This is a genomic window from Vibrio sp. (assembly GCF_038138445.1).
GTDB lineage: Bacteria > Pseudomonadota > Gammaproteobacteria > Enterobacterales > Vibrionaceae > Vibrio.
On the sequence record NZ_JAYQDQ010000028.1, the window covers coordinates 1 to 44,765 of the forward strand.

The 44,765-nt window shown below is 42.6% G+C and carries 38 protein-coding genes, 1 other RNA gene and 1 pseudogene; 20 read left to right on the forward strand and 20 right to left on the reverse strand.

Going from position 1 to position 44,765, the window contains the following annotated elements:
- Nucleotides 1–54 precede the first annotated feature (54 nt).
- Together AAFM34_RS09580 and AAFM34_RS09585 are read right to left on the reverse strand one after the other, a co-directional pair.
- Nucleotides 55–348, reverse strand: a complete 294-nt coding sequence (locus AAFM34_RS09580; protein ID WP_341662240.1) for a hypothetical protein — start codon at nucleotides 346–348, stop codon at nucleotides 55–57.
- 73 nt (nucleotides 349–421) lie between these two features.
- The gene (locus AAFM34_RS09585; RefSeq protein ID WP_341662310.1) at nucleotides 422–682 is read right to left on the reverse strand and encodes a succinate dehydrogenase assembly factor 2; all 261 of its coding nucleotides are present in this window, start codon (nucleotides 680–682) and stop codon (nucleotides 422–424) included.
- Nucleotides 683–871: 189 nt separating this feature from the next.
- Between AAFM34_RS09585 and ygfZ the strand changes: the two genes are divergently transcribed.
- From ygfZ to AAFM34_RS09600, 3 genes are all read left to right on the forward strand, one after another.
- The gene (gene ygfZ / locus AAFM34_RS09590) at nucleotides 872–1,840 is read left to right on the forward strand and encodes a tRNA-modifying protein YgfZ (protein WP_341662242.1); all 969 of its coding nucleotides are present in this window, start codon (nucleotides 872–874) and stop codon (nucleotides 1,838–1,840) included.
- The gene (locus AAFM34_RS09595) at nucleotides 1,830–2,303 is read left to right on the forward strand and encodes a YbaK/EbsC family protein (RefSeq protein WP_341662244.1); all 474 of its coding nucleotides are present in this window, start codon (nucleotides 1,830–1,832) and stop codon (nucleotides 2,301–2,303) included. Before ygfZ ends, AAFM34_RS09595 begins: the two co-directional genes overlap by 11 nt.
- 618 nt (nucleotides 2,304–2,921) lie before the next feature.
- Entirely contained in the window at nucleotides 2,922–3,128 is a 207-nt protein-coding gene (locus AAFM34_RS09600; protein ID WP_341662246.1) for a DUF1107 domain-containing protein, read from the forward strand.
- A gap of 43 nt (nucleotides 3,129–3,171) precedes the next feature.
- On the opposite strand, the gene AAFM34_RS09605 is transcribed toward AAFM34_RS09600, so the two are convergent.
- From AAFM34_RS09605 to AAFM34_RS09615, 3 genes are read right to left on the reverse strand one after another with little or no spacing between them, the layout of a single operon-like run.
- Nucleotides 3,172–4,398, reverse strand: coding sequence for an FAD-dependent 2-octaprenylphenol hydroxylase (locus AAFM34_RS09605; protein WP_341662248.1), 1,227 nt, complete (start codon nucleotides 4,396–4,398; stop codon nucleotides 3,172–3,174).
- Between the two features lie 24 nt (nucleotides 4,399–4,422).
- Nucleotides 4,423–5,601 (reverse strand): 2-octaprenyl-6-methoxyphenyl hydroxylase, encoded by a 1,179-nt coding sequence (gene ubiH / locus AAFM34_RS09610; protein ID WP_341662249.1) that lies wholly within the window; start codon nucleotides 5,599–5,601, stop codon nucleotides 4,423–4,425.
- A 13-nt stretch (nucleotides 5,602–5,614) separates the two neighbouring features.
- Nucleotides 5,615–6,190, reverse strand: coding sequence for a YecA family protein (locus AAFM34_RS09615; protein WP_341662251.1), 576 nt, complete (start codon nucleotides 6,188–6,190; stop codon nucleotides 5,615–5,617).
- A 236-nt stretch (nucleotides 6,191–6,426) separates the two neighbouring features.
- Between AAFM34_RS09615 and AAFM34_RS09620 the strand changes: the two genes are divergently transcribed.
- The 7 genes from AAFM34_RS09620 to glpQ all read left to right on the forward strand — a co-directional run bounded on the left by AAFM34_RS09620 (nucleotide 6,427) and on the right by glpQ (nucleotide 12,497).
- Nucleotides 6,427–6,735 carry a cell division protein ZapA gene (locus AAFM34_RS09620; RefSeq protein WP_341662253.1) on the forward strand — a complete coding sequence of 103 codons (309 nt, stop codon included), beginning with the start codon at nucleotides 6,427–6,429 and terminating at the stop codon, nucleotides 6,733–6,735.
- A gap of 23 nt (nucleotides 6,736–6,758) precedes the next feature.
- A non-coding RNA gene (gene ssrS / locus AAFM34_RS09625) (6S RNA) lies at nucleotides 6,759–6,942 on the forward strand.
- 26 nt (nucleotides 6,943–6,968) lie between these two features.
- Entirely contained in the window at nucleotides 6,969–7,556 is a 588-nt protein-coding gene (locus tag AAFM34_RS09630) for a 5-formyltetrahydrofolate cyclo-ligase (RefSeq protein ID WP_341662254.1), read from the forward strand.
- 63 nt (nucleotides 7,557–7,619) lie between these two features.
- On the forward strand, nucleotides 7,620–8,276 hold the full coding sequence (gene rpiA, locus AAFM34_RS09635; protein ID WP_341662256.1) for a ribose-5-phosphate isomerase RpiA: 657 nt from the start codon (nucleotides 7,620–7,622) through the stop codon (nucleotides 8,274–8,276).
- 254 nt (nucleotides 8,277–8,530) lie between these two features.
- The gene (gene serA / locus AAFM34_RS09640) at nucleotides 8,531–9,760 is read left to right on the forward strand and encodes a phosphoglycerate dehydrogenase (RefSeq protein WP_341662257.1); all 1,230 of its coding nucleotides are present in this window, start codon (nucleotides 8,531–8,533) and stop codon (nucleotides 9,758–9,760) included.
- A 270-nt stretch (nucleotides 9,761–10,030) separates the two neighbouring features.
- Nucleotides 10,031–11,389 (forward strand): glycerol-3-phosphate transporter, encoded by a 1,359-nt coding sequence (gene glpT / locus AAFM34_RS09645; RefSeq protein WP_341662259.1) that lies wholly within the window; start codon nucleotides 10,031–10,033, stop codon nucleotides 11,387–11,389.
- Nucleotides 11,390–11,441: 52 nt separating this feature from the next.
- Nucleotides 11,442–12,497: a glycerophosphodiester phosphodiesterase gene (gene glpQ, locus AAFM34_RS09650; RefSeq protein ID WP_341662261.1), complete on the forward strand. Its 1,056-nt coding sequence runs from the start codon at nucleotides 11,442–11,444 to the stop codon at nucleotides 12,495–12,497.
- A 57-nt stretch (nucleotides 12,498–12,554) separates the two neighbouring features.
- Here the strand turns inward: glpQ and ilvN are convergent, their stop codons facing one another.
- Nucleotides 12,555–13,049, reverse strand: a complete 495-nt coding sequence (gene ilvN, locus AAFM34_RS09655; RefSeq protein ID WP_152429547.1) for an acetolactate synthase small subunit — start codon at nucleotides 13,047–13,049, stop codon at nucleotides 12,555–12,557.
- 1 nt (nucleotide 13,050) lies between these two features.
- On the reverse strand, nucleotides 13,051–14,775 hold the full coding sequence (locus AAFM34_RS09660; RefSeq protein WP_341662263.1) for an acetolactate synthase 3 large subunit: 1,725 nt from the start codon (nucleotides 14,773–14,775) through the stop codon (nucleotides 13,051–13,053).
- 367 nt (nucleotides 14,776–15,142) lie between these two features.
- Here AAFM34_RS09660 and AAFM34_RS09665 point away from each other — a divergent pair, with 367 nt between their 5' ends.
- On the forward strand, nucleotides 15,143–17,230 hold the full coding sequence (locus AAFM34_RS09665; RefSeq protein WP_341662265.1) for a tetratricopeptide repeat protein: 2,088 nt from the start codon (nucleotides 15,143–15,145) through the stop codon (nucleotides 17,228–17,230).
- A gap of 98 nt (nucleotides 17,231–17,328) precedes the next feature.
- Here the strand turns inward: AAFM34_RS09665 and AAFM34_RS09670 are convergent, their stop codons facing one another.
- The gene (locus AAFM34_RS09670; protein WP_341662267.1) at nucleotides 17,329–19,137 is read right to left on the reverse strand and encodes a long-chain fatty acid--CoA ligase; all 1,809 of its coding nucleotides are present in this window, start codon (nucleotides 19,135–19,137) and stop codon (nucleotides 17,329–17,331) included.
- A gap of 152 nt (nucleotides 19,138–19,289) precedes the next feature.
- The gene (leuO, locus tag AAFM34_RS09675; protein WP_341662312.1) at nucleotides 19,290–20,249 is read right to left on the reverse strand and encodes a transcriptional regulator LeuO; all 960 of its coding nucleotides are present in this window, start codon (nucleotides 20,247–20,249) and stop codon (nucleotides 19,290–19,292) included.
- A gap of 903 nt (nucleotides 20,250–21,152) precedes the next feature.
- Here leuO and leuA point away from each other — a divergent pair.
- The 5 genes from leuA to AAFM34_RS09700 all read left to right on the forward strand — a co-directional run bounded on the left by leuA (nucleotide 21,153) and on the right by AAFM34_RS09700 (nucleotide 26,807).
- Nucleotides 21,153–22,700, forward strand: a complete 1,548-nt coding sequence (gene leuA / locus AAFM34_RS09680; RefSeq protein ID WP_341662269.1) for a 2-isopropylmalate synthase — start codon at nucleotides 21,153–21,155, stop codon at nucleotides 22,698–22,700.
- A gap of 57 nt (nucleotides 22,701–22,757) precedes the next feature.
- Nucleotides 22,758–23,849 carry a 3-isopropylmalate dehydrogenase gene (gene leuB / locus AAFM34_RS09685; RefSeq protein WP_341662272.1) on the forward strand — a complete coding sequence of 364 codons (1,092 nt, stop codon included), beginning with the start codon at nucleotides 22,758–22,760 and terminating at the stop codon, nucleotides 23,847–23,849.
- A gap of 55 nt (nucleotides 23,850–23,904) precedes the next feature.
- Nucleotides 23,905–25,305 (forward strand): 3-isopropylmalate dehydratase large subunit, encoded by a 1,401-nt coding sequence (gene leuC, locus AAFM34_RS09690; protein ID WP_341662314.1) that lies wholly within the window; start codon nucleotides 23,905–23,907, stop codon nucleotides 25,303–25,305.
- A gap of 12 nt (nucleotides 25,306–25,317) precedes the next feature.
- Nucleotides 25,318–25,920 carry a 3-isopropylmalate dehydratase small subunit gene (gene leuD, locus AAFM34_RS09695; RefSeq protein WP_341662274.1) on the forward strand — a complete coding sequence of 201 codons (603 nt, stop codon included), beginning with the start codon at nucleotides 25,318–25,320 and terminating at the stop codon, nucleotides 25,918–25,920.
- A 104-nt stretch (nucleotides 25,921–26,024) separates the two neighbouring features.
- Nucleotides 26,025–26,807, forward strand: a complete 783-nt coding sequence (locus AAFM34_RS09700) for a DUF547 domain-containing protein (RefSeq protein WP_341662276.1) — start codon at nucleotides 26,025–26,027, stop codon at nucleotides 26,805–26,807.
- A 70-nt stretch (nucleotides 26,808–26,877) separates the two neighbouring features.
- Here AAFM34_RS09700 and folA read toward each other — a convergent pair whose 3' ends face one another.
- The 4 genes from folA to rplU all read right to left on the reverse strand — a co-directional run bounded on the left by folA (nucleotide 26,878) and on the right by rplU (nucleotide 29,561).
- On the reverse strand, nucleotides 26,878–27,357 hold the full coding sequence (folA, locus tag AAFM34_RS09705) for a type 3 dihydrofolate reductase (RefSeq protein WP_341662278.1): 480 nt from the start codon (nucleotides 27,355–27,357) through the stop codon (nucleotides 26,878–26,880).
- Between the two features lie 167 nt (nucleotides 27,358–27,524).
- Nucleotides 27,525–28,697 (reverse strand): Obg family GTPase CgtA, encoded by a 1,173-nt coding sequence (gene cgtA, locus AAFM34_RS09710; RefSeq protein ID WP_341662280.1) that lies wholly within the window; start codon nucleotides 28,695–28,697, stop codon nucleotides 27,525–27,527.
- Nucleotides 28,698–28,971: 274 nt separating this feature from the next.
- Nucleotides 28,972–29,229 carry a 50S ribosomal protein L27 gene (gene rpmA / locus AAFM34_RS09715; RefSeq protein WP_004409945.1) on the reverse strand — a complete coding sequence of 86 codons (258 nt, stop codon included), beginning with the start codon at nucleotides 29,227–29,229 and terminating at the stop codon, nucleotides 28,972–28,974.
- A 20-nt stretch (nucleotides 29,230–29,249) separates the two neighbouring features.
- Nucleotides 29,250–29,561, reverse strand: coding sequence for a 50S ribosomal protein L21 (gene rplU / locus AAFM34_RS09720; RefSeq protein ID WP_008072988.1), 312 nt, complete (start codon nucleotides 29,559–29,561; stop codon nucleotides 29,250–29,252).
- Between the two features lie 268 nt (nucleotides 29,562–29,829).
- On the opposite strand from rplU, the gene ispB reads away from it, so the two are divergent.
- Nucleotides 29,830–30,801: an octaprenyl diphosphate synthase gene (ispB, locus tag AAFM34_RS09725; RefSeq protein ID WP_341662289.1), complete on the forward strand. Its 972-nt coding sequence runs from the start codon at nucleotides 29,830–29,832 to the stop codon at nucleotides 30,799–30,801.
- A 321-nt stretch (nucleotides 30,802–31,122) separates the two neighbouring features.
- On the opposite strand, the gene AAFM34_RS09730 is transcribed toward ispB, so the two are convergent.
- Nucleotides 31,123–31,491 (reverse strand): NirD/YgiW/YdeI family stress tolerance protein, encoded by a 369-nt coding sequence (locus AAFM34_RS09730; protein ID WP_341662291.1) that lies wholly within the window; start codon nucleotides 31,489–31,491, stop codon nucleotides 31,123–31,125.
- Between the two features lie 450 nt (nucleotides 31,492–31,941).
- On the opposite strand from AAFM34_RS09730, the gene AAFM34_RS09735 reads away from it, so the two are divergent.
- Nucleotides 31,942–33,462 (forward strand): ShlB/FhaC/HecB family hemolysin secretion/activation protein, encoded by a 1,521-nt coding sequence (locus AAFM34_RS09735; protein ID WP_341662293.1) that lies wholly within the window; start codon nucleotides 31,942–31,944, stop codon nucleotides 33,460–33,462.
- Nucleotides 33,414–35,015, forward strand: coding sequence for a hemagglutinin repeat-containing protein (locus AAFM34_RS09740; RefSeq protein ID WP_341662295.1), 1,602 nt, complete (start codon nucleotides 33,414–33,416; stop codon nucleotides 35,013–35,015). The genes AAFM34_RS09735 and AAFM34_RS09740 overlap by 49 nt, the downstream gene beginning before the upstream one ends.
- A 71-nt stretch (nucleotides 35,016–35,086) precedes the next feature.
- On the opposite strand, the gene AAFM34_RS09745 is transcribed toward AAFM34_RS09740, so the two are convergent.
- Entirely contained in the window at nucleotides 35,087–36,496 is a 1,410-nt protein-coding gene (locus AAFM34_RS09745; protein WP_341662297.1) for a flavin monoamine oxidase family protein, read from the reverse strand.
- Nucleotides 36,497–36,727: 231 nt separating this feature from the next.
- Between AAFM34_RS09745 and AAFM34_RS09750 the strand changes: the two genes are divergently transcribed.
- Nucleotides 36,728–37,147: a VOC family protein gene (locus AAFM34_RS09750; protein WP_341662299.1), complete on the forward strand. Its 420-nt coding sequence runs from the start codon at nucleotides 36,728–36,730 to the stop codon at nucleotides 37,145–37,147.
- A 306-nt stretch (nucleotides 37,148–37,453) separates the two neighbouring features.
- Here the strand turns inward: AAFM34_RS09750 and AAFM34_RS09755 are convergent.
- The 5 genes and pseudogenes from AAFM34_RS09755 to AAFM34_RS09775 form a co-directional block, all read right to left on the reverse strand.
- Nucleotides 37,454–37,930 (reverse strand): annotated as a pseudogene (locus AAFM34_RS09755) (GNAT family N-acetyltransferase); the annotation flags it as partial.
- A 511-nt stretch (nucleotides 37,931–38,441) separates the two neighbouring features.
- On the reverse strand, nucleotides 38,442–40,040 hold the full coding sequence (locus AAFM34_RS09760; RefSeq protein ID WP_341662301.1) for a Tn7-like element transposition protein TnsE: 1,599 nt from the start codon (nucleotides 40,038–40,040) through the stop codon (nucleotides 38,442–38,444).
- A gap of 10 nt (nucleotides 40,041–40,050) precedes the next feature.
- Complete coding sequence (locus tag AAFM34_RS09765; RefSeq protein ID WP_341662303.1) at nucleotides 40,051–41,541, reverse strand: TnsD family Tn7-like transposition protein; 1,491 nt, start codon at nucleotides 41,539–41,541, stop codon at nucleotides 40,051–40,053.
- Nucleotides 41,542–43,179, reverse strand: coding sequence for an AAA family ATPase (locus tag AAFM34_RS09770; protein ID WP_341662305.1), 1,638 nt, complete (start codon nucleotides 43,177–43,179; stop codon nucleotides 41,542–41,544). It abuts the gene before it with no gap.
- Nucleotides 43,176–44,708, reverse strand: a complete 1,533-nt coding sequence (locus tag AAFM34_RS09775; protein ID WP_341662307.1) for a Mu transposase C-terminal domain-containing protein — start codon at nucleotides 44,706–44,708, stop codon at nucleotides 43,176–43,178. The genes AAFM34_RS09770 and AAFM34_RS09775 overlap by 4 nt, the downstream gene beginning before the upstream one ends.
- Nucleotides 44,709–44,765: the final 57 nt, after the last annotated feature.

Below are 44,765 nucleotides of genomic sequence, written 5' to 3' on the forward strand. Positions count from 1 at the left end.
AGCCGATACCCCAGAAAAAACAATGCCGCTCACCTTAAGTGAACGGCATTAGCCTTATGGCTCCCTTTTGAACATTGACAATAACAGCCGATAATCCTTTTCAAATACACTGTCGCGCCACAAAATGTACTTTTCTCCGCCATCAAATTGCAACAACAAACCAAATGCCGGCAGTAACATGATTTTCTTTTTTATCATGACTTTTCGACCATTCAACTCTCCCAAACCAGAGCTGGACATAATCAAATGACCTTCAAGAGCATTCACTAACCAACCAGAAAGACAATGATATCTATATACACAAGCTGTAAGATAGAGAGTTAATGGCAGCGGGAGATTCGAAGCCAAAAAGAAACTGCAGGCTAAAATCAAAATAGTGAAATTAACCTGACAAGAAATAAATGACGTTGAGGCCAATAACCTAACGTACTTTACTGAGGTTGTGAGCAACGATTTTGTCAATCATAGAAGCGTGGGCTAAATTATCACTACGTCCGTGTCCCATTATCCAAGTAAACAAATCTGGATCATCACATTCTAGCAGTGCAACAAACTCGCGCTGTTCCTCTTCTTGAAGCTCTTCAAAGCATTCTTCAAAAAATGGCATAATGACAACATCAAGCTCCAACATACCTCGACGACATGCCCACTTAATACGCGCTTTTTCTTCCGGAGTATACAATTTCAATTTCCACCTTTTAGGTTGTTTGCCGCGAGTGTAACAATCAATAAATAGAACCACCACTAACTAAGTCACAATCCCGAGTGAGCTAACAGATTTATAACACTTCCCATACTAGTTGAAGGCTTGTTTCTTAAGGCGGTTCGGCGCTAACATAGCAAACAAACTATTGTATTCAGGTTAAAGAACATGGATTGGCAAAACGACTTCAATCAACTCTCATTATCAAGCACTGACTCGCTTCCCGAATTGTCATTAACTTATCTGGCATCATGGGGAATGATCACCGTTGAAGGTAGTGACAAAAAATCTTACTTGCAAGGTCAAGTCACATGTGACGTGGTCAAACTTTCTGAAGATGAAAGTACTCTAGGCGCGCATTGTGACGCTAAAGGAAAAACATGGAGTATATTTCGCTTATTTCACCACAACTCTGGTTATGCGATGCTGCAACCAAAATCAGCCATAGAAAAAGAACTTGCTGAGCTAAAAAAGTATGCCATTTTTTCTAAAGTAGAGTTTGTTTCCAGTACCGACGTACTACTCGGCCTAGTGGGAAAAAATGCCATTAGTACAATCAATAACTTATCATCACAACAAGGTTCAGTTCGACAAATAGAGGGCGGTACTGCGGTCAAAATAGATGAGCAAAGATGGTTACTCGCCGTCGATAAAGACACTGCCTGCAAACTATTTCAGTCTATTGATGCACCGAAAGTCTCTGAAGAGATTTGGACCCTGTTAGACATTCGATCAGCAATGCCCATTGTCAGCGAGTCTGTGCAAAACGAACACATTCCACAAGCTTTGAACCTTCAAGCTCTAGAGGGCATTAGTTTCACCAAAGGGTGTTACACAGGTCAAGAAACTGTCGCCAGAGCCAAATATCGAGGAATGAATAAACGCTGTTTGCAAATCGTGTCGGGTGATTACTCAGAAGCGCTACCAGATAATACGGAAATGGAACGTTCTGTCGGTGAAAACTGGCGCAGCGCTGGTCATTTAATTGCCTGCTATAAGTTTAATGACAATAAAGCTGTGGGCCTTATTGTTCTGCCTAATAATCTTGACTCTGATACAAAACTTCGTCTGACAAGCCAGCCCGATTCGGCTTGGATAATACAACCACTGCCATATTCGCTTGATAATGACGAATAACTTGGATACTAAGATTACCCGCTACCTATGTGCGCTGCGGGTTTCATTTCGATTACTCCCTCACCAATCTCCAGCCACCACTATAGAAGACGCGGCAAGGCAAAGAGGCATTTTCCCCGAGCAAATGGTTAAATGTATTCTTCTGCGAGATATGGGGGATTTGTATGCACTGGCTTGTGTCCCTGGCAATCGCTCAGTTGATCCGAAAAAGGTGAGGAGTCTACTAGGCTGCAGACGCATGACATGTGTTAATAAGGAGGCTATCAAAGCGCTGACAGGTTATCAAATTGGTACAGTCACCCCTCTATTACTGCCAAGCGACATGTCTATTATTTTCGACAGCACTCTAATGCAACAAACCGAGATCACCATAAGTAGCGGCTCTCTGCTTGCTGGCATTGCACTGCAGATAGATGATTTATTGGCCCTATGCAATCCTCTCTTGGCGGATATTTGTCGCTGACAGGTGTCTAACTCGCACCAGTCAAGAACCAAGGATCCGACATTTAAATGTGAGACAATACTCAATAACAAACCAAAGTTAGGGCATTTATATTCATTTAAATGACATTTGAAGTCATTTTCTGTTTCATGAATTACACTTAGTAAGGTTAGTAAAAATTAAGTCTGTAGCTAGGTTTATACTGCGCGCTCTACGTTGTAATCGCCTTTAATTACGTATTCTAGGCTTATTTTCTAACCACAATGTGAAGCTACTGATGATATCAGGGTTTCCACTATTATGTAATGCATCTGTGACTGTTTGCCCGTGGTATACGGGCTTTTTTTATGCAAAAAATTTACCCTAAATTGTCACATAAAAAAAATATTAAACTATTCTTATAACTGTCATAAATCTCGGGTCTACTATTTCGTGACTGAATAACGAGATGAGTTCCATAGACAGAATATAACTAAGGAAAACATCACATAGAAATGGGTATTTATCTGTAATTTTGCTTAACGAAGCACAAATACCTAGAAGAAACTCATTTTACTGCATATATTTCCATCATAATCACATTAATATTGATCGGAAAGTTATACACTTGCAGTGCTTGCTACATATAAGGATCACTCTATGAGACTGTTTAAGCGCTACATGCCAGGTATGATTGCTAAACATGTAAGTCGATTGTTTAAGGGAAGGATTTATATTTGTGGAGTCGGAAAGTTTGAATTCGATAATGGAAAGTTAGTATTGCCAGAAAGGGCTGAAAAACGCCACTTTCAAACTGTAAAGGAAGTCAATCAGGAAATTATGCGACTACGCTGCGCATACATCTAAAGGTTTTATAAGGGGCTGGTCAATACCAGCCCTTTTCATTGCATCAAACCACTTCTTGCTCTAAATACTTAGCTAACACAGGTAAGTTTCCTTTAAGCCCAAGCGCTCTCTTCATAATTTCATCTTTTGCACCTGGTAATTGACCAACCAAAGTCATACCTAAACCCCGAACTAACTTCTTAGCAGGGTTATTGCCGGAGAATAAGTCTTTGAAACCTTGCATAGATGCAATCATTTTAGCAGCTTCCGATTTTCGCCAGCGTTCATAGCGACGCAAATGGCGGCGACTACCAATATCATGACCTTTGCGCCAACTAGTTTGAACTTCTTGAGCAAGACAAGCCGCATCAAGCAAACCCAAATTTACCCCTTGTCCCGCCAAAGGATGAATGGTGTGCGCGGCATCACCAACCAATGCAACTCTATCGGCTGAAAAATCTCGTGCATAGCGCATTTTCAATGGGAAAGATGCACGCTTGCCAATCACTTCACACAAGCCCAACCTTGCGTCAAATTCGGCCGTCAGAGTTTTGTTGAATTCTTGATCAGGTACTGACACTAAATATTCCGCACGATCGGGCTCTGTTGACCATACGATGGAACTCATATTGCTCTGATTCATGGGTAAAAAAGCGAGAGGACCTTGTGATGTAAACACTTGACGTGCGACTTTGCCATGTTCTTCAGCTGTCCAAACATTAGCGACTATCGCACTATGGCCATAATCCCAATGAGTGAGGGGAATATCCAATTGTCTACGTACCCAAGAGTTAGCGCCATCTGCACCTACTACAAGTTTGGCCGTAATCCCCTGTCCATTGGCCAGACTTAGCCAGACTTCACTTTCACCCACTGCCATAGAGTGACATTGAGCCGGCATATGCAGACTGACATTGGGCATTTGTTTGACCCTATCAAGAAGAGCCAATTGAATTACCCTGTTTTCCACAATATGTCCTAAATCTGGCTGAGCCAGATTCGCAGCATCAAACTCAATACGAGCAAAACTATCTTGCTCCCAAACCTCCATTGCAGAATAAGGAGACGCCCTGCGCTGAACTATCCCTTCCCATGCCCCCAAATTACGCAATATAACTTCACTCGAGCGGCTAAGAGCAGAGACTCGGACATCAGGGAGATCATTGATTTCACACTCTGGTATCTGGCTTTCAATTACCGCCACTCGCAAGTCAGTATCTTTAAAAGCAGCAGCAAGCGTCAAACCTACCATGCCCCCACCAACAATTGCGATATCAACGCTTTGTATCATCGAACCCTTCCTCACTCAGGTTTGCTATCTAGCAACCAAACCTAATGTTCTTGTTAATAGAGGAGCTTTAAGCATGGCAACATTGTCCATTGCTGCTAACCCCAGATTACGAGCAAGCCTAAAACTTAAGTAGTCATTGGAAAAAATATGAACCAGCGATGAGGTCAGTGATACCGTCAGTGACCTATCGAGTTCTCGACGGCGCTTATACTCACTCAAAACAGAGTAAGCACCCGGGTCTTGGATATAAGACATTATTGATTCTGCTAATGTCGCTATATCTCGAATACCTAGATTGAACCCTTGCCCAGCAATTGGGTGAAGGGTTTGTGCTGCATTACCAATTATCACTGCTCGATGCGACGTATTTTGCTGGCGAAAACTTTGCTGCAGTGGATAACTGCTTCTGTGACCAATAGTTTGAAATTCTCCCATCCGCCAACCAAAAGCTGCTTGCAATGCCTGTTTAAATTCTGAGTCATCAAGAGACATGAGCTGCGCGGCATGATCAGGTTCAAGGCACCACACCAAAGACATTCTCTGCTCACTCATAGGTAGAAGTGCCAAAGGCCCTGTTGAAGTGAAACGTTCGTAGGCTCTACCTTGGTGAGCTTGAGCAAGCTTAACGTTTGCTATAATCGCTACTTGTTCAAAATCATGCAACTCTGACTCAACCCCCAATTGCTCACAGCAAGTCGACGCAGCACCATCGGCAGCAACTAAAAGTTTAGCGGCTAACAATTGACCGTCATTTAAAGTAACGCGGGTTTCATGCTGCAGCCTTTCTATCTGGCTAACATGAGCAGGGCATAACAAATGTATATTATCATGCTGGCTCACCTTATCATTATAGTATCGTCCTACATCAGTAAGCTCGACAACATATCCCAAAGCATCGACGGATATTTCTTGGTGATCAATGTCCGTCATTCCAGAATGACCTCTGTCGGACACATGGATACGCTTTATTGGCGTCGCAAATTCAGACATGCCTTGCCAAAGATCATACTGTTTGAGAATATTGACGGTTCCTAGCGATAAGGCAATTGCGCGCGAGTCAAACCCTGGATGAGCATCATAGTCAGCCTGATAGGGCTCAACGACAGCAATAGATAATGAACCCTCTGATAACTTACTTATCGTCAGCGCTAATGTCATTCCCGCCATAGCACCTCCGGCAATGACAATATCAAACTGCTTCATGAAACATCCTACATTAATGAATGGTTGGGGCCTTTTGTTTCTCTGGTTTCTGACCAAACTCCGCGTGTATGGTTAATACACAAACCTTGATATGCTCGATCACTTGCTCAAGCAACTGTGCTTGCTCTTCAAGATCATCTTCTTCGTCAATACCCAATTTGGCAATTTCTTCTAGATCTGCCAATGCTTCTTTGCTGTCTTTAGACGCTTGTCTAAGCTCTGCACCAACTAAACCAAGGCCAGAAATATAATGATTAACCCAATCAGCAACACCGTCTGCCATATCAAACAAACTAGCACTCGCATCTTCATCAGGGATTAGCATAGATATATTCATAGCCGAGCTAGTAAGCTCAGCAACTGTCGCATCTAATGTGCTTTGGGCTAGTTGTAACGGCTTGGCGGGCCACCCCATACCATCATTGGTATAATCAAAAATCATCGGCTGCCAGCTTTTATCTGTTAGGCTCAAACCACCACTTAACATACCGGCTAGCAATCCATGCAGTTCAGCAGGATTAACCGCTAAACCAGCGGTTTGAAGTTCACTTGCCAGGGTCAAATAAGCTGGCAACTTATGTTCGCTCATACAAGCGTCCCAAAAATAAGTAAATAATATCGATTCTAGCATTTACTTTAGGTAGCGAAAACGAACGATTGGTCGATTATGCGTGGCTTTTATACAATTTGGTTAATTAGTGTATTTTTTCACGGGAATTTTTACTGTCGAGAGGGAAAAGCTTGAATCTTAACAAGCCTTTTTCTATAGTTTCTTCCTTGGTGATCATCTACATATCACACCCAACTAACGTATTCAGGGTCGCTATGAGTAATCAAGCAGTTGAAGTTGAAATTTTAGGCAAATTAACTCGTGTAAACTGCCCTAGTGGGCAAGAAGAGTCGCTACGTAATGCAGCTCAGCAACTTGACGAACGTCTAAAAGATATGACTTCTAAAACAAAAATCACCAATGAAGTGCAATTACTCACCTTTGTGGCATTGAACGTCTGTCATGAATTGGAAAGCCGTGATACATTAGAAGTAGAGCAAAAAAAAGCGTTGACCAATAAATTGGAACATTTGACCACCTTACTGAGCGACGCGCTTGGTCAAGTAAAGCTAGAAGGACAATAAGCTTTTTAGGTCAACAATAAGAATTTACCCTGGAGTGTTCGTTAGGGGATTAAGTCCCTGAGCCGATAAGCAATACTTAAGGGTTGGTACTTGATAGCTATTGAGCAAGCTCGGCTTGAACCGAGAAGCCTACGGTTACCATTGCCGATCCGCCTTGAACCTGCTGGTTCAAGGGTCCCAAATCTCCAACGGCACTCTGGGGTACCCTACATATCTTCACCAGTGGCATTCTTATGACTCTTTCGCGGCAGGACTACCGAAAACTCATCCGTCAAAAACGCAATCAATTGAATCAAGAAGAACAAAGTCGAGCAACCATAGCCTTAAAAAAGCACTTCTTAACATTACCTGAACTTGTGCAAGCGCAGCATATTGCACTGTATCTGTCTGCCGATGGTGAAGTCGGAACCTCTCTTCTTATTAAAGAGCTTCAAATGCTCGGAAAAGATGTTTACCTTCCTGTCATTCATCCTTTTTCAACTGGCCACCTATTATTTCTTAGCTATGACGAGAATACGTCCATGGTCTCTAACCGCTATAACATCTCAGAGCCTAAGCTTGAAAAAAACAAAATAATACCGGTTGAGCAGTTAGATATTATCTGCACACCATTAGTGGCTTTTGATAAGCATGGCCATCGCCTTGGTATGGGTGGTGGTTACTATGACCGTACGCTAGAGCCTTGGTTTCACTTTCAATCTGGGCCAAAACCAATTGGCCTTGCTCATGAGTGCCAAGAAGTTGAACAACTGCCAGTTGAGTCATGGGATGTGCCTTTACCCAAAATCATCACTCCAAAACAGATCTGGGATTGGGAATAGCTCCAGATTGGTTATATAATCGCGCTCCAGACGCATTATTAAAACCCAGTTTAGGAGACGGGCATGACGCAAGATGAAATGAAAAAGGAAGCCGGTTGGGCAGCACTTAAGTACGTAGAAAAAGGCAGCATAGTAGGCGTAGGTACAGGCTCAACAGTCAATCACTTCATCGATGCCTTAGGTAGCATCAAAGACGATATCAAAGGCGCAGTATCCAGCTCTGAAGCTTCGACTGAAAAACTTAAAGCCCTAGGCATTGAGATCTTTGACTGCAATGACGTTTCCTACTTGGATGTGTATGTAGACGGCGCCGATGAGATCAATCCTACACGCGAGATGATCAAAGGTGGCGGTGCCGCTTTAACAAGAGAGAAAATTGTTGCTGCTATCTCAGATAAATTTGTCTGTATCGTTGATGGTAGCAAAGCGGTCGATGTTCTGGGTGAGTTTCCACTTCCTGTAGAAGTCATCCCTATGGCTCGCTCCTATGTAGCTCGTCAGTTGGTTAAACTTGGGGGCGATCCTGTTTATCGAGAAGGAGTAACAACAGATAACGGCAACGTCATTTTAGATGTACATGGCCTTCGCATTACCAATGCGAAACAATTCGAAAACGACGTTAATGCCATTGCAGGCGTTGTCACGGTCGGCTTGTTCGCTCACCGAGGAGCAGATGTTGTGATCACTGGCACACCACAAGGTGCCAAAATCGAAAGTTAGTTTTCTCTATTTCAGACACTTCATTGAAAACAGCACCATTAGGTGCTGTTTTTTTCATTTATCTTATTAAAAATTATTCCATATACTTTTATTTTCTTACCCAAAGCTATATTTTTTTGTTAACTTAATGAGCAGAAGCTGCGCGACGAAAACGTTTGCGTCAATAAAAAAACTCAAGTAATGTTGGCTTTAATACAGTTACAAGACTTGTGCACAGCTTAAGCTCCCAAATTTAATTTTTAAGGACGAACACTATGGCCAGAGTTTCACTGGAAAAAGATAAGATTAAGATTCTACTTCTTGAAGGGCTTCATCCTTCTTCCGTTGAAGTATTACAAGCTGCTGGTTACACCAATATCGAGTATCACAAAGGTTCTCTTTCAGAAGAGGCACTTCTCGATGCGGTAAAAGATGTGCACTTTATTGGCATTCGTTCACGCACGAACTTATCACAAGCCGTTATTGATGCAGCTGAGAAATTGGTGGCCATAGGCTGTTTTTGCATCGGCACCAACCAGGTTGATCTCGGCGCAGCCGCAACTCGAGGGATCCCCGTTTTTAATGCACCTTTTTCAAACACGAGGAGTGTTGCTGAATTAGTGCTTGGGCAAGTATTACTTCTACTGCGAGGTATTCCAGAAAAAAATGCACTGGCCCATCGCGGAGTATGGAAGAAAAGCGCTGAAAATTCTTACGAAGCAAGAGGAAAAAGACTTGGGATCATAGGTTATGGTCATATCGGTACTCAGCTTGGCATCATAGCTGAAAACCTAGGTATGAGAGTGTACTTTTACGATATCGAAAACAAACTGTCCCTTGGTAACGCCACCCAAGTACACACCATGGCTGAGCTCCTCAATAAATGCGACATCATTTCTTTGCATGTACCAGAAACAGCAGGAACCAAGAATATGATGGGCGCCGAGCAGTTTGAGCTGATGAAACCTGGCGCTATCTTTATCAACGCGGCTCGTGGCACTGTGGTCGATATCCCAGCTTTGTGTCAGGCCATGGAGTCTGGGCATTTATCCGGTGCTGCCATTGATGTGTTCCCAACAGAGCCAAAAACCAACGCCGATCCTTTTGAATCTCCGCTGCAAAAGTTTGATAACGTCATTTTGACGCCTCATGTTGGTGGCTCCACCCAAGAAGCGCAAGAGAACATTGGTGTTGAAGTCGCAGGTAAGCTTGCCAAGTATTCAGATAATGGCTCAACTCTATCAAGTGTTAACTTCCCTGAAGTATCCTTGCCAGAGCACCGTGATTGCTCTCGCTTACTGCACATCCATAAAAACCGCCCTGGTATCTTGACCCAAATTAACACCATCTTCGCTGAAGAAGGCATCAATATTGCAGGTCAGTATTTACAAACTCACGCCGACATAGGCTACGTAGTTATCGATGTAGAAAGCGATCGTTCAGAAGAAGCATTGAAAAAGCTCAAGAGTATAGAAGGCACCATTCGCGCTCGTATTCTGCATTAACCTCTATTTGGTCGCCGCTTACCCAAAGCGGCGGCTTTATTCTCCCCCTCATTCGTTTTTCCTAACAAGCTCAAAAATTGCGCTTTACTGCATCCAGATCCAAGTTCTCCAGATTAGATCACTCAATTTCATCAATATTTAACACTTATGTAGTATTTATCACAGAAATCGCTTTTATTATTCATACAATGCCGAACACTTTCGAACGAAATCACTTTTGCTCGTTCTGTTTTCATTTTTATCACCATCGCACATATATAATGAGGTCCTATGTTTGGAGTTTTCAAACCTAAGGCGCATATCGACCGGCTCACTTCTGGGTTGATAGATAGCACTTATTCACGCTTACGTTGGCAACTTTTTATCGGCATTTTTGTTGGCTATGCTGGCTACTATTTAGTACGCAAAAACTTCAGTTTAGCAATGCCTTATCTGATTGAACAAGGCTTTAGCCGAGGCGATCTTGGTGTCGCTTTAGCGGCTGTCTCTATCGCTTATGGTCTATCAAAATTCTTAATGGGTAGCGTGTCTGATCGCTCAAACCCGCGCTACTTTTTAAGTGGTGGCCTTTTGATGTCTGCACTGGTCATGTTCTGTTTTGGCTTTATGCCATGGGCAACAGGCAGCATTACCGCCATGTTTATTTTGCTGTTTCTCAATGGTTGGTTCCAAGGTATGGGCTGGCCAGCCTGCGGTAGAACTATGGTTCACTGGTGGTCACGTAAAGAGCGGGGCGAGATAGTCTCGGTGTGGAATGTGGCGCACAACGTAGGCGGCGGTCTGATTGGTCCTATGTTCCTACTTGGGCTTTGGGCTTTCAATGAAGATTGGAAAGCTGCATTTTATGTTCCAGCATTCTTTGCCACACTCGTAGCGGTTTTCATCTGGATGACGGTGCGAGATACTCCGCAATCTTGTGGCTTGCCTCCTATCGAAGAATACAAAGACGACTATCCGGATGATTACGATAAGTCACATGAAAAAGAGATGACAGCCAAAGAAATCTTCTTTAAGTATGTATTCTCAAACAAACTGCTGTGGTCTATTGCGATTGCTAACGCCTTTGTCTATTTGATTCGCTACGGCGTATTGGACTGGGCGCCAGTGTACTTAAAAGAAGCTAAAGAGTTTACCGTTGATAAATCATCATGGGCCTACTTCCTTTACGAATGGGCGGGCATTCCTGGCACCTTATTGTGTGGCTGGATATCCGATAAGCTCTTCAAAGGTCGACGCGCACCAGCTGGTATTTTATTTATGGTATTGGTAACTGTCGCTGTACTTGTCTACTGGTTTAACCCAGCAGGTAACCCTGCCATCGACATGGCTGCATTAGTTGCCATTGGCTTCCTAATCTATGGCCCTGTGATGCTAATCGGACTTTATGCTCTTGAACTCGCACCGAAAAAAGCTGCAGGAACAGCAGCAGGTCTTACAGGTTTATTTGGCTACTTAGGAGGTGCCGTCGCCGCAAATGCTGTGTTAGGCTACACCGTCGATCATTTTGGTTGGGATGGTGGCTTTATCATCTTGGTCGGCTCATGTATTACATCCATAGTGTGCCTCATTTACGCCTTCTTAGGTGAAAAGGCGTACCATGAACAAAAACAAAAAGCCGCGCTTGCTTAAATCTCGATGAAAGGCAGCTTAGCTGCCTTTGTTTTTATCAAGGACAACAATAATGAAACCCCTTTCTCTTACAACAAGTTTCTTAGCGTTAAGCTTATCTGCTGGTGCTATCGCAAAACCTCTTGTTATTGCTCACCGTGGCGCTTCTGGTTACTTACCAGAGCACACATTAGAAGCGAAAGCCATGGCCTACGCGATGAAACCTGACTATATAGAACAAGACGTCGTCATGACCAAAGACGACCAACTGGTTGTGCTGCACGACCATTATCTAGACAGAGTCACTGATGTGGCAGAGCGGTTCCCAGACAGAGCGCGCAAAGATGGTCGTTACTACGCGATTGACTTTACCCTAGCAGAAATCAAAACGCTTAAAGTCACTGAAGGTTTTAACATTGATGACAATGGTAACAAGGTCGCTGGCTATCCAACACGTTTCCCAATGTGGAAGTCTGACTTTAGCGTACCAACGCTAGCCGAAGAAATTGATCTTATTCAAGGTCTTAATAAATCACTTGGCTACGATATTGGTATTTACCCAGAGATCAAAGCACCTTGGTTTCACCGCCACGAAGGTAAAGACATCTCCTCAGCAGTCCTTAAAGTGCTTAAGCAATATGGTTATGACGCTCAAGATGACAAAGTCTATTTGCAATGTTTTGACGCTAACGAGCTAAAACGTATCAATGATGAACTGATGCCAAAAATGGACATGGATCTCAAACTAGTTCAATTGATTGCTTACACAGATTGGAATGAAACCATGGTTTATCAGGGCGATAAAGCAACACCTTACAGCTACGACTGGATGTTTAAACCCGGTGCCATGAAAGAAGTTGCCAAGTACGCTGAAGGCATTGGCCCATGGAAACCTATGCTGGTCGATGATAAATCCACTAAAAATAACATCATCATCAAACCGATGATGAAAGAAGCGAAAGATGCTGGGTTAGACGTTCACCCCTACACTTTCCGCGCCGATCCTGGTCGCATCCCTGCCTACACAGATAGCTTTGAAGGCATGATGGATATTTTCTACAACCAAGTAAAAGTCGATGGTTTATTCACTGACTTCCCAGATAAAGCGGTGAGCTTTTTAAACCAATAACAAGATCAAAAAAGCCTTAGTAATTTTACTAAGGCTTTTCACTAAATAATGCGCACTCTACGCTTTTAGCGCCCTTTCACCGCGTGCAATACCCACGACACCGCTTCTTGCGACTTCAATCACTTCGGTTGCTTCAGAAATGGCTTGGATAAAAGCATCAAGCTTTTCACTGGTGCCCGCTAGCTGAACTGTGTATTGTGAAGCGGTGACATCAACAATCTGGCCGCGAAAAATATCGGCGGTACGTTTGACTTCTTCACGAGCCATACCGCTAGCTCTCACTTTAACCATCATGAGTTCGCGTTCAACATGATCAAATTCCGTGACTTCCTGAACTTTTAACACATCAATGAGTTTATTGAGCTGCTTTTGAATCTGCTCTAACTGCATGTCATCTGAAATCGTGGTGATGTTCAAGCGTGAAAGGGTTTCATCATCGGTCGGCGATACAGTTAAAGACTCAATGTTGTAGCCACGCTGTGAGAACAGACCCACTACCCGAGATAACGCGCCCGGTTGGTTTTCCATTAGCAATGAAATAATGTGTCTCATCTTAAGTTCTCTCCGTCTTGCTTAACCACATCTTGTCCATACCCTCGCCTTTGATCTGCATTGGATATACATGCTCAGTCTCATCAATATTGATATCAACAAATACCAGTTTGTCTTTCATCTCTAACGCTTGTTTGAGTCCTGATTCGAGTTGATCTGGCGTCTCGATCCGGATCCCCTCATGTCCATAGGCTTTAGCAATTGCGACAAAATCAGGCACAGAGCTCATATACGAGTTCGAGTGTCTGCCTTGGTAAACAATATCTTGCCACTGCTTAACCATACCTAGGAAGCGGTTGTTAAGATTAATGATCTTGACGGGAATGTCATATTGCATTGCTGTCGACAGTTCCTGAATGTTCATCTGGATACTACCATCTCCCGTTACCACCACCACTTCTTCTTCCGGTTTGGCAAATTTCACACCAAGACCTGCTGGAAAGCCAAAACCCATGGTGCCAAGGCCTCCTGAGTTTATCCAGCGGCGTGATTTATTGAACGGATAGTAAAGCGCAGCAAACATTTGGTGTTGACCAACATCAGAGGCCACATATGCATCACCATTGGTCAGCTTATAGAGAGTTTCAATGACTTGCTGGGGTTTGATACGCTCAGAAGAGGTGTCATATGACAAACAATTACGATCGCGCCAAGTTTGAATATCATCCCACCAGCTTTGCATAGCTTGATGATCATTGACAGCACCTTGTTCTTCGAGCAACGACAACATACTTGCTAAGACTTTTTCTGCCGAGCCAACAATAGGTAAATCAGCCTGCACATTCTTAGAAATCGAAGACGGATCGATATCTATGTGCATTACTTTGGCATTGGGGCAGTACTTTTCTAGGTTATTGGTGGTTCTGTCGTCAAATCGTACTCCCACACCAAAAATAAGATCGGCGTTGTGCATGGCCATATTGGCTTCATAAAGCCCATGCATGCCCAACATACCAAGAGAATTTTTATGTGTACCAGGAAAAGCGCCAAGCCCCATTAATGTGCTAACGACAGGTAAGTTTAGCTTCTCTGATAGTTGTAAAAGGTATTCATCAGCTTGGGATATAACGGCTCCACCGCCCACATATAAAACGGGTTTTTTCGCGGCAAGCAGCGCTTTAAGGCCTTTTTTGATTTGGCCTTTGTGCCCAGTCGTGGTCGGTTTATACGAGCGCATCGACAAGTTAGCAGGATACTCATAAGGCAGTTTATTGAGCGGATTCATTACGTCTTTAGGCAAATCAATAACCACAGGGCCTGGGCGACCTGTTGTAGCGATGTAAAACGCCTTTTTCATGGTTTCCGGGATATCTTTCGCCTCTTTAACCAAGAAGCTGTGTTTCACTATAGGTCGAGACACACCAACAATATCGCACTCTTGGAACGCATCATTACCGATTAAGTTATTAGGCACATTACCTGAAATAACAATCATGGGTATTGAGTCCATATAGGCGGTTGCAATACCTGTTACCGTATTGGTTGCACCAGGTCCCGAACATACAAGCACCACGCCAGGTTTACCAGTAGCGCGTGTATAACCATCTGCCATGTGGGTCGCAGCTTGTTCATGGCGAACAAGCACGTGTTTGATTTGATCTGTCTTAGCGTGCAGAGCATCATAAATATCTAGAACGGAACCACCAGGATAACCAAAGATTTGTTCCACACCTTCCTCGATCAGAGATTGAACAACCATCTCTGCACCGGACAACATTACTGCCATATTTTTCTCCTCGCCAACTCTCCTATTGATAAGGTCAATCAATAAGTGCTGGGTTTACATAGTCTAGGGCTTATTCGTAGCCTAATCGAAATACTTCCACTTTTTCGGCTATGCCTTGCTGTGATGTAACACAAAACAAGTTCGAGCAACAAATGTAACGTTTTCTTAAACAATGATCTAATCAAATTTAGATCTCACTTTAAACAAGATGCTACAGATTGAGGTATGGGCAGTGAATCAAGCTAATCAATTATCAGTATTTAGATGGTCATATCAGGCTTTAAGTATATTTAGACAAAAATTTTATATTTTACATTTGAGTGAAGCGAGTCCTTTAGTCTTAGGGAAGCAGATTTTTGTGAAATAAATGGATTATTCACTCCACTGGCAAAGCGTTCACTTTATCCAATCACGTCTCATGTTAGAGTGTGCACAAGCGATAACTCACCACGAAGAATCAAGCATGGCCTCAGAAACAGCACTCAATGAAACAATCGAGAGACTTATCGAGCAATATAATCAAGGTCAAGTAAATCTGGTATTAAAACAAGCCCAAGAACTGTCTCTACAGCATCCCAATAGCAGCATGGTTTGGAATATTCTAGGTGTTGCAAGTAAAAATGCTGGAAACATAGATCAGGCTCTTGAGGCGTTTAAGAAGGTGATCACCTTATGCCCAGAAAATGTTGGCGGCTATAATAATTTAGCTGTCGTACTGAGAGACAAAGGCAAACTTCAAGAAGCACTTGGATATTATCAAAAGGCGTTAGCACTTAAGCCTGATTATGCTGAGGCACATAACAACAAGGGCGTGGTACTTAGAGATCTTGGCAATCTAAAAGACGCTGTAAAAGCTTATCAGCAAGCACTTGCAATAAATCCAGATTATGCAGAAGCACATAATAACTTGGGCATTATCTTTCAAGAACAAGGCAAGCTAAAGCAAGCGTCTGAATGTTATATGAGGGCTTTATCACTTAAACCAAACCACGTTGAAGCCTATGATAACTTAGGAGCAGTACTTGAAAAACAAAATAAGCCAGAGCTGGCGGTAACAGCATATCAAAAAGCTCTAACCTTAGACCCACACATGGAATCTGTAAGGCTCAAAAAGCTATATCAACAAGCAAGGCTTTGCGACTGGTCCGCCATGGAGGAAGAGATATCTAAAGTTAAAACTCTCGGCACTCAAGGTAAAGCCGTCTCTCCTTTCGCAGCACTAACCTTTGAAGACTCACCACTAAGACATCGACTTCGCTCTGAGCAATTCGTTAAATCCAAACACCTAGTGTGCGAATTACCACAGATAGCCAAGCCAAAGCAAAAGCCAAGTCGGCTTCGTATTGGCTATTTCAGCGCTGATTTTCATGATCACGCTACCATGCATCTCATGTCCAAAGTCTTTGCACTGCACGACAGAGAAAAGTTCGACGTCTACGCCTATTCTTTTGGCCCTAATACGGGTGATAGTACTAGGAAGAAAGCTCCTGACTTATTTGATGTTTTTCATGATGTAGCTGAGCTAAGTGACCTAGAGATAGCAAAACTTGCAAGAAAAGATAGGATTGATATTGCGATTGATCTCAAAGGCCATACCCGAGATGAGCGTTTGGGTATTTTTGCCAAGCGGCCAGCACCGTTGCAAATCAGCCATGTAGGCTACCCTGGCACCACTGGTGCTGATTTTATCGACTATCTCATCGCCGATTCATACCTTATCCCGCAAGAGCAAAGACCTCATTATACCGAGAATATTATTTATCTACCCAACAGCTACCAACCCAATAATAACAATCGCCTAATCCCCCACTGCTCATCGAATAAACAAGATTTAGGGTTACCAGATAAAGGGCTCGTATTTTGCTGTTTCAACAGCCCATATAAACTATCTCCCACAGAATTTGATATCTGGATGAGTGTATTAAAAAACGTAAAAGGAAGTGTTCTTTGGCTGTTTAGCGACAATCCCCATGTGCAAAGAAATCTAAAGCAGCATGCCGAGCAAAGAGGTATAAATAGTGAACGCTTGATCTTCGCCAAACCTTTGCAACAAGAGGAACATTTAGCCAGATATCAACATGCTGATATTTTCTTAGATACCTTTAATGTCAACGCCCATACAACGGCAAGCGATGCGCTTTGGGCTGGTGTCCCTGTCGTCACCAAATCAGGACAAGGCTTTGCTGCCAGAGTCTCGACAAGCTTGCTGCATGCAGTTGGATTAGCCGAGCTTGTTACCCATACAAACGAAGAATATCAGCAGGTGATTTTGCAGCTCGCTAACAGCCCTGAAAAGCTTGCAGAAATCAAGCAAACTCTTGCTACTCAACGAATGTCTATGCCGTTATTTGATACTGAGCGATACACTCAAAATTTAGAAAAAGCTTATATTATGGCTTACCAAAATTATTTTACCCAAAAGTCTTACACAGACATTTGGGTGAAGGAGCAATAGTTTATAAGCCAGCAAAAAGCGTTAAGACAAAACTAAAAATCCCTCAAATACAAAGTTTGAGGGATTTTAAGATTAGAAAGCGCTCGTTATTGGGAGATTTACTTTTTTACCACATCATCGCGGTACATCTCTTCAATCTCATCTTGGTATTTCTCGTTGATGACTTTACGACGAAGCTTTTGTGTCGGAGTCAGCTCACCAGCATCCATTGAAAACGCTTTAGGTAGCAACTTAAATTTCTTTACTTGCTCAAACTTTGCTAATTCCTTTTGCAGATCATTTACCCTACGTTCAAGCATTTCAACAACTTGGTGATGCTTGATCAGTTCAATACGATCTTGGTACTTAATATTAAGCTCTTTCGCATACGCTTCAAGGCTATCAAAACAAGGCACAATGAGCGCAGAAACGAACTTACGAGTATCAGCAATAATCGCCACTTGTTCAAAGAAATGATCCTTACCGATTGTCCCTTCGACAAGCTGAGGGGCGATATATTTACCACCTGATGTTTTCATTAGCTCTTTGATACGGTCGGTAATAAACACATTACCTTTTTCATCTATGTGACCCGCATCTCCAGTTTTTAAAAAACCCAACTCATCAAATGATTCTGCCGTTTCCTTGGGCATTTTGTAATAACCGCGCATCACCATTGGCCCACGAACTAAAATTTCATTATTAGTTCCAATTTTAACCTCAGCGCCTGGCATGGATGTGCCTATTGATTGTGGCTGGAAACAACCATCCGCCCAACAAGAGACAGTAGCGGTGGTTTCTGTCATTCCATAGCCAAGCTTTATATTAATGCCAATTGCATGAAAAAAACGACCAATAGCTTCATCTAATTTGGCCCCGCCGCATGGCATAAAGTTAATCTGGCCACCCAGCAAAGCACGTAGCTTAGACAAGACTAAATTGTCTGCAAGCTTATGGGACTTTCGCAGCATAAATGAAGGTGTTCTACCCTCTTGATGGCACAAAGACATCTTAGCTCCCATATTCACAGCCCAAGTAAATAGTAGCTTTTTAGTCATTGAGGCTTTTGATACCTTGTCATGAATGGCAGAGAATATTTTCTCATAAAACCGAGGAACAGCGCACATAACTGTCGGTTTGATATCACTTAAAGCTTCACGAACTTGCATTGTGTCTTGCAGGTAGCAATTGGTCGCTCCACGATACAGAGTATAAAAAGTCCAAGCGCGCTCAAAAACGTGAGATAAAGGAAGAAAGCACAGAGACACATCATTATGGCTGAGCGTTAGCCTTTTATCGTGACCTTCTAGTTGAGAGGCAACGTTACGATAATCTAACATCACCCCCTTAGGTTGCCCTGTAGTGCCTGATGTATATATAAGGGTGAGTAGATCATCCAGATTTGCTTCTGCTAGACGCTGCTGAAGTTGTGCTTTTTGTGGGGTTTGAGGACGGTCAACAAACTCCTGCCAAGTACAAGCAAAGCCATATTGGCCAAGCTCAATACCTTCTGACATGGTCACTATCAATTCCAATTTGGGGCACTGGTCAAAAACGCTAACCGCTGCATCAAACTGGGATTGTTCTCCCACGAATAGGATGCGCACATCAGCATTATCGAGAATATAGCCAGCTTGATTGGCAGTATTGGTTGGGTATATAGGAACCGTAACCGCGCGAATTTGAAGAGAGGCGAGATCGGCGACAGTCCAATTAGGCATATTATTGGCAAAAATACCAATCTTATCTTGAACCTGAATACCATGATCCAATAATGCTGAAGATAATCTGTCTAATTGAGTACCAAACTCACTCCAGCTAATACCTTGCCAAACAGCGCCCGACTTGTATTTTAGAGCGATTCGCTCACCATTTTGACCTAACTGCTGACGAATTCTTTTAACGATATGAAAATCTATGAGAGCCATATTCCTACCTTTCACTTACGTATGTAAGCTTTGAGAGCGCACAAGTGTACATTTAGGTAAAGAAAAGGCAACTAGGGGGAATGAAAGTTGATATTTGAAATGTAAAAAACCTTGAATGGCGCTAACCATTCAAGGTTTTTAATGATAGTTAATTAGGCTTTTGCAACCACTTCGCCACAAATCATCATTAATTGGTCACGAAGCCAGATATGACCTTTATCTTTCTCACTGGATTCATGCCAGCTCAAAAAGCCACTGATCTTAGCATTCTCAAACGGGAAGTCGAGAATTTGCAGTTGCTCTTTATTAGCAGCATTTTCGACCATCCAACGAGGAGCGATAGTAACAAGTTCAGACTGACCCACTACATACAACACATTGCTCAAGCTAGTCCCTTCATAGTATGCCTGCACATCGAGATCGCGATAAGCCTGCTCTGAAAAGCTTCGTTGACCGTGTACACGAGATAACTTAGCGTGACGTTCTTCTCTAAGTTGCTCTGCCATCACACCTTGTTGAATACGAGGGTGTGATTTAGACGCAACAACAACCAACTCGTCTTGGAAGATTTCAGTGCTAGAAAAGCCTTGCTCATCGAAGCGAGCATAATCAACGACAAAGTCAATTTCCTGATAACGCATTCTTTCAGCCAACTGGCGATCGAACTCTGCATCTAAGTGAAGTTGAACATTAGGTGCTTGCTCATGAATTGTAGACATGATTTTTGGAGCGAAGCGCATATCACAAGGGCTGCAAATCGCGAGTTTAAACAAACGAGTTGAAGTTTCTGGTGAAAAGATCGAGCTTGGCAATTCATTACGAATCAATTGAAGTGCCTGACGAACCGGACCAAATAGTAAACGCGCACGCTGAGTAGGTTGAATACCACGTCCCTGACGCATAAATAGCTCGTCATTAAACATCACTTTAAGTCTGGCAACAGCGTTACTCACTGCAGGTTGTGACATACCTAAATTGTGTGCAGCGCGGGTAATATTTTGCTCCTGCATAACCGCATCAAATACAGTTAAAAGGTTTAAATCTACTCCACGGAGAGTACTTTCCATTCTGTAGCTGGCAATAGCACTCATAGATTCTTTTTTCTCAATCATCACGCAAGCCTCTTGTCTTGTATTCGTCAATGTAAATGTTTTTTAAATGAATATTGGTTGGGAATAGATAACCAGTTTTTCGTTATATTTGCCCGTCCGATACTTCGCGGCAGAACATTACTATCAACGAATCATTCATGTATTGGCAACCAGATTGATAATTAATCAGCATTTTTCACCTGAATGATAATTAAACCATTCAAAATCAAATATTTAACTAAAACATAAAAAAACATAAAACAGCATAAGTGCGAAATTTTGAGTAATTAATTAAGTTGACCAATAAGTGCTAAGTGACAAAAAGAATCATTTACAGGAAAAATAACTAGAGCGTCAAGTACAAAACTGACACTAATACTTAGTTTGGTGACTAAGGGTATTTTGACAAATCAAATGGCGTTGTTTAGCTTAAAAAATTAACTTAGACTCGATTGGCAAGCACATTTCAATAGACCTAAGTTGGGTAGATAAGCCTAATGGCTATTGTTTTGTAACACTCTTTATATGGTTTACCTAACACGTAAATCATTCACCTAAACTATCACTTAGGTGCAACCTAATTCCTATAGCCTTACATCCAGCGATTCAGAAGTATTTATTTTAGTGTTAGTAAATAAATACTGTTTTTGGGGTTGACGTCTACATCAGAGTGCGGTACTAATTTGTTAACTAAATTTTGTGGTTAATTTAACGCCTTCAGGGACCTGTTAACAATGTCTAAGCATTTTTCAATTCTGCTGAGCCTCCTCCTTATCGTGACCAAATCGCGCGGGTAGGCTGTGGAAGAAAAATAACCACAACAAGATTTAAAAGCCCGCATCAAAATGCGGGCTTTTTTGTAGGTCGACACCGGAAGAAAACGATTCACTGTGTGAGCATAAAAATATCAGGAAGGAAGCAAACATGAATGATCAGGTTATTATTTTCGACACCACATTACGTGATGGCGAGCAAGCGTTATCAGCAAGTTTGACCGTTAAAGAAAAACTGCAGATTGCCTACGCGCTTGAAAGGCTGGGTGTTGATGTCATTGAAGCTGGCTTTCCAGTCTCCTCTCCTGGCGATTTTGAATCCGTCCAAACGATTGCCAAACACATAAAAAATAGCCGAGTTTGTGCACTTTCCCGTGCAGTCGCAAAAGATATTGATGCAGCAGCGGAAGCGTTAAAAGTCGCAGATCAGTTTAGAATTCACACCTTTATTTCTACTTCAACCATCCATGTCGAGGACAAATTACGTCGCAGCTATGATGACGTCGTAGAAATGGCGGTAAAAGCTGTCAAACACGCTCGCCAATATACTGATGATGTAGAGTTTTCTTGTGAAGATGCCGGCAGAACACCGATTGATAATTTATGCCGCATGGTTGAAGCGGCAATCAATGCTGGCGCGAACACAATCAATATACCCGATACTGTTGGCTACACAGTTCCAAATGAGTTTGGCGGCATTATTCAAACCTTGTTCAACCGTGTCCCCAACATTGATAAAGCCATTATTTCAGTACACTGTCATGATGACTTGGGTATGTCAGTGGCAAACTCTATCGCAGCAGTTCAGGCAGGTGCGCGCCAAATAGAAGGTACCATTAATGGTATTGGAGAGCGCGCTGGTAACTGCTCTCTAGAAGAAGTTGCTATGATCATCAAAACTCGTCAAGAATTGCTTGGTGTTCACACGGGTCTTAAACATGACGAGATTCACCGCACCAGTAAACTCGTCAGTCAGCTTTGTAATATGCCAATTCAAAGCAACAAAGCCATTGTAGGAACCAATGCATTTAGCCACTCGTCAGGTATTCACCAAGATGGGATGCTAAAAAATAAAAATACCTATGAAATTATGACGCCCGAGTCTATTGGACTAAAAAATCAAGCACTAAACCTAACCAGTCGAAGTGGCCGAGCTGCAGTGAAAAGTCATATGGACAGCATGGGCTACAAAGAAGATGAATACAATTTAGATGCTTTGTATGAGGACTTCTTGAAATTGGCTGACCGAAAAGGACAAGTGTTTGACTATGATCTAGAAGCTTTAATGCATTTCTCTAATCTTCGCGAAGAGGATGATTTCTTCAAACTTAACTACCTAAGCGTTCAATCTGGCAGCGTAATGGCGACGACTAGCATAAAATTGCAATGTGGCGATGAAGAAAAATCAGAAGCCGCCGTCGGTAATGGCCCTGTCGATGCGCTTTATCAGTGTATCTACCGAGTGACTGGGTATGATATCGTGCTAGACAAGTTTGACCTTACCGCTAAAGGCGAAGGTGAAGACGGTCTAGGTCAAGCGGATATCATCGCCAACTATAAAGGTCGTAAGTATCACGGTACTGGCATGTCAACAGATATTGTAGAAGCATCAGGACAAGCTTTACTTCATGTGATCAACAGTATCCACCGTGCGGATCAAATCGAACAAATCAAACAGAAAAAGATCGCAACTGTATAAATAAAATCTAGGGGTCTAAGTCACTCCTAGCAATAAGTATTAAATTTAAGGAAGCTCATGACAGACAAATCATACAAGGTCGCCGTTTTATCAGGGGACGGGATTGGACCAGAAGTAATGGCACAGGCAAACAAGGTGCTAGATGCTATCGAGAAGAAACACTCGATTAGTTTTCATCGTTCCGAGCATGACGTCGGTGGCATTGCTATCGATAATCATGGATGTCCACTTCCGGCAAGTACAATCAAAGCCTGCGAAGATTCAGACGCAATATTGTTTGGTTCCGTAGGAGGCCCTAAATGGGAACATTTGCCACCCAACGATCAACCTGAACGCGGCGCTCTTCTCCCCTTGCGTAAGCACTTTCAGCTATTTTGTAACTTGCGCCCTGCTCAAATACATCAAGGTCTAGAGAGCTTTTCTCCACTGCGCGCTGATATTTCACAGCGTGGCTTTGATATCGTGGTGGTGCGCGAGCTAACTGGTGGTATCTACTTTGGCCAACCCAAAGGCCGAGAAGGCGAAGGAGCCAATGAGAAAGCTTTCGATACCGAGGTTTATCATAGATTCGAGATTGAACGTATCGCTAAAATTGCTTTTGAGTCGGCTCGCCTGCGCGATAAAAAAGTCTGCTCCATTGATAAAGCCAACGTTCTACAAAGTTCTATCTTATGGCGCGAAGTGGTTGAAGAAATCGCGAAAGATTACCCCGATGTCAGTCTATCTCATATGTACATCGACAACGCGACCATGCAGCTAATCAAAGACCCATCGCAATTTGATGTGATGCTTTGCTCTAACATCTTTGGCGATATTATCTCAGATGAATGCGCAATGATCACAGGCTCGATGGGAATGCTACCTTCAGCGAGCTTAAATGAAAGTAAGTTTGGTTTATATGAGCCAGCTGGCGGCAGTGCTCCTGACATTGCGGGTAAAAACATTGCTAATCCTGTAGCGCAAATCCTGTCTGCCGCTCTTATGCTCAGATACAGCTTAGGTGAAGAAGCCGCAGCCCAAGACATAGAGTCAGCGGTATCAAAAGCACTGTCCGCTGGCGAGCTAACCGCTGACTTAGCTGGTGACAGGCCAGCTCTCTCGACTGCAGAGATGGGCAACAAAATCGCTGAGTACATTTTAAATTCATAAAATAATTATTCGCTCCTGATAAGCCGTTGTCAGGAGCAAAAACAGGAAAGTAATGATGGGCAAAACACTGTACGAGAAAGTCTACGACGCACACGTAGTCGTAGCAGCAGAGGGTGAAAACCCAATTTTGTATATTGACCGACATTTAGTTCACGAAGTGACCTCACCTCAAGCTTTCGATGGCTTACGTGAGAAAGGACGTCAAGTACGCCAAGTGAATAAAACATTCGCCACCATGGATCACAACGTTTCGACTACAACCAAGGACATTAATGCCTCTGGTGAAATGGCGCGTATCCAAATGGAAACGCTTTCTAAAAACTGCAAAGAGTTTGGCGTAACCCTTTATGATATTAACCACAAATATCAGGGTATTGTGCATGTCATGGGGCCTGAGCTAGGCATTACTCTCCCAGGAATGACTATTGTATGTGGTGATTCCCATACCGCAACTCATGGCGCATTTGGCTCTCTGGCTTTTGGTATAGGTACGTCTGAAGTCGAGCACGTACTTGCGACTCAAACACTAAAGCAAGCTCGCGCCAAAACCATGAAAATTGAGGTCAAAGGTAAAGTTTCTCCTGGTATTACTGCAAAAGACATAGTATTGGCCATCATAGGGGAAACCACGGCAGCTGGCGGCACAGGTTATGTGGTTGAGTTCTGCGGAGAAGCGATTACAGATCTTTCCATGGAAGGTCGAATGACAGTTTGTAACATGGCCATCGAATTAGGCGCTAAAGCTGGCCTAATTGCACCCGATGAAACAACATTTGAATACATCAAAGATCGTAAGTTCTCTCCGCAAGGCGAAGACGTTAACGCTGCGGTAGAGTACTGGAAGACTCTTAAAACCGATGATGATGCCACGTTTGATGCGGTAGTTACGCTTAACGCAGCCGACATCAAACCTCAAGTTACCTGGGGGACAAACCCTGGACAAGTAATTGCTGTCGACCAACCCATTCCGACACCGGACAGCTTCTCTGATCCTGTTGAAAAAGCCTCTGCCGAAAAAGCACTGGCCTATATGGGATTAACCGCAGGTAAAGCGTTGTCTGACTACCCGGTTGACAAAGTCTTCGTTGGCTCTTGTACTAATTCACGCATTGAAGACATGCGCGCTGCAGCGGCGGTCGCTAAAGGTCGCAAAGTTGCCTCTCACGTTCAAGCATTGATTGTACCCGGTTCTGAGCAAGTGAAGGCACAAGCCGAAGCAGAAGGTTTGGATGTTATTTTTAAAGATGCAGGTTTTGAATGGCGTCTTCCAGGCTGCTCTATGTGTCTGGCAATGAATAACGATCGTCTAGGGCCTGGGGAGCGCTGCGCGTCTACATCGAACCGAAACTTTGAAGGTCGTCAGGGGCGCGATGGCCGCACCCATTTGGTCAGCCCAGCAATGGCAGCAGCTGCGGCCATCGCAGGTCACTTTGTCGATATTCGTGATTTAGATTGAGGAGAATCTTAGATGTCAGGTTTTAAACAACATACAGGCTTAGTGGTTCCTCTTGATGCGGCAAATGTCGACACAGATGCGATCATCCCCAAGCAATTTCTGCAAAAGGTATCTCGCCTTGGTTTTGGTAAACACCTTTTCCATGATTGGCGATTTTTGGATGACGCGGGAGAGCAGCCAAACCCTGAATTTGTCATGAATGAAACACGCTATCAAGGCGCTTCAATTTTGCTGGCGCGTGAAAACTTTGGCTGTGGCTCATCACGGGAACATGCCCCTTGGGCTCTAGCGGATTACGGTATCAAAGCTATGATAGCTCCAAGCTTTGCCGACATATTCTACGGTAACTCAATCAATAACCAAATGGTTCCCGTGAGACTTACCGAGCAGCAAGTCGACGAGATTTTCCAATTCGTAGAAGCAAACAAAGGGGCGCAAGTTGAGGTCGACTTAGAAGCCAATCTAGTTCGAGCTAATGGTAAAGAGTATTCATTTGAAATTGATGAGTTCCGCAGGCATTGCCTGCTAAATGGACTCGATAATATCGGTTTGACGCTGCAACATGAAGACAAGATTGCTGATTATGAGACTAAGATACCCTCGTATCTAAAGTAAGCGTCTGTCTATAAAAGCTGGTTAACGCCAGCTTTTTTCTTTTTGAAAGTTCTTAATCAGATAGTCGGTCTTAACTCTTATCGCTGTGATTAATAGGACTGAACATGAAACTCTTTCTTCCCTTACTTCTCGCTATCGTATCTTTTAGCACCTTTAGCGCGCCTAAATCAGAACTTTGGCCTTATTGGAACAAAAGTAATGAGTCTAATGCTGCGGTTATTGATCACCAAGCTTGGCAACAACTGCTCGACCAGTATTTAGTCAGTAAGGGCGACTACACCCTATTTAAATACTCATCTGTCAGCGAAAAAGATAAGCAAGTGCTTGCCAAGTATCTTGAAAAATTGGCCAAAACAGATCCACTTTCACTCAATAAAGCGCAGCAATATGCTTATTGGGTCAACCTGTATAATGCGATTACCGTTAAGCTGATATTGGACGACTATCCGGTCAAATCAATTACCAAACTTGGCGGCTTGTTTAGTTTTGGGCCATGGGGCGATGATGTGATCACCATCAATGGGAAAACGTTAACACTAAACGATATCGAGCACCGGATTTTGCGCCCTATCTGGCAAGACCCTAGGACTCACTATGCGGTAAACTGCGCAAGTTTAGGCTGCCCTAACCTGCAGCAAAAAGCGTTTACAGCAGACAACACGGAAACACTGTTAGAACAAGCAGCGAAAAGCTTTATCAATAGTGATAAAGGGGTGCTGCTCAATGACAATGGTGCCCAACTCTCTTCCATCTACGATTGGTTTAGCGAAGATTTTGGTGATAAGGCTCAGCTTATCAGCCACTTAAGTCAATACAGGTCAGATTTAGGCACCTTAAGTGGCAAGATCAGTTACGACTATGACTGGTCACTTAATGAAGCCAAATAGGACTGAAACGGATTGGTAGTGCGCCTACCAATCCTTCACGCAGGATATCAGGTGGTTATCCAGTAGAGCGTTATTTTTCCAAAATAACAAAACGCATATCGTAAGCATTTTTCTCATCAGCTAGGTAAGTTTCAGAGTAGGTTTCTTGGTAGTCCTCGCTCCACTTAGGAAAACAAGTGTCACCCTCTACCTGAGTATCGATATAAGTAATATAGAGTTTGCTGGCTATATCCAAGCATGTTTGGTAAATCGCCCCTCCGCCGATGATCATAATTTCTTCAACATCACCTGCAAGGCTCAATGCATCATCAATAGAAGTGGCCATAGTGACGCCATCGAATTTGAGACTACTATCTCGACTAATCACAATATTTAAACGGCCAGGCAAAGGACGCCCAATCGATTGGTATGTTTTACGACCCATGATAACAGGCTTGCCTATAGTGCAACGTTTAAACCATGCGAAATCCGCTGGCAAGTGCCATGGCATTTGATTGTCTTTACCTATTACACGATTGTCTGCCATTGCGGCGATCATACTGATGATCATTGCTATTACCTCTTACTGACTCTGATCTTATTGACTTGCGGTAGTAGAATAACAATCCCTCACGCGCTAAGCCAATGACCAATTCAATCATAACCACATATGGGCAGGAAGTTCTCATAAAAAAGCCGCCATGTCAGAGACATAACGGCTTGAAAACAAAGTTTAGGTTAATCTCGTACGTAGACGACATGGCCGTCATCATCTTCGTCGTCCCAATCATCCCAATCGTCGTCATCTTCGGTGATCACATTTTTACCGGCAATGGCATCTTTGTGGTAATCATCCCACATGAAATCGACTTTTTCTTCCTCGCTCACTTGCTCTTCTTCACGAGGTAATTTCTCCATAAAGTCAGCCAGCTTGTAGCAAAGCTCTTTGGTGCCTTGCTTATTCACTGCTGAAATTTTGTAGTAATCCTCTTCCCAACCCAAGGCGTCAAGAATGTTTTGGATAATTTCATCCGCTTCTTCTTCTGGCATAAGATCAACTTTATTGAAGATCAGCCAGCGTGGTTTATCTGCCAACTTCTCACTATATTGCTCAAGCTCATCGATAATGGTCAGCGCATTCTGCACCGGATCAGATTGATCAATGGGCATAATATCGATCATATGCAAAAGAACACGGCAACGCTCAAGGTGTTTTAAGAAACGGATCCCAAGACCAGCCCCATCCGCAGCACCTTCAATAAGGCCTGGAATATCAGCAACAACAAAACTTTTCTCTGGGACAACACTCACCACACCAAGACTTGGAATCAAAGTCGTAAATGGGTAGTCTGCCACCTTAGGCTTAGCGGCAGACACTGCACGTATAAAGGTTGATTTACCTGCATTAGGCAAACCTAACATACCGACATCGGCTAGAAGCAGCAGCTCTAATCTAAGCTCTCTGACTTCACCTTTGGTTCCCAATGTTTTTTGACGAGGAGCGCGATTAACGGAAGATTTGAAACGAGTGTTACCAAGTCCATGCCAGCCACCTTTAGCCACCATCACTTTTTTACCGTGTTCCGCCACTTCAGCAACAATTTCATTGGTATGTATATCAACGGCGCGCGTACCCACAGGAACACGCAATACCTTGTCTTTACCACGCTTACCAGTACAGTTACCACCGCGACCATTTTCTCCACGCTCCGCTTCATAGAAGCGCTGGAAACGGTAATCAATCAAAGTATTAAGGTTCTCGTCAGCTAGGATGTAGATATCACCACCATCACCACCATCACCACCATCGGGGCCACCCTTTGCAACAAATTTCTCTCGCCAGAAACTTACCACACCGTTACCACCGTCTCCGGCTTGAACCTTAACTACCGCTTCATCAACGAATTTCATCTCTTACTCCGCCCACTTGCTACATCTCGTAGTCGTGTTGCAAACCTCATCCATAGAGCAAATAGACCCAATATGAATGATATAAATTCTAGCAGATGACGATCTGGGGACGCTTGTGCGCACTCAAATTGCTTCTGCTTATCAGGAAATATACTAAGGTACTTTAGAAAAAAAACCTTAGTATCAACTCCCTAACACCATAAATAAAAAACCCCGCCAAACTGGCAGGGCTTTTGAATTCGGCTAGAAACCTAATTCTTGATCTTAGCGAGAATTACTCTGCTTCGATGCTTACGAATTTACGGTTCTTAGGACCTTTAACTTCGAACTTCACTTTACCTTCAGTAAGAGCGAATAGAGTATGGTCTTTACCAATGCCTACGTTTGTACCAGCATGGAACTTAGTGCCACGTTGACGAACAATGATGTTACCTGCAAGAACAGATTCACCACCGAAACGTTTAACACCAAGGCGTTTGCTTTCTGAATCGCGGCCGTTACGAGTAGAACCACCAGCTTTTTTGTGTGCCATTGTTAAGCTCTCCTAATCAATTAAGCGTTGATACCAGTGATCTTCACTTCAGTGAACCACTGACGATGACCCTGTTGCTTACGAGAGTGCTTACGACGACGGAACTTAACGATTTTAACTTTATCGCCACGACCGTGTTGTACAACTTCAGCAACTACTTTGCCACCCTCTACAAGAGGAGCGCCAACTTTAACGTCTTCACCATTAGCAACCAAAAGAACTTTATCGAACTCTACAGTTGCACCAGTTTCTACGTCTAATTTCTCTAAACGAAGAGTTTGACCTTCGCTTACACGGTGTTGTTTACCACCAGATTGGAAAACAGCGTACATATCTTACTCCGCTTTTTCCGCACAGCCTTATGCGTATTTTATGCATTATGGGTGTGCGCTAAACTAATCATCAATAGGGCGCAGATTCTACAGAAGAGATGCACCTATGACAAGCCATATTTTTAAAAAGTTGGCGAAAAGCTAATCGCCAAATAAAAGTGTGGCAATCATGCCTTTTAGACGTGTATTTATCAACGTTTTTTAGTGTATTATCCACCAACAAAAATAATAAAAGACCTTAAAGATTCTAACTTCACTCGGATTTACAATGGATTTTAAAACTATCCAAACACTCACTGCCGACGACATGGCAAAAGTGAATGAAACAATTCTGGCCCAGCTCAATTCTGAAGTTTCCTTAATCAATCAGCTCGGGTTTTATATTGTGAGTGGCGGTGGCAAGCGCATTCGTCCTCTTTTAGCAGTGCTATCTGCCCGTGCTTTAGGCTATCAAGGGCAAGACCATACAACCGCCGCAGCCTTTATTGAGTTTATACATACCGCCACTTTACTTCATGATGATGTGGTTGATGAATCGGATATGAGGCGTGGTAAAGCGACAGCAAATGCTGCCTTTGGTAATGCAGCCAGCGTCCTAGTCGGCGATTTTATTTATACCCGCTCTTTCCAAATGATGACAGAGTTAGGCTCTATGCGTGTCCTCAAATTAATGAGTGATGCCGTGAATATCATCGCCGAAGGTGAAGTACTACAACTGATGAACTGCAATGATCCAAATACGACCGAAGACAGTTACATGCAGGTTATCTATTCAAAAACTGCTCGCCTGTTTGAAGCGGCTACCCAAATAGGAGCCATACTCAATCACGCGACAGATGAAATAGAGAGTGCCTTGAAAAATTATGGCAAATACCTAGGCACTGCATTCCAATTAATCGACGATGTGATGGATTACACCTCTGATGGAAAGGAAATGGGCAAGAATGTCGGCGACGATCTCGCTGAAGGTAAACCAACCCTGCCTCTCATCTATGCGATGAGCAAAGGAAACTGTGAGCAAAGAGAAATGATCAGAGAAGCTATCGAACAAGCCAATGGCATGGCGAAGCTCGATGCGATCATGGATACACTAACCGAAACAGGAGCCTTAGACTACACAAGGCAGAAAGCTTATCAAGAAGCGGACAAAGCCATCGAGGAGCTGAGTGTGCTACCTGACTCTCCCTATAAACAAGCATTAGTGACACTTGCACATATGTCCGTCCATCGCACAACATAATACAAATGTAGATAACGGGAACCTAAGTTCCCGTTGCCTACTAAGCAGCAATGCGAAGGTTTACTGACTAGAGGATCCTAACTTGAACAAAGTCTTTGCCTTGTTTTGGTTAGTAATACATCTTCCCCGCTTTTTCAAACTAGCAGTAAAGTGATCACCGATAAAATGCGGTAAGATATTTTGCGAGCAAACCATTTGTTATGTCTAGCAACAATGAAGCGTTTCACCGTTAACCTTTAATAAGTCACAAATAATTTGCCCGCCGATAATAAATATTACTTTAGTGTTCAAATAAGTATGATGAGATTGTTATTACTCTACTTAAAGTACTCTCACAGCATCAACATCAATCTTAGTGGCGCCTAATAGCTTTTTATCGACCTCACCTGAAATCTGAACCTGAGTCTCAGGAGTTGCCTTTTGACCCAACCATTTATCATGGTCAATCTCTACAGTAATTTCCGCAGTACCATCAGTGAAGGTATACATTTCCCCACCTAACGAAGCTTTGATTTTCCCCGTTAAGGTGACTGGGGTGTCATCACTCGCCTCTTTGGCTTGTTGAACAGTTGAGATACCTTGATTAGGACCACTGAATCCTGCATTACTCTGCGGCCCCTCAAAACCTTGAGCATAAAGAGTGGCAGATGCCGAAAGTGCCAGCACAGAGATAATTAATTTAGTTTTCATGGTTACTTCCTACTTTGTCATAAGTGTGTTCAATCTAACTTTCAATGGCTGAATGGAAGATGAATGGTTCAGTCATATTTGACTTATTTATCATTTTACTAGTGAGGCCATATTAGAAAGGTTCCCACTTTGGCATCCCTCATCTGCGTACTTACTCCTTTAACTTTGAAGTTTTTACTCAAAAAAATTGAAAATACGAATAACTCGCACAAAAACATTCACAAAAAACATAGAAAACAACAAAAAACAACAAAAGAGATAAATAAATCACATCAGAGTTCACTTTTTGAGAACAATAAACATTTATAATTTTGTTTGCATTATTGATATATATGTTAGCTTGCAATAAATGAAAATTATTAATTAGTGGCGACTTTAATAGGTAGAACCAATCAATCTGTAAAAAATTTAACTTTACTGGCTCCATCAGAAACTATTGTAAGGTGTTGTATGCGCGATTTTTATTACCATAATTCGGTCAAAGCAAGCTTGATCATTTTTGCAACATTACTGATGCTAGTAAAAAGCCATGCAGCTACTCAACCGCTCAGTACTCAGGTCGATCAAAACAGCCGTCGCGCGCTACAAGAAAACCAACGTCAACTAAATAAACAATTACAGCCAAAACCAACACCGGGCGCTTCGGAAGAAGGACTTAAAGAAGTCGCTGCTGAGGGAAACCCAGTATTACAGGAAACTTCTCAGTGCTTACCTATAACAGGTGTTTATGTTACTGAGACGAAACTCCTATCGCCAAAAGACTTTGCCAAACTTACCCCAATAGCTAGTGACTGCATCATGGCTGAAGACGTTAATCGCTTAATACGCGAGTTGACTGGCCTTTATATTAGTAAGGGCTATGTCACTGCTCGCATAGTACTTCTCCAACCTGGTGTATATGGTGAGCTCGGATTAGAAATTATTGAAGGTGAAATCGAAGGTATTATCGGCGCCAGTGACACTGTCAACATTGATACTCTCTTCCCTGATTTAGTCGGTCAGCCTCTAAACCTAAGAGATTTAGAGCAGGGTCTCGACCAAGCCAATCGCTTGCAAAGCAATAAAGTATCAATGCGTTTGCTACCTGGTGAATATCGTGGTGGAACGGTTGTCGAGTTAATCAACCCACCAGCTTCTCGCTGGAGCAGCAGTGCCAGTATTGATAACTATGGCCAAAAAAGCACTGGGCGAGAGGTATTACGTGCATTAACTGTATATTCAAGCCCATTTGGCATGTCAGACTATATTAGCTTCAGCGGCTCTACCACTATGGAATCCAATCCCGAGGTTTATAGCCGATCGGTATCAGCTCTCTACTCTGTCCCTCATGGATACTGGACTCTAAGTAGCTATGGCTTTTATTCCGGCTACTCTACAGAAAGTAAGGGAACTAACGCGACCATTAATCTTCATGGCTGGTCTTCAATGCTAGGTTTGCGCCTTGACAGAACCATAAACCGTGACGGTAACCAAATAAATACGGTTAGTGGACAAATCAATTATAAGCAAGCCAAAAACTTTGCAGAAACTATTCAGTTTGATATTAACTCTCAAGATCTTACGGTTTTATCACTTGACTACTCCCACCTACGAATTCTGTCTGCTGGTGTAATTAGTGCAGGTGTTGGGATTGATAGAGGAACGTCTCTTTTCGGAGCACAAACCGAAAGTACAGCCGTTGATGAACACTTTACAAAACTGCGAGGCAATATTACTACCTCGTATTACTTCAAGATGTTGGACAACACTTATCTTTATCGAAACCGTCTTGTAGGGCAATTTTCTTCGCACAAACTCCCCGGCGTAGAATGGATAGGCATCTCAGATAGTAGTGCAGTGCGTGGACTGGATATCAATAATTTGTCGTCGGCTGATGGCTGGTACTTACGTAATACCCTCTCGCGCGATATTAACGTGACAGAGTGGACACTCACTCCACGTCTCGGACTAGGGAATATTCAGGCAATATAGAGCTAAATCAATCTAGGGCCGATAGTGGCAAGTCAAAAACATTTGGTGGCAAAATAGACGGGGTTTACGCAACCAATGACCAAAGCAGTACTACAGGTCAAGCAGGCTCCATCACTGGCGCGAATAATGTAAATGTTACCGCTGGCAACGATGTTTACCTGCAAGGCACCCAAATTGGTAGCGTAGATAATCAAGTTGGTGATGTCACACTTAATGCGGGTGGAGATGTAACCTTTGACGCACAAACCTCAAATGAGAAGCAAAGTGGCTTGGATATTCGAGGTGGGATCAATGCAAGCCTAAGTAATGTAAATAACGATAAAGCGAATACGAAAAGTCGAGGAGCTGGCGCGAACCTTGATGTCAGCTATGTGGATGAAAACAAAGCCGAACAAAAAGGTGGTGGAGTTCAAAGCAGCGGCAATGTTTCTATCAATGCACAAGGTGAAAAAGGCATAGAGTTAACCGGGACCAAAGTAGCGACTAGCTCGACCACATTAACGGCAAACAACGGTTCTGTGTTACTTCAATCCGCTCAAAACACAGAGCAACGCAACAATTATGGCGGTAACATTGGGCTTAATACCAGTCGTACTACAGACCAAAATAAAGGTGGCAGCGTCGCGAACAGTGCAAGTGGAGTAAATGCAGGATTCAAAGCCGATGTAAAAGACAGTTTGACCAACGACAACGCTCAGATAGAAAGCCAACAAGTTTCGGTGTCTAGTAAGGGCAACGTCACCTTATCTGGAGCAAACATCAAAGCTGATAACGTCGATGTTCAGTCTCAGCAAGGTGGACTTGTGGTAGAAAGTCGCCAAGACAGGGAATTAGCGGTTGACGTCAAAGTTGGTGCTAAATTTGAAAAAACCAAAAAACCTGCTGAAAAGAGCAAGTTTGACCAATTAAAAGGCAACGTGGATTCTCTCCCCGGCGGTGAAAAGACTAAACCATACAAGGATAAAGTCACTCAGTTTGCCGAAGACAAACGCCGCGATTTTGCTTGGTGGTACGACGGTAAGAAACAAGACGTCAAGGACAGCTACAACAAAACCGCAGATAGAATCGATCAGGATCGAGAAAACAAAGCTCACGATGCACCATGGTGGGATAAAAAGGCTCAGGGTGTAGGCAAGAAAGCTGATGAAAAAGCCAAAAGCCTATTTGGTTCAACTGAAGATAAAATCGTCGATAATACCAATAAAGAAGGACAATTCTCACTGGTTGTTACCGATAAATTATCTGTTGGACAAGAGTCTGGCATATCTGCCAACCAGAATATTTCGGTAAACTCCAATCAAGCAACCAAGCTAAAAGGAGCAACACTGGAATCTAAAACGATTGATGCTGGATCTCAGCCTCTGGTAAAAGAAGCTGTTGATAACAGAAATATTTCTGTATCAGGTGATTTCAGTGGTAGTCCAAGTGAGCTGGGTAAACAAGCAATCAAAGACCTCAAGGAAGGAAAGACTCCTCTGTTAAAGGTCAGCGTTGACTCAACACCTACTGAAGGACAAGTCATTCAAAACTCAGCGAGTGAAACGTCAAATTAAACATTAAAGCGCGCTGGAGACAGCGCGCTTTTTCTATTATCTATACCTATCCTTACGAGGGTTTTGTCTATTTATTGGTTAGTGATCTGATTGGCCACACGGATACCGCTTCTTACCGCCCCTTCAAGATAACCTACGTATTCAACGGCGGTATGTTCGCCAGCAAAATACACTTTACCAGCAGGCTCTAAAAAAGCGTTCCAATGGCGAGTCATTTGCTTTGGCCCATACGCAACAAAGCCTCCCATAACATAAGGATCATTGTGCCAAGCATGAACACTACCATACTCAAAATACTGACTAGAGTCAGGGAACATCACTTCCATCTGTTCAAGCCGATTATCTATAATCTCCTTATCCGTCCAGTCTTTTTGCTGACGGGCAAAGTCACCGGATGTGAATGCGATCAGCACTCCTCCATTACCTTTTTGACGTTCAGAACCTTCCCAAACCCAGCCAATAGGTAACTCAGAAATCACATCGCCCCCTAGCCCACGCTCTAACCAAAATCTCTTACTGTATTTGAGTAACACTTTGACATGAGACCCGTAATTGATGTCATTCGCTGCCGCTTGTTTTGCTTTGGGCAGTTCTGGCGAAAATTCAATTTTGTTCAACACTGGCAGAGGAACCGTTACAACCACAACATCGGCTTCAAACTTCTTATCCTGCGCGCTCACCATGACACCATCGTCATCTTGAGTTACTTTTGTTACAGGATGGTTGAGTAACACGGGGCCTTTAATATGATCAACAAAGGCATTGGCAAAAGCGCGAGTGCCTTGCCAAAAGCGCTTAATTTCTTTTTTTTCGTCATCGACATTTGCATAGACTTTCGCTTGATGAGATAACCAGAGTAGCGAGATATTCTTGGGTTCATCATACTCACCACGTATTGCATGTTCCGCCAAAGTTTGAACGGAAGGCAAGAGTTTCAAACTCTCAATCCATTCTTGGGCTGTCATTTCATCCAAACGAGCGGCATCTGGCGCCAAAGTCGGGTTGGTAGAATCTGGTATATTATCAGCTAAATTATCAAAAGCAGTATAAAAGCGTTCTAAGTCTTTTTTTACTTCTGGGGGATAGGCTTTCTCAAAGTCACTATAGTGAGTCAACTTATTATCTAGAAAATAAGCCCCTTTTTCGACTTCATCACCATAGCCAACATCGACAATCTCCACGTCAAACATTTCTGCATAACGAAAGACCTCTGTGTGAATACTTTTGTCATCAAGTAGTTCTCCTCCCGTTTCTGCATGCTGACTCCCCATATCTGCAGTTCCCACTCGGCCACCAACGCGATCTTTAGCTTCCAAGACTGTAACTTGGTAGCCCTTTCTCTCGAGTTCATAAGCCGTAGTTAACCCAGATAAACCTGCTCCAATCACAATCGCTTTTTTATCTTCAGTGGCCATGGCATGAAAAGAAATAAAATAACAACTACTCATAATAATGAGTTTTTTTAGTAAGGAAGAAAACATGTAAGCATCCTGACGCGTATTTAATTTTGCAGCAGAATATTGGCAGATGGTTTGTTAATTAATCAAATTTAGCTCATTTTGTGATCATTAAACCTAGTAATAATCCAAAACCAGATCAACTTTCAACTTACTAGTACTAGCATCGATAAAAAGTTAATTAGTGCTTTACCTCAACTTAACTTAAGGTTTTAAGCTTCTCCTTGTCGATAACGAAAAATTAAGGAAATCACTATGATTCAGTTGGAGCACGTTAATTTGGTGGTAAAAGATATTGCGGATATGTTGAAGTTTTACCAAGCCGCATTTCCACATTGGAAGATCCGCGATCAAGGACAAGGTACTTGGTCTGGAAAACCCAGAAACTGGGTACATTTTGGTGATGATTACCAATATTTGGCGATCAGTGATCATGGCGAGGGGGAGAACCGAGACTTATCTGGACACCAAGTAGGGTTAGCACACTTTGCCTACGTAACCAATAATATCGATGCGGTTATTAGTCGGCTACTCAAAGCTGGTTATCCGATAGCAAAAGACGGGGCTGAAGAGCCTTATCGTAAAAATGTCTATTTTCTTGACCCTGCTGGGTTTGAAGTCGAGTTCGTAGAATATCTCAGCGATGAGCCAGAGAAGCGTAATTTATCGAGCTAAGCCATACCCAGATTACAAGTTGCGCAGAGGCATGCTCTCTGCGCTTTAAACAAGATAACTTGTGTTTAAAAAGTCTAACTAAGCGATACCAGCGGAGGCTGAGAAATCAAGATTCAGGTGTCAACCACCTACCTAGCTTGATACAACTGTATAAGATAATACCTTAGTAGGTAACAGTGAGAAGGTTGCGCTCAGACACACTTCTAAAATCGATCACACAATTTAATTATATGGAGACTCATGCTTGTTCAACACTCGGAGTTTAGTATTGACTAGCAATGCCTTAACTCTTACTTTTAAAAAATTTCAAAGACTTATACGCATATCTGCACAATCAAAAAGACCATCCCCTAAAGTAGGAAAATGCGCATAGTTTTTCAGCGTTCCATGATTTGGGAAACCTGATTTTTCTAAAACCTTTACACTTGCCAAGTGCCCAACAAAGGGATTTGTCCTTACTTCCTTGATGCCCAAGTTTTTCAAGTACTCCAAGCCAGTACGACACAATTGCGTCGAAATTCCGCGATTACTAAATTTGTCTGATATACCAAAATGAATCTCAGCATGCTGCTCGTTGAATACAAACACAACTACCCCAAACACAAAGTCATTTTGGCTTTCCGCAACGCCATAAACTAGTACTTTAGGAGCTCTTTCCAAATAGGAGTTTCTCCATTGCTTAATTTTTGCGAGCGTCGTTCCCACCGTGTCATGAGGTAATGTCGAAATGTACTTTGCGGAAGAAATTGAGCCGGAGTACAAACTAAACAACGAGTCTGCGTCAGTTTCTCGAAGCTATCTGACTCTAAAAGCTTCATTCTCAAAGTTCATCATGCCTCCATTCGCCCAACGCTTTCTATAACAGCAACTGTCCATATTTTATGGTGCAACAATGCCTTATTTATTATTAACTTTCAAATACAAATCAATGGAATAGGAACCAATAAACGAGTTTGAGCACTCTGTGGCGTATAATTTTGGCAACTACTAACTTCAGATAACTTTTGGTAGGGAAAACGCACGTCCCTTAATTTTATAGCGTTTTTGTCCTAAATAGTTTTGAGGCATTACGATTAAGAAATGGCAGCGTATCGATATCAACGCTGCCATATTGTATGATGAGTCATTCCTCTCACTCAAACTGTAGGAGAGGAATAAAGTTTCATACTAAGAACCGTGTCAGGCTAGGTTCTACGGTACTCAACAGAGGCTTAAAAAAAATAAAGTATCATACTAAATCGTAGTTACTCACTTCAGAAGGGGATATTACGAGTATTAAAGTTTCATACTAGAATCAATTGTCCAGCCATACTTTAAACCATCCAGCCCACTTATCGATATCGGCAGGATCAATGAAGCCTTTATGCTTGCATGATGGGTGGGAGATTCCTTTAAAGTTGCCCTCACCACAAATTAACGAGATGTAGTCACGCGGCCAAGATAGTGATTTTTTCAGCAGTCGTATTTCTAACTCCCCAATTTGCTCCTCTAAAGCACTATTATCCTTCAACTTTAAGACCATGGTCGAAATCGATTTTTTTGCATCCGACGTATCCACTTCAATCAAATGAAATATTTCTCCCTTATAGGTCACTTTAATGACGGCCATACATCTAGGATTCAAGTCATCTGCCATCATATGTTTAGTGCAGCGTGCAAGTTTAGGCAACTTTCGTATCGGATAACGATAAATTTTGCATTCATGATTTGCTTCTAGTCTATCAACCACCTGAAAGAAGATGTCAAACTTACTCGCATATAAATGAGCATCATCACTTTCATCATTAAGAACATCATAATCAGCTCCTGCAATTGTCCCCTTTATACTATCACCATTGGGGGATAGCTTATTAGGGATATGCTCCCCAGGTTCATTTTCGTCCGGTTTGCCACGGCTGGCATTTCGAGTTTTATCGGTCACTCGATTGGTTTTGAATGGGTTTAGAAATGATAAACCAACCGACTCGGTATCAAGGGAAACCCGTTTTTTATCAGGATCGGCATCTTCTTCATCGTCAAGTTCATGCTCCTCTGGGCGCTGAGGCTTGCTTGAGAAAGTTCCCCCTCCCTGACCTGTAACTTGCCTTCTGAAATCTGGGTGATAGAAATCCAGTTCATTAGGCATTGAAGAAGGAAGGTCCTCTACTCTTCTAATTTCCCACACAAAAAAGCTGTCGCTGCTCCAGTCATGCCATCCGGTAACTTCGATTTTTGTTCCGTTTAAAGAAGGAGGAGTAAAAGAGAAATCCCAGAATTGATACTGCCCTCGATTCGTATGCTCCCTCATCATGGTTTGATGAATACTTTCAAAGGAAGCTCTAGCCTCAGCATCGATCAATATCCAACTCAAAAATCGACGAGAGCGCTCATCGTTATAAGCTGCTATGGGATATTTAGAACTTGGCATTACATTAATTTGCCAATGCTCCCCCAAACTAGTGATATTAAAGTCTGATGATAGTTTACCGTGCTCCAAGCATATTCTAGACATGTAGTTGTCATGCAAAAAAAGAACACGAGCCAGTTCAAGTTGCGGGAGAAAAACCGACGTCCCATCATCAACAGAAAACTCAAAGCACCACTGCTGAGGGTCTTTGGCATTTGTCATAGAATGAAAAGCTGGGCACTCATTTAAACGCTTTCGCTGCCAGCGTTGAGCATCATTAACAGTAAAACTAAGCCGCTTTCCTTTTACCTTATTCGACTGTTTATAACTCAATGTTTTATACCGCCGAATCAAGGGGACTCCTGCAATTGGAATCGACGGACGATCTAATTTTTTTGAAAAACTGAGGTTAATTCCCCAAAGAACATTACTATTTTTCTTAAATAAAGAGCCCACTCCCATTATAACTGCGTCTTCAGGGATGTGTTTAAATCTATAGTTTCCCATACACCTTCCATTAACATTGATAAAAACATTGAGCCAATAACGTCAACCGCTCTTCACTAAGTCCTGCTGATCGTAATAAACGCCACCTCTGGATCTCAGTATTCTGTAAATAAAAAGAAATGTACTGGTTGGTCAATCGGCGAATTTGATACTGTTCTACTGATTCTGAATACCTATCAAGAAATTGTCTGGTCAAAGGTAGTTTCCCCGATATTCTGTGAGACCATGTTCTAAGACCAAGCCTTGATAATAAAAACGTACTTGAACGACGCGGAGAATAATGATCCTCTTCAAAACTATCGAGTAGCTTAGAAAGTTTTCGAACAAACAAGCGATCTCTTTTGTTCCAATTTACACGGTTATTTATATAGGTCATGGGGCGTTGATATCGTTTATTAACTCTCATCAACCAAATGTAGTCATGTCGGTACAGCCACATGTACAAGGCTAGATAACCCCTCGACTTCGCATGAGCACATCCGAACTTCTTCAATACTGTCAGCCATTTAGAACGCTTCTTTCTGTTTATCTTCTGAGACAGAGGAACCTGACATACTGCTTTACTTTTTTCAGGATATTGCTTTACCTGAGTTAATACCTCAGAGAACGGAACATATTCATCAGAAAGGCTGGACTGAATAATCATATGCTGAATAAAGCTGAATGATTTACGATGTTTCCTTAAAATGCTCTTCACCCAACAGCTTTCTTTTTCACTTAGCGCTAAGTGGTTGTAAAATAACCAATCTTTGTGCCAGAGCGAATATATACGATCGCAAACTTCACCATAACTTAAGTTTGAGCCTCGATTACAGCCTGAAGATACAATCAAATCTCGGTAATAACACGTCCATTGGTGAACGGTGGGAGATTCTTGAGGTTCAGTTTCTAGCAACTGTTTAGCCATAATACTGCACCTCAAAGATTCCCTCTTTAGGTCATGAAGCTGTCTATCCTTCACAGAACGACTTGCAGCATGAAATTCATGTCGATGTTCATAGTTCAGTGGGATGGAAAATTCATACAGCGGTATTTGGTGTGCTGAGCACCACGTAGCGCCTGGAACTTGCCAATTCCGTTTCCAGTACCTCTCACCATATTGTGCGATCTGCTCATCAAAACACTTGGGACAATACCGAAGTTGATTGGGCTGCTTAACTAACGATGCAGCAACCCCAAAACTTAGATGAATTCTCCCCTTAGACTGATTTTCCATCCAACGGATACCCGCTAGTCTTCTCTTTTCTTCTATAAAAGGGGCATATAAAGGAAACAAAGTATGACGATATATCAGTAAAGGAACCGTGATGTTTAAAGCTACCGAATATTGCCTCGATATTTCAGCTAGGTGACTGGGTAAATCAACTGTAGCAATAAGGTTTCTATCTGCATAAATTTCATCAAGTAATCGTTTAGGTGATGTAATACCACTATGAACTTTGGCTCTTGCCACTAGGCTATATATCAATTCATTTGGATACAGAATGGGTAAGCCAAGCATTTAGCTCACCTTTTTTAAATCCAAGACAAGATGGCAGTCCTTCATTGCACTGTACATATCTTCTTTTTGATCGAGTTGTGAATAAACAAAGCGCAAGTCACTACTACCAAGGCATGGCCAATCAGATCGTTTAATCAATGTCTGTTTACGTGCTTTGATCATCGATTTTGGTTTCTGTTTATCCTCATCATACCAATCCAATATCAAAGGCATCATTTCACGCAATGTTAACGTAGGCTGTTCTCGGAAAATTTTCTCAACAAGTGGGATAAGTATTTTAGATTGACACCCTGTTTGTAGGAGCAAATTATATAGCCGCATTGCTTGCTCGATATGACCAAAAGGTAATTCAGGCTCTTTGGGGATCTGATTAATTTTCTGCTGTAGGCTAAGTAGGCGCTTATCAATATCTTCCACTCGCAAATCAGAATATTTAGCTATTAAATCTGGACTTCCTTGACGGATCGCATCTAGCATAGGATGAACGGGCTTTAGTTCATCGTCGTAAACTGACCGCAACAGTTTAACCGTAATGCGTTCTAGTTTTGAGGCAATGGCTCTGAGCTGAGCCAACACAAACAGCTTAACAACAATATCCAAAACCCCTTGAGATAATTCATACCAACAATCTCTGATTTCATCGGTAAGGACTTCATCACGCCGATTGAGCCACTGGTATTTCCAGAGTTTATTCGTAAAAGCAACCCATTCGCTTTTGGTGTTCGGATTTTCAGGATATTGGGGCATGGGCTGCCAATAAAGAGAGCCTATACCCGTGGTTCGTCTTGCCGATTGTAACTCAACTTCAAACAATGGTCGGGCTTTCGGTGTACCAACCAATATCACCGGTATCCCAACCGTGTTCACCAGTTCAACAAAAAATTCCAGCATTTGCTCTCGCCCAACGGCCTTGCGAATTTTCAAGCGTTGAATTTCATCAATGACCAGTACACCAATAGCGCGTTCATTCGCAACCTGACTCATTAAAGCCAATAACGTTGGTATCCCGTGACGCCTGCGACCATGAGTATTCTCATAATTTGTCCCTAACCTCCGATCGACCTCTCTAAAAAAATTAAGGCACAAGCTCTGCTGCGAACCATTGTTAGGGCACTCGATTTTTAGATAGCTCAATTGGAAAAAATTATAGTTTTCGTGATAAATAACCTGAGGATATGTCGCTAGGATTCTATCAAGAGTTGAGCTTTTACCACTGCCAGAACAGCCAATCAGAGACAAACAGGTTGCTGTTGTTAGCACATTCCTAAACTTATAACTTTGTAGGTCACCACTCATCACTCTCTGATAACCATTTTGCAGATGTTCATTGAGCGAACCATCTAAAAGGTTTCGACTGACATAACCACGGCGTACCATGATTGAAATACGCTCTTCCAATAATACATGCTGAGATAGTGGCTGAAAGAAGTCATCCAGTAACGCTGCGACCATATGCGCTCGCTGTCGAGGTTTATCTTGCAAATGCTTTAATGAAAAATCGACTTTACCTTCCAACCCTTCTTTAAGTTGCCTAATTTCCATAATAGGAGGCAGTGCTTCGATGAAAGGATTCCCCCTATATGAAGGATTGCCAGTATCCTGATATTGCGCTGTTACGTACTCGATAGGCAAACTCACTCGCTATCATCCTCTTCGTCGAACAGCTCATCAACATAGCTCGGATAGCTATAATCATCCTTGGGACTATCGTGCAAAAAAATCACCTCTGCCGTGTCTTTCACATCAACTTTAGGTGTAGGCTTTCTACCTTCCCGTTCTTTGTGCAACTCAGCTTTTCGATTTGAGCGAATACTGGAAAGGCGTTCACTATTAGACGTTCTTGATGAATCAGGGCTCAACTTTTCCGCATCGTGTATTTTTTCAGCGACCCTGCGCTCATGTTCACGTTTATGCTTTTCAGCCCGCACCTTACTTTGAGCAGTGGTGTGTTTTTTCTGTTCTTGACGTTGCCATACTTCCCAAAAGGAACAGTTAACGAACTCTCTAGACCGAGCAGATAGTTTACACAGCCAATGTTCGCGACTGCTTTTCCATGGAAATAGGTAAACCTCATCCACTAAACTAGGATCGTATGCCACCAAGACTTTCTCTGGTCGAGACACTTCTTTAGCCCGATGCATCCAGCCTTCTGCAATAGCTTCTTGGCAGGTATAATAGATACCAAATAGGCATATTCCCAACGTGGAGACCGTAGCTTCGATTCTGGGGAGCAAACTCAACCTAACTGATTGTTCAGGAGCAGAGCGCAAACGACCAGTACGATTTTGAATGCCCCAATTCCACAACTCTAGTGGTATTGAAGGCAGCTCAACAGGCATATCAGCAGAGCGGTCATATTTCTTCAATACATCGTATTGATTATGATAGAGAATTGATGAAAGAATAATTTCTTTAAAATCAGAAATGGATAGCTTGGCATCAAGACGATAATCCTTACCACCACGCTTTTTGACTTTATTTCCTGTTACGAACCCAGGAGCAAACGGGGTGAAATCGGCTTGCAACGTTTTGAAGTTACGCTCAACGATTCCTTTAGCATCTCCCCGAAACGGCGGTGTATTTTCAAGTCTGACAGAAAAGCTTTTTTCTAAGTATTCTATCTGATACCCCAGTAGCTCTCCTCTATCAGCCAAAATAGCGTCTGGCAAACCAATCGCGGGCCAATCTTTAGATTCAATATCTAAATCAAATTGACTACACAAGTCTACTTTATCGGTCATCGCAACTTGTAATGCTTGCATAGCCGCGACATAGGACGGATTTTCAAAACCAATGTAGAAGCCAACAATTAATCGACTGAACACATCAATGACAATGTAAACCACAGGCCGCCCTACTATCCAGCTTCTGTTTACATCAGAAACGACATAAATGTCTGCTATCGTTGCATCAATCTCAAAGCGAGAACCTGGCCCCAGAGCATTCATGGTGGCTGTTCCTGTCAAAGGACGAAAGTCTTTGTTATATGCGTTGCGACTGGATCGGTTTTTTATTTTTTCCACTTGCGTATATTCACGCTGATAGAAATATTTCATTTGCCAATTGGTTGGAATTTCTTCCTCTGAAACATCAGGAAAATAAGTCTGGTATCGATCTTTAAAGCGCCGATGGGCGTTCGGAAAAGAATAACCCTTGTCAGTCAACAAATACTGTACTGGTCTAATGAAACAGGACACTTAATTGAGAGACAATCAATGTTAATC

Excerpts from the sequence above, each read along its gene's own strand:
- ygfZ (WP_341662242.1), top strand. The coding sequence starts at position 872 with ATGGATTGGCAAAACGACTTCAATCAACTCTCATTATCAAGCACTGAC.
- AAFM34_RS09595 (WP_341662244.1), top strand. The coding sequence starts at position 1,830 with ATGACGAATAACTTGGATACTAAGATTACCCGCTACCTATGTGCGCTG.
- AAFM34_RS09600 (WP_341662246.1), top strand. The coding sequence starts at position 2,922 with ATGAGACTGTTTAAGCGCTACATGCCAGGTATGATTGCTAAACATGTA.
- AAFM34_RS09605 (WP_341662248.1), bottom strand. The coding sequence starts at position 4,398 with ATGATACAAAGCGTTGATATCGCAATTGTTGGTGGGGGCATGGTAGGT.
- ubiH (WP_341662249.1), bottom strand. The coding sequence starts at position 5,601 with ATGAAGCAGTTTGATATTGTCATTGCCGGAGGTGCTATGGCGGGAATG.
- AAFM34_RS09615 (WP_341662251.1), bottom strand. The coding sequence starts at position 6,190 with ATGAGCGAACATAAGTTGCCAGCTTATTTGACCCTGGCAAGTGAACTT.
- AAFM34_RS09620 (WP_341662253.1), top strand. The coding sequence starts at position 6,427 with ATGAGTAATCAAGCAGTTGAAGTTGAAATTTTAGGCAAATTAACTCGT.
- AAFM34_RS09630 (WP_341662254.1), top strand. The coding sequence starts at position 6,969 with ATGACTCTTTCGCGGCAGGACTACCGAAAACTCATCCGTCAAAAACGC.
- rpiA (WP_341662256.1), top strand. The coding sequence starts at position 7,620 with ATGACGCAAGATGAAATGAAAAAGGAAGCCGGTTGGGCAGCACTTAAG.
- serA (WP_341662257.1), top strand. The coding sequence starts at position 8,531 with ATGGCCAGAGTTTCACTGGAAAAAGATAAGATTAAGATTCTACTTCTT.
- glpT (WP_341662259.1), top strand. The coding sequence starts at position 10,031 with ATGTTTGGAGTTTTCAAACCTAAGGCGCATATCGACCGGCTCACTTCT.
- glpQ (WP_341662261.1), top strand. The coding sequence starts at position 11,442 with ATGAAACCCCTTTCTCTTACAACAAGTTTCTTAGCGTTAAGCTTATCT.
- ilvN (WP_152429547.1), bottom strand. The coding sequence starts at position 13,049 with ATGAGACACATTATTTCATTGCTAATGGAAAACCAACCGGGCGCGTTA.
- AAFM34_RS09660 (WP_341662263.1), bottom strand. The coding sequence starts at position 14,775 with ATGGCAGTAATGTTGTCCGGTGCAGAGATGGTTGTTCAATCTCTGATC.
- AAFM34_RS09665 (WP_341662265.1), top strand. The coding sequence starts at position 15,143 with ATGGATTATTCACTCCACTGGCAAAGCGTTCACTTTATCCAATCACGT.
- AAFM34_RS09670 (WP_341662267.1), bottom strand. The coding sequence starts at position 19,137 with ATGGCTCTCATAGATTTTCATATCGTTAAAAGAATTCGTCAGCAGTTA.
- leuO (WP_341662312.1), bottom strand. The coding sequence starts at position 20,249 with ATGATTGAGAAAAAAGAATCTATGAGTGCTATTGCCAGCTACAGAATG.
- leuA (WP_341662269.1), top strand. The coding sequence starts at position 21,153 with ATGAATGATCAGGTTATTATTTTCGACACCACATTACGTGATGGCGAG.
- leuB (WP_341662272.1), top strand. The coding sequence starts at position 22,758 with ATGACAGACAAATCATACAAGGTCGCCGTTTTATCAGGGGACGGGATT.
- leuC (WP_341662314.1), top strand. The coding sequence starts at position 23,905 with ATGGGCAAAACACTGTACGAGAAAGTCTACGACGCACACGTAGTCGTA.
- leuD (WP_341662274.1), top strand. The coding sequence starts at position 25,318 with ATGTCAGGTTTTAAACAACATACAGGCTTAGTGGTTCCTCTTGATGCG.
- AAFM34_RS09700 (WP_341662276.1), top strand. The coding sequence starts at position 26,025 with ATGAAACTCTTTCTTCCCTTACTTCTCGCTATCGTATCTTTTAGCACC.
- folA (WP_341662278.1), bottom strand. The coding sequence starts at position 27,357 with ATGATCATCAGTATGATCGCCGCAATGGCAGACAATCGTGTAATAGGT.
- cgtA (WP_341662280.1), bottom strand. The coding sequence starts at position 28,697 with ATGAAATTCGTTGATGAAGCGGTAGTTAAGGTTCAAGCCGGAGACGGT.
- rpmA (WP_004409945.1), bottom strand. The coding sequence starts at position 29,229 with ATGGCACACAAAAAAGCTGGTGGTTCTACTCGTAACGGCCGCGATTCA.
- rplU (WP_008072988.1), bottom strand. The coding sequence starts at position 29,561 with ATGTACGCTGTTTTCCAATCTGGTGGTAAACAACACCGTGTAAGCGAA.
- ispB (WP_341662289.1), top strand. The coding sequence starts at position 29,830 with ATGGATTTTAAAACTATCCAAACACTCACTGCCGACGACATGGCAAAA.
- AAFM34_RS09730 (WP_341662291.1), bottom strand. The coding sequence starts at position 31,491 with ATGAAAACTAAATTAATTATCTCTGTGCTGGCACTTTCGGCATCTGCC.
- AAFM34_RS09735 (WP_341662293.1), top strand. The coding sequence starts at position 31,942 with ATGCGCGATTTTTATTACCATAATTCGGTCAAAGCAAGCTTGATCATT.
- AAFM34_RS09745 (WP_341662297.1), bottom strand. The coding sequence starts at position 36,496 with ATGTTTTCTTCCTTACTAAAAAAACTCATTATTATGAGTAGTTGTTAT.
- AAFM34_RS09750 (WP_341662299.1), top strand. The coding sequence starts at position 36,728 with ATGATTCAGTTGGAGCACGTTAATTTGGTGGTAAAAGATATTGCGGAT.
- AAFM34_RS09760 (WP_341662301.1), bottom strand. The coding sequence starts at position 40,040 with ATGGGAAACTATAGATTTAAACACATCCCTGAAGACGCAGTTATAATG.
- AAFM34_RS09765 (WP_341662303.1), bottom strand. The coding sequence starts at position 41,541 with ATGCTTGGCTTACCCATTCTGTATCCAAATGAATTGATATATAGCCTA.